The sequence below is a fragment of the Pseudomonas sp. UBA5568 genome, from assembly GCF_002425525.1.
Classification (GTDB): Bacteria; Pseudomonadota; Gammaproteobacteria; order Pseudomonadales; family Pseudomonadaceae; genus Aquipseudomonas; species Aquipseudomonas fulva.
In genome coordinates, this window is sequence record NZ_DIMK01000068.1 from 57,672 (window position 1) to 115,342 (window position 57,671).

At 62.6% G+C, this 57,671-nt stretch carries 51 protein-coding genes and 1 pseudogene (2 of these 52 cut by a window edge); 29 read left to right on the forward strand and 23 right to left on the reverse strand.

Features of this window, described 5'->3' with window-relative positions:
- On the forward strand, positions 1-285 hold the 3' portion of the coding sequence (locus B2S33_RS21115) for a xanthine dehydrogenase family protein molybdopterin-binding subunit (protein ID WP_288651019.1). It extends 1,956 nt beyond the left edge of the window; 285 of the gene's 2,241 nt are visible here — the last part of the coding sequence; the start codon falls outside the window, past its left edge; the stop codon is at positions 283-285.
- A gap of 17 nt (positions 286-302) precedes the next feature.
- Positions 303-1,649, forward strand: coding sequence for a c-type cytochrome (locus B2S33_RS21120; RefSeq protein ID WP_288651021.1), 1,347 nt, complete (start codon positions 303-305; stop codon positions 1,647-1,649).
- 31 nt (positions 1,650-1,680) lie between these two features.
- Here the strand turns inward: B2S33_RS21120 and B2S33_RS21125 are convergent, their stop codons facing one another.
- On the reverse strand, positions 1,681-2,457 hold the full coding sequence (locus tag B2S33_RS21125; protein WP_027914843.1) for a substrate-binding periplasmic protein: 777 nt from the start codon (positions 2,455-2,457) through the stop codon (positions 1,681-1,683).
- A gap of 69 nt (positions 2,458-2,526) precedes the next feature.
- Positions 2,527-2,844 (reverse strand): hypothetical protein, encoded by a 318-nt coding sequence (locus tag B2S33_RS21130; RefSeq protein WP_027914842.1) that lies wholly within the window; start codon positions 2,842-2,844, stop codon positions 2,527-2,529.
- Between the two features lie 311 nt (positions 2,845-3,155).
- On the opposite strand from B2S33_RS21130, the gene B2S33_RS21135 reads away from it, so the two are divergent.
- Positions 3,156-4,901, forward strand: a complete 1,746-nt coding sequence (locus tag B2S33_RS21135) for a BCCT family transporter (RefSeq protein ID WP_288651022.1) — start codon at positions 3,156-3,158, stop codon at positions 4,899-4,901.
- 466 nt (positions 4,902-5,367) lie between these two features.
- The gene (locus tag B2S33_RS21140) at positions 5,368-6,018 is read left to right on the forward strand and encodes a TIGR04211 family SH3 domain-containing protein (protein WP_027914840.1); all 651 of its coding nucleotides are present in this window, start codon (positions 5,368-5,370) and stop codon (positions 6,016-6,018) included.
- A gap of 158 nt (positions 6,019-6,176) precedes the next feature.
- Here the strand turns inward: B2S33_RS21140 and B2S33_RS21145 are convergent, their stop codons facing one another.
- Positions 6,177-7,058: a LysR family transcriptional regulator gene (locus B2S33_RS21145; RefSeq protein ID WP_028686363.1), complete on the reverse strand. Its 882-nt coding sequence runs from the start codon at positions 7,056-7,058 to the stop codon at positions 6,177-6,179.
- Between the two features lie 133 nt (positions 7,059-7,191).
- On the opposite strand from B2S33_RS21145, the gene argC reads away from it, so the two are divergent.
- A complete protein-coding gene (argC, locus tag B2S33_RS21150; protein WP_206405495.1) occupies positions 7,192-8,151 on the forward strand; it encodes an N-acetyl-gamma-glutamyl-phosphate reductase in 960 nt (319 codons plus the stop codon).
- A gap of 61 nt (positions 8,152-8,212) precedes the next feature.
- Positions 8,213-8,899 carry a GNAT family N-acetyltransferase gene (locus tag B2S33_RS21155; RefSeq protein ID WP_027914837.1) on the forward strand — a complete coding sequence of 229 codons (687 nt, stop codon included), beginning with the start codon at positions 8,213-8,215 and terminating at the stop codon, positions 8,897-8,899.
- Positions 8,900-8,941: 42 nt separating this feature from the next.
- On the opposite strand, the gene B2S33_RS21160 is transcribed toward B2S33_RS21155, so the two are convergent.
- The 5 genes from B2S33_RS21160 to B2S33_RS21180 all read right to left on the reverse strand — a co-directional run bounded on the left by B2S33_RS21160 (position 8,942) and on the right by B2S33_RS21180 (position 13,434).
- Positions 8,942-9,697, reverse strand: a complete 756-nt coding sequence (locus B2S33_RS21160; protein WP_027914836.1) for an ABC transporter permease — start codon at positions 9,695-9,697, stop codon at positions 8,942-8,944.
- Entirely contained in the window at positions 9,697-10,902 is a 1,206-nt protein-coding gene (locus B2S33_RS21165; protein WP_027914835.1) for an ABC transporter substrate-binding protein, read from the reverse strand. The genes B2S33_RS21160 and B2S33_RS21165 overlap by 1 nt, the downstream gene beginning before the upstream one ends.
- Positions 10,889-11,710: an ABC transporter ATP-binding protein gene (locus B2S33_RS21170; protein WP_088523438.1), complete on the reverse strand. Its 822-nt coding sequence runs from the start codon at positions 11,708-11,710 to the stop codon at positions 10,889-10,891. Before B2S33_RS21170 ends, B2S33_RS21165 begins: the two co-directional genes overlap by 14 nt.
- Entirely contained in the window at positions 11,707-12,771 is a 1,065-nt protein-coding gene (locus B2S33_RS21175) for an acyl-CoA dehydrogenase family protein (RefSeq protein ID WP_027914833.1), read from the reverse strand. The genes B2S33_RS21170 and B2S33_RS21175 overlap by 4 nt, the downstream gene beginning before the upstream one ends.
- Positions 12,772-12,870: 99 nt before the next feature.
- The gene (locus B2S33_RS21180) at positions 12,871-13,434 is read right to left on the reverse strand and encodes a carboxymuconolactone decarboxylase family protein (protein ID WP_088523439.1); all 564 of its coding nucleotides are present in this window, start codon (positions 13,432-13,434) and stop codon (positions 12,871-12,873) included.
- Positions 13,435-13,536: 102 nt separating this feature from the next.
- On the opposite strand from B2S33_RS21180, the gene B2S33_RS21185 reads away from it, so the two are divergent.
- Positions 13,537-14,448, forward strand: coding sequence for an AraC family transcriptional regulator (locus B2S33_RS21185; protein WP_242809496.1), 912 nt, complete (start codon positions 13,537-13,539; stop codon positions 14,446-14,448).
- Positions 14,449-14,658: 210 nt separating this feature from the next.
- Entirely contained in the window at positions 14,659-16,284 is a 1,626-nt protein-coding gene (locus B2S33_RS21190; protein ID WP_288651024.1) for a methyl-accepting chemotaxis protein, read from the forward strand.
- A gap of 48 nt (positions 16,285-16,332) precedes the next feature.
- On the opposite strand, the gene B2S33_RS21195 is transcribed toward B2S33_RS21190, so the two are convergent.
- Positions 16,333-17,739, reverse strand: a complete 1,407-nt coding sequence (locus B2S33_RS21195) for a purine-cytosine permease family protein (protein ID WP_049695865.1) — start codon at positions 17,737-17,739, stop codon at positions 16,333-16,335.
- A gap of 316 nt (positions 17,740-18,055) precedes the next feature.
- Between B2S33_RS21195 and B2S33_RS21200 the strand changes: the two genes are divergently transcribed.
- The 10 genes from B2S33_RS21200 (at position 18,056) to B2S33_RS21245 (ending at position 27,177) form a co-directional block, all read left to right on the forward strand.
- A complete protein-coding gene (locus tag B2S33_RS21200; RefSeq protein ID WP_088523440.1) occupies positions 18,056-18,541 on the forward strand; it encodes a flavin reductase family protein in 486 nt (161 codons plus the stop codon).
- A gap of 98 nt (positions 18,542-18,639) precedes the next feature.
- The gene (locus B2S33_RS21205) at positions 18,640-19,680 is read left to right on the forward strand and encodes an LLM class flavin-dependent oxidoreductase (RefSeq protein WP_288651025.1); all 1,041 of its coding nucleotides are present in this window, start codon (positions 18,640-18,642) and stop codon (positions 19,678-19,680) included.
- A 247-nt stretch (positions 19,681-19,927) separates the two neighbouring features.
- Entirely contained in the window at positions 19,928-20,524 is a 597-nt protein-coding gene (locus tag B2S33_RS21210) for an amino acid synthesis family protein (protein ID WP_023535107.1), read from the forward strand.
- A 67-nt stretch (positions 20,525-20,591) separates the two neighbouring features.
- On the forward strand, positions 20,592-21,425 hold the full coding sequence (locus tag B2S33_RS21215; RefSeq protein ID WP_027914827.1) for an alpha/beta fold hydrolase: 834 nt from the start codon (positions 20,592-20,594) through the stop codon (positions 21,423-21,425).
- On the forward strand, positions 21,422-22,903 hold the full coding sequence (locus tag B2S33_RS21220; RefSeq protein WP_088523441.1) for an aldehyde dehydrogenase: 1,482 nt from the start codon (positions 21,422-21,424) through the stop codon (positions 22,901-22,903). Before B2S33_RS21215 ends, B2S33_RS21220 begins: the two co-directional genes overlap by 4 nt.
- Before the next feature lie 12 nt (positions 22,904-22,915).
- On the forward strand, positions 22,916-23,401 hold the full coding sequence (locus B2S33_RS21225; protein ID WP_027914825.1) for a flavin reductase family protein: 486 nt from the start codon (positions 22,916-22,918) through the stop codon (positions 23,399-23,401).
- 75 nt (positions 23,402-23,476) lie between these two features.
- Positions 23,477-23,866 carry a carboxymuconolactone decarboxylase family protein gene (locus B2S33_RS21230; protein ID WP_028686372.1) on the forward strand — a complete coding sequence of 130 codons (390 nt, stop codon included), beginning with the start codon at positions 23,477-23,479 and terminating at the stop codon, positions 23,864-23,866.
- Between the two features lie 91 nt (positions 23,867-23,957).
- Positions 23,958-24,710, forward strand: a complete 753-nt coding sequence (locus B2S33_RS21235) for a GntR family transcriptional regulator (RefSeq protein ID WP_023535134.1) — start codon at positions 23,958-23,960, stop codon at positions 24,708-24,710.
- Positions 24,711-24,712: 2 nt separating this feature from the next.
- Complete coding sequence (locus B2S33_RS21240; RefSeq protein ID WP_028686373.1) at positions 24,713-25,276, forward strand: NUDIX hydrolase; 564 nt, start codon at positions 24,713-24,715, stop codon at positions 25,274-25,276.
- Between the two features lie 83 nt (positions 25,277-25,359).
- Positions 25,360-27,177: an ATP-binding protein gene (locus B2S33_RS21245; protein WP_349681310.1), complete on the forward strand. Its 1,818-nt coding sequence runs from the start codon at positions 25,360-25,362 to the stop codon at positions 27,175-27,177.
- A gap of 10 nt (positions 27,178-27,187) precedes the next feature.
- On the opposite strand, the gene B2S33_RS21250 is transcribed toward B2S33_RS21245, so the two are convergent.
- Together B2S33_RS21250 and B2S33_RS21255 are read right to left on the reverse strand one after the other, a co-directional pair.
- Positions 27,188-29,371, reverse strand: a complete 2,184-nt coding sequence (locus tag B2S33_RS21250; RefSeq protein WP_288651030.1) for a response regulator — start codon at positions 29,369-29,371, stop codon at positions 27,188-27,190.
- A gap of 136 nt (positions 29,372-29,507) precedes the next feature.
- Positions 29,508-30,212, reverse strand: coding sequence for an NUDIX hydrolase (locus tag B2S33_RS21255; protein WP_288651031.1), 705 nt, complete (start codon positions 30,210-30,212; stop codon positions 29,508-29,510).
- Positions 30,213-30,350: 138 nt separating this feature from the next.
- Between B2S33_RS21255 and B2S33_RS21260 the strand changes: the two genes are divergently transcribed.
- The 3 genes from B2S33_RS21260 (at position 30,351) to trbK (ending at position 32,542) form a co-directional block, all read left to right on the forward strand.
- Positions 30,351-31,001, forward strand: coding sequence for an isochorismatase family protein (locus tag B2S33_RS21260; RefSeq protein WP_027914820.1), 651 nt, complete (start codon positions 30,351-30,353; stop codon positions 30,999-31,001).
- Positions 30,998-32,200: a nicotinate phosphoribosyltransferase gene (gene pncB, locus B2S33_RS21265; protein WP_280078169.1), complete on the forward strand. Its 1,203-nt coding sequence runs from the start codon at positions 30,998-31,000 to the stop codon at positions 32,198-32,200. The genes B2S33_RS21260 and pncB overlap by 4 nt, the downstream gene beginning before the upstream one ends.
- 96 nt (positions 32,201-32,296) lie before the next feature.
- On the forward strand, positions 32,297-32,542 hold the full coding sequence (trbK, locus tag B2S33_RS21270; protein ID WP_023535077.1) for an entry exclusion lipoprotein TrbK: 246 nt from the start codon (positions 32,297-32,299) through the stop codon (positions 32,540-32,542).
- 152 nt (positions 32,543-32,694) lie between these two features.
- On the opposite strand, the gene B2S33_RS21275 is transcribed toward trbK, so the two are convergent.
- Positions 32,695-33,585 (reverse strand): LysR family transcriptional regulator, encoded by an 891-nt coding sequence (locus B2S33_RS21275; RefSeq protein ID WP_280078168.1) that lies wholly within the window; start codon positions 33,583-33,585, stop codon positions 32,695-32,697.
- Positions 33,586-33,695: 110 nt separating this feature from the next.
- Between B2S33_RS21275 and B2S33_RS21280 the strand changes: the two genes are divergently transcribed.
- Positions 33,696-34,757 carry a YeiH family protein gene (locus tag B2S33_RS21280; protein WP_280078167.1) on the forward strand — a complete coding sequence of 354 codons (1,062 nt, stop codon included), beginning with the start codon at positions 33,696-33,698 and terminating at the stop codon, positions 34,755-34,757.
- Positions 34,758-34,889: 132 nt separating this feature from the next.
- Positions 34,890-36,263, forward strand: coding sequence for a nucleotide 5'-monophosphate nucleosidase PpnN (gene ppnN, locus B2S33_RS21285; RefSeq protein WP_023535126.1), 1,374 nt, complete (start codon positions 34,890-34,892; stop codon positions 36,261-36,263).
- A 151-nt stretch (positions 36,264-36,414) separates the two neighbouring features.
- Here ppnN and B2S33_RS21290 read toward each other — a convergent pair whose 3' ends face one another.
- The 3 genes from B2S33_RS21290 to pssA form a co-directional block, all read right to left on the reverse strand.
- Entirely contained in the window at positions 36,415-37,563 is a 1,149-nt protein-coding gene (locus tag B2S33_RS21290) for a GGDEF domain-containing protein (protein ID WP_288651034.1), read from the reverse strand.
- 195 nt (positions 37,564-37,758) lie between these two features.
- Entirely contained in the window at positions 37,759-40,305 is a 2,547-nt protein-coding gene (locus tag B2S33_RS21295) for a bifunctional diguanylate cyclase/phosphodiesterase (RefSeq protein WP_288651036.1), read from the reverse strand.
- A 101-nt stretch (positions 40,306-40,406) separates the two neighbouring features.
- A complete protein-coding gene (gene pssA / locus B2S33_RS21300; RefSeq protein WP_280078165.1) occupies positions 40,407-41,732 on the reverse strand; it encodes a CDP-diacylglycerol--serine O-phosphatidyltransferase in 1,326 nt (441 codons plus the stop codon).
- A 52-nt stretch (positions 41,733-41,784) separates the two neighbouring features.
- Between pssA and B2S33_RS21305 the strand changes: the two genes are divergently transcribed.
- Positions 41,785-42,777: a GlxA family transcriptional regulator gene (locus B2S33_RS21305; protein ID WP_288501153.1), complete on the forward strand. Its 993-nt coding sequence runs from the start codon at positions 41,785-41,787 to the stop codon at positions 42,775-42,777.
- Positions 42,778-42,792: 15 nt separating this feature from the next.
- Here the strand turns inward: B2S33_RS21305 and B2S33_RS21310 are convergent.
- The 7 genes and pseudogenes from B2S33_RS21310 to B2S33_RS21340 all read right to left on the reverse strand — a co-directional run bounded on the left by B2S33_RS21310 (position 42,793) and on the right by B2S33_RS21340 (position 50,904).
- Positions 42,793-44,000 (reverse strand): annotated as a pseudogene (locus B2S33_RS21310) (M24 family metallopeptidase).
- Between the two features lie 149 nt (positions 44,001-44,149).
- Positions 44,150-45,028, reverse strand: a complete 879-nt coding sequence (locus tag B2S33_RS21315; protein ID WP_023535082.1) for a DMT family transporter — start codon at positions 45,026-45,028, stop codon at positions 44,150-44,152.
- A 167-nt stretch (positions 45,029-45,195) separates the two neighbouring features.
- The gene (locus B2S33_RS21320; RefSeq protein ID WP_280078164.1) at positions 45,196-46,608 is read right to left on the reverse strand and encodes a DOPA decarboxylase; all 1,413 of its coding nucleotides are present in this window, start codon (positions 46,606-46,608) and stop codon (positions 45,196-45,198) included.
- A gap of 119 nt (positions 46,609-46,727) precedes the next feature.
- Positions 46,728-47,672, reverse strand: a complete 945-nt coding sequence (locus B2S33_RS21325; protein WP_104926291.1) for a LysR family transcriptional regulator — start codon at positions 47,670-47,672, stop codon at positions 46,728-46,730.
- Positions 47,673-47,771: 99 nt separating this feature from the next.
- Positions 47,772-48,482, reverse strand: a complete 711-nt coding sequence (locus tag B2S33_RS21330; RefSeq protein WP_280078163.1) for a YebC/PmpR family DNA-binding transcriptional regulator — start codon at positions 48,480-48,482, stop codon at positions 47,772-47,774.
- Between the two features lie 123 nt (positions 48,483-48,605).
- Positions 48,606-49,382: a trans-aconitate 2-methyltransferase gene (tam, locus tag B2S33_RS21335; protein WP_288651040.1), complete on the reverse strand. Its 777-nt coding sequence runs from the start codon at positions 49,380-49,382 to the stop codon at positions 48,606-48,608.
- A 106-nt stretch (positions 49,383-49,488) separates the two neighbouring features.
- A complete protein-coding gene (locus tag B2S33_RS21340) occupies positions 49,489-50,904 on the reverse strand; it encodes an amino acid permease (RefSeq protein WP_288651042.1) in 1,416 nt (471 codons plus the stop codon).
- A gap of 323 nt (positions 50,905-51,227) precedes the next feature.
- On the opposite strand from B2S33_RS21340, the gene B2S33_RS21345 reads away from it, so the two are divergent.
- Entirely contained in the window at positions 51,228-52,652 is a 1,425-nt protein-coding gene (locus B2S33_RS21345; protein ID WP_027914807.1) for a PLP-dependent aminotransferase family protein, read from the forward strand.
- Positions 52,653-52,835: 183 nt separating this feature from the next.
- Here the strand turns inward: B2S33_RS21345 and B2S33_RS21350 are convergent, their stop codons facing one another.
- Entirely contained in the window at positions 52,836-53,813 is a 978-nt protein-coding gene (locus tag B2S33_RS21350; protein WP_145280067.1) for a polyprenyl synthetase family protein, read from the reverse strand.
- A gap of 186 nt (positions 53,814-53,999) precedes the next feature.
- Here B2S33_RS21350 and fni point away from each other — a divergent pair, with 186 nt between their 5' ends.
- The 4 genes in view from fni to B2S33_RS21370 are tightly spaced (each overlapping or abutting the next) and all read left to right on the forward strand, a layout consistent with a single transcriptional unit that may run on beyond the window.
- Complete coding sequence (gene fni / locus B2S33_RS21355) at positions 54,000-55,046, forward strand: type 2 isopentenyl-diphosphate Delta-isomerase (protein ID WP_197873872.1); 1,047 nt, start codon at positions 54,000-54,002, stop codon at positions 55,044-55,046.
- A complete protein-coding gene (locus tag B2S33_RS21360) occupies positions 55,043-56,320 on the forward strand; it encodes a glycosyltransferase (protein ID WP_197873873.1) in 1,278 nt (425 codons plus the stop codon). The genes fni and B2S33_RS21360 overlap by 4 nt, the downstream gene beginning before the upstream one ends.
- Positions 56,305-57,471, forward strand: coding sequence for a lycopene beta-cyclase CrtY (crtY, locus tag B2S33_RS21365; RefSeq protein WP_027914804.1), 1,167 nt, complete (start codon positions 56,305-56,307; stop codon positions 57,469-57,471). The genes B2S33_RS21360 and crtY overlap by 16 nt, the downstream gene beginning before the upstream one ends.
- Positions 57,468-57,671, forward strand: partial view of a phytoene desaturase gene (locus B2S33_RS21370; protein WP_242809515.1) — the beginning only. The gene runs 1,287 nt beyond the window's last position; the window shows 204 of its 1,491 coding nt (coding positions 1-204); the start codon lies at positions 57,468-57,470; the stop codon falls past the right edge of the window. The genes crtY and B2S33_RS21370 overlap by 4 nt, the downstream gene beginning before the upstream one ends.

Sequence of the window (57,671 nt, forward strand, 5' to 3'; positions counted from 1 at the left end):
CACCAGGTCAATGGCGCGGTTGCCTTGGGGTTGTCGCAGACGCTGGTCGAGGAAGCGGTATACGTCGATGGCATGCCGCGTGCGCGCAACTATGACCTGTACCCAATCCTGCCGCCTGCGCGCATGGCCCGGGTGCATGTACGCATCGTTGAAAGCGGCGCGAAGATGGGCGGTATCGGCGAGCCACCTTTGCCCGCGGTAGCACCGGCAGTGGCCAATGCCGTGGCCCAGCTGACCGGACAGCGGGTTCGCAGCCTGCCCATGAGCCGTCATACCTTCAGCTGACCGACAAGGACGCCGCCATGAACCCTCGTACTGCTAGAACCCTCGGCTGGCTGTTGCTGCCCTGCGCGGTCGTCGCTGGCTTGACCGGTTGGTACGTCACCCGAGAACCTGCCTCGCCGTTCGCTGATGAGCAGGCACGCGCCACCGACGACCCGGCATTGATCCGACGCGGGGAATACGTCGCACGGCTGGGCGATTGCGTCGCCTGCCACAGCGTGCCTGATAACCCGCCCATGACAGGTGGGCTCGAAATGGCAACGCCGCTTGGCACGATCCACGCCACCAACATCACCCCTGACAAAGAAACAGGCATCGGCGCCTACTCGCTGGCCGATTTCGACCGGGCCGTGCGCCACGGTGTGGCGCCTGGTGGCCGCCGCCTTTACCCCGCCATGCCCTACCCCTCCTATGCCAAACTCAGCGACGATGACGTACGAGCGCTGTACGCATTCTTCATGCGCAGTGTTCAGCCAGCACGGCAGCCGAACAAGCCTGTCGACATACCCTGGCCATTGAACCTGCGCTGGCCCATTGCCCTGTGGAACGGAGCCTTCGCCCCTGCCAGCCCGTACTTGGCGAAGAACGACAAGAACACACTGTGGAATCGCGGCGCCTACATCGTGCAGGGACCGGGGCACTGCGGCAGTTGCCATACCCCCCGCGGCCTGGCCTTCAATGAAAAAGCCTTTGATGACTCGGGCACGGCGTACCTCGCAGGCGCCTTGCTCGATGGCTGGTACGCGCCAAGTTTGCGCAATGATCCCAACACCGGCCTCGGGCGCTGGAACGAGACTGAGGTGGTGCAGTTTCTCAAGACCGGTCGCAATCGACATGCCGTGGTCTTCGGCTCGATGACCGAGGCATTCAACAACTCTACGCAGTTCATGACCGATGGCGATCTACAGGCCATCGCCCATTACCTCAAGGCGCTGCCCGGCGACCCATCCCGTGATGGCAAACCCTGGCAGTATCAGCCCGAGCCCACACTCGCGCAGCTGGAGCGCCCAGGCGTACGCACTTACATGGCACGCTGCGCCACCTGCCACGGCATGGATGGCAAGGGCCAGGGCGAGTGGATGCCGCCCCTGGCTGGTGCCACTTCCTTGCTCGCCAAGGAGGCTGCCTCGGCCATCAACATCACCCTGAACGGGTCGCAGCGGGCCGTGGCCGATGGCAGGCCCGATGCCTACCGCATGCCCGCCATGCGTGCACAGTTGAGCGATCAGGAAATAGCAGAGGTGTTGAGCTATACCCGAAGTGCCTGGGGTAACCACGGCAACGCCGTGAAAGCGACGGCGGTGGCCAAGCTGCGCAACGATACCGACCCTGCCAGCCCCAGCCCGATCATCCTGCAAATGCGCTGAGGCATGCCACGCCGTCGAGCACGGGAAAGCCTTAGCGGCTGCGTTGCAGGTTGAGTCTGAGCAACTGCTGCGGTACATCCTGCGCGTTGAGCTGCTGCATCGCCCGGCCCAAGGCTTCGCGCAGCGCCGGCTGGTTGCACGGCGAAGCCTTTGACAGGGCCAGGTACAGGCCTTCGCTGGAGACAGGCGGCTGCAGGATCAGCACCTGCTGGTCGATGCCCAAGGTGCGCGCCAGGGCCATGCCCGGGTACTGCTCATAGATCACATAGTCACTGCGCCCGTGCATCAGCTTTTCGAAAGCCTGCCTGGCGCTGGGCACCGCTTCGAGCATCAGGTGCTGCCTGGCATAGGCATCGAACTGTTGACCGTGACTGTTATTGACCAGCGTTCCGCCCTTGAGGCCCTGCAGATCCGACCATTGCCCGTAGACGAAGCCATGCCCCTGACGAGCCCAGATCACGCTCGGCGTGTAGAGAAATGCGGGCAGAATGTAGTCCATCTGCTGCCGGCGAGCGTCGGTGATGAAGTAGCCGGCCATCAAGTCGATTCTGCCGGTGCGAACCTCTTCCTGGGCTCTGGACCAAGGGCCTACATAGAGGACGTCGATTTCCAGGCCAAGGCTGTTGGCCAGGTGGGTGACCAGATCGGCATTGGCCCCAACCAGGTGTTGCGGGTCGAGGGGGTCATGCCAAAGGTAAGGTGGGTATTCCGGATTTCCGGTAGCGGTCAGGCGTTTACACGGCTCGGCAGCCATTGCCAACGATGGCAACAGCCCGAGGCACAACAGGCCAACCAAACCCTTGATCATGCAAGAACTCCGGCAGACGACGCTGTGATTCCTCGTTCCCTGCGCTGGGCACTGGACGTAAAACCTGCTTCAGGCGGTCAGCTCTACCCGCGCGCGCTCACCGGCCCGCTGGAACACCTCGCGCACCTCGTCGGCTTTGGCCTTGGTAACCGACTTGCCGCTCAACAGTTCGTCGACCACACGCAGGCCTTGCTCGACGGCAGTGGCTAATTGGTCCGCATCGGAGGCGTCGGCGATATCACCCAGATAAGGCGCGATGAGGTAGACATAGCGATCCTGCAGTTTCAGTGTCTCCAGGGCGTCGAGTGCCTGCTGGAAGCGATCGGCAGCGGCGGGGCTCATGCTCAATTTATCGAAATGAATCAGGCTCACACGATCAGTGGCCATGTTGACGAATCTCCGTTTCCTGATGCGGCCCAGGCCACGAGCAGCAGCGTGTCCACGCTACTCGGACAAGCAGGCCCGGGTGATGTCGATCAGGTTAACAGAACACGACACAGAAAGGGTCATCCGCCCAGGAACTAAAAGTGACCAGCAGGTCGCGCAATGGAAGCCCCAGGGCGCAACCGGGACAGGCAGCGGGATTTGGTGCGCAGGATAATCGCCCGGCAAACCACCCTGCCGAGAACGCCACCACGCGCTCGCCCCTACAACAACAAGCCTGTTTCAGCAGGCACGTCACACAGGGCTTCAACTTCATGGCAAAGGAACACTTCGCAGAGACACCCGATCTTGGCGTGACCGATCCCTCCAAAACGGACGAAGCCCGACAGGACAGGCGCCTGGAGGGCAAGCTCGACTGGGTCGTGTTCGGTTTCACCAGCCTGCTGGCCATCGCGTTCGTGCTGTGGGGTTTCCTCAACCAAGTCAATTTGGCTAGCAGCGCGTCCAGTGCGCAGTCGTGGGTCATTCTCAACTTCGGCTGGTTCTTCGTGCTGACCTCGACTGTGTTCGTCGTGTTCGTACTGTGGTTGGCTGCCAGTCGTTATGGTCGTGTGCCGCTGGGCAGGGACGGGGAACTGCCCGAATTTCGAACGGTGTCGTGGGTGGCGATGATGTTCAGCGCCGGCATGGGCATCGGCCTGATGTTCTTCGGCGTGGCCGAGCCGTTATCGCACTACGTTTCCCCGCCGCCGGGCTCGACCACTGGTCAGTCGAGCGAAGCGATGCAGGTGGCCATGGCCACCACCCTGTTTCACTGGACGCTGCACCCTTGGGCGATGTATGCCATCGTCGGGCTCGCCATCGCCTATGGCACTTTTCGGCGCGGCCGCTCCCAACTGATATCCGCAGCCTTCAGGCCCTTGATCGGCAAGCACGCCAATGGCCCGCTCGGCCGGCTGATCGACATGATGGCAATCTTTGCCACGCTGTTCGGCTCGGCCGCATCGCTGGGGCTTGGGGCGCTGCAAATTGCAGGTGGCCTTGAATACAACGGCTGGATCGAGCACCCCGGCAAGCTGTTCTACATCGCACTGATCACCGTGCTGACCATCGCCTTCGTCACCTCAGCCGTGTCGGGCATCGGCAAGGGTATCCAGTGGCTGTCCAATACCAACATGGTGCTTGCACTTGTGCTCGCCGTGTTCGTGTTTCTGGTCGGGCCTACCCTGCTGATGCTCAACCTGCTGCCGACATCGATCGGTATCTACATCAAGATGCTGCCGGAAATGATGGCGCGCACCAATGCCAGCGGCGGCGAACCGATGAACGCCTGGCTGGCCGGCTGGACGGTGTTCTACTGGGCATGGTGGATCTCCTGGACGCCTTTCGTCGGCATGTTCATCGCCCGTATCAGCCGTGGCCGCACCATTCGCCAATTCGTCACCGGGGTACTGCTGGTGCCAAGCCTGGTCAGCCTGGTGTGGTTCACCATCTTCGGCGGAGCGGCCATCGACGCCTTGCGCGAAGGCGCCTTCGTGCTGGCTAACGGTGCCGTCAACAGCAACCATGCGCTGTACCAATTGCTCGCCAGTTACCCTTTGGCCTCCGCCACTTCGGTGCTGGTGATGATCCTGGTCGGTATCTTCTTCGTTTCCGGTGCCGACGCAGCATCACTGGTCAAGGGGACGCTGTCCGAACATGGCACCACCTCCCCTTCACGACGCACGGTGATTTTCTGGGGAGCGCTCACCGGCACGGTCGCAGCCATCATGCTGGCCATCGGTGATCCCAGCGCGCCGGACAAAGCCCTGACCGGGCTGCAAAACCTGACCATCGTGGTGGCCCTGCCCTTCGTACTGGTCATGGTGCTGCTGTGTCTGGCGCTTTATCCCGACCTGCGCAAGGACCCCATGATGCTGCGCCACCTTCGCGGTACCGAGCTGATCGAAAAAGCTGTGTTGTATGGCGCCGTCAAGCATGGCGAAGAGTTCTACATCGTCGTTCAGGAAAAGAAAGCCTCGGTGAAAGCTGTTGCAACCAAAGAGCTGACCGAATCATGAGGTCGCCAGATCGGGCGCTCTGATGCCTACCCGCGAAACTGGTAAAAGTGCCAGTTTCGCAGCCCCAGCGACCGACGCAATATCGTCAACGCCTTCCAGCCGAATGAGCGCAGCGCTCATGAATGACCTTCAGCAAGGTAGAGTCGCCTGGTTCGATGCCGGCCAGGGTTGGGCTGCAGCCAGGGAACGAACGGCATCAGTTTTCCATTCCAAGGGCGACGCCTGCTAGACCCAGGCAGGCCCCATTGCCGCGGTCAGGTTTACCAATCGAACCGGTGTACAGAAAGAATGCCTGGTTGAACCTGCCCCGCACCTCATCCATTTGCGCAACATGTTGAAGACTTTTCGCGACGCCAACTGTGAACCAGCTTACAAAAAAACGGTCTTTGGCTGACGGTTCACTACCCGACCGGTTCGCGGCCCATTCATCGGCCTACATTTGTCCAGCTTCAGCGAAGACCCCAAAATGCCCGACTCCCGCCTAACTGCCTTTGCCCTCCCTGCCCTGCGCGGCGGTCTGCTTGCCAGCGCCCTGGCGCTCGTCACGCCCGCGCACGCCGAGACGCCAGCCAGCGATGCCCGCTGGGTCAGTGACAGCCTCAGCACCTACGTACGCAGTGGTCCGACAGACGGCCACCGTATCGTCGGTACGCTGAAGTCCGGGCAGCCGCTGACGCTGATCGGTACCCAGGGCAACTATAGCCAGGTCCGTGGACAAAACGGTGATGTGGTGTGGATCCTCTCCAGTGATCTGCAGTCAGTGCCTGGCCAGAATGAGCGCTTGCCTGAGCTCGATGCCAAGGTGGCCGAATTGACAGGGCAATTGAAGACCATCGATGACAGCTGGAAGAACCGGGTGCAGGGCATGCAGGAAACCCTGGATTCGCGCAAGCAACTGGTCGACGAACTCCAGGCGCGCAACAAGGACTTGAACGAGCAACTGGACCAGAGCCAGTCGAACCTTCGCGATGCCCAGGCGCGCCTGGGTGACGAGAACAAGCAGGTGATGATGCGCTACATGGTGTATGGCGGCAGCATCGCAGGGGCGGGCTTGTTGGTCGGTCTCATTCTACCGGCCTTGACCCGTGGGCGGAAAAAGAGCGATCGCTGGTTCTAAGGCTTGTATTGACGATTCGGGCTGAACGCCTGGGGCTGCGGCGCAGCCCATCGCGGCCCCGCCTGCTCAGCCCATGGCGCAGATACTTGCGCCCTGCCCGTTTTCGGCATTGCTCAACCCGTCATCCCCAGCATTGACCGCTGCTGCGCCTGCCCACGCTACTGACTCAGCCGCTCCAATGCCTGAAGCACATAGTGAGTAGCCTTATCCTGCCTGGCGTCCCGGCAGGCGATCCCCAACTGCCGCCACAACCCAGGCCTCAAGGGTCGACAGACCAGACGTGGGTCTGCCTCCGTTACCTCACCCTCCTGCGGCAGCAACGTGGCACCGTACCCGGCACTCACCAGGCGCTTGATCGCGTCGTTGTAGTTCAGTTCGATGCGTGGCTGTGGGTGCAGCCCGGCCGCTGCGAACCATTCGGAGCAGACCCGCGACAACTGCGTGCTGCTGTCATTGAGGATCAAGGGGCGCTCGGCCAACCACTGAGGCGTGACAGCTGCCGGCGGCTGCCAGTCAGCCGGCATGTAAGCCAGGATGGGGTCTCGGCGCCAAGCAGTGACCGCCAGGCCCTTGCCCGCCACTTGTGGCAAGGCCACCAGGCCGATGTCCAGCAGCCCTTCACGCAGCTGCACCAGGGACGCCTGGGAAGTGAGGACCTGCACCTGCACATCGATGCCCGGGTGATCAATGCGCAGGTGCTCAAGCGCCTCGGGCAGCAGGTGCGCGATGGCCCCTGTCGATGCGCCAAGCCGCACACGCCCTGTCAGGCCTTGCACTTGATTGCGCACCTCATCCAGGGCCAGTTCGGCATCGGCAAGCAGGCGCCTGGCGCGCACCAGAAGGGTTTCGCCAATGGCTGTCGGCCGAACCTGGCCGCGTGTGCGGGTCAGCAGCGAAGCGCCCACCCGCGACTCCAGCTCGGCCACGTGCAGGCTGATGGTGGGGGGTGCCAGATTGAGCTGACGGGCTGCCGCCGCAAAAGACCCTAGCTGACTGATCACCACCAGCGTACGCAGGCGGTCAAGGCTTATTTCACGCACAGTGCCACGGTTTCCTTGAGCTAAACGTCGAAAGGTTCAGAATAGCTGAACGTCCCGGTCATGAAATGTAAATTTTCTTTACGTCTGGCTTGAGCGACGCTGGTGTCCGACCTACTGGCTTGGACACGTGAACATGCATCTACCTCTTGTCTTCATCGATGGCGATCAAGGCACCACCGGGCTGCAAATCCATGCCCGCCTGCACGATCGCAAGGACCTGCGCCTGCTGACACTTGCCGACGCCCAGCGCAAGGACCTCAAGTGCCGCAGCGAGGCCATCAACCGTGCCGACATCGCCATCCTCTGTTTGCCCGATGACGCTGCACGCGAAGCGGTGAGCGTGATCGACAATCCCGGGGTGCGGGTGATCGATGCCAGCTCAGCCCACCGTACCGCGCCAGGTTGGACCTACGGTTTCGCCGAACTGAATCGTGACCAGGCTGCGCATATCGGCCAAAGTACCCGGGTCAGCAACCCTGGCTGCTACCCGACGGGCGCGATCGCACTGCTCGGCCCCTTGATCGCGGCAGGCTTGGTACCTGCCGACTACCCGCTGGCCATCCATGCCATCTCGGGCTATTCCGGCGGCGGGCGCGCAGCGGTGCAGCAGCATGAGCAGCAGGACAATAGCGACGCCTCGGCCGTGCTCATGTACGGGCTGGACCTGGCGCACAAGCATGTGCCCGAGATCCAGGTCCACGCCGGCCTATCGGCCCGTCCCATGTTCATGCCCGCCTATGGCGCCTATCGCCAGGGCATCGTCCTCAGCATCGCCCTGCACCTGCGCATGCTGCCCGGCCGGGTCAGCGCGCAGCAGTTGCAGGCGTGTCTGGAGCAGCACTACCAGGGCGCCCGCCACGTGAAGGTGATGCCGCTGCAAACCCAGGGCACAGCCGAGCGGCTCGACCCCCAGGCGCTCAACGGGACCGATGATCTGCGCCTGGCCCTGTACGCCAACCCCTCGCACGGCCAGGTGCTGTTGACCGCCGTCTTCGACAACCTGGGCAAAGGGGCTGCCGGGGCTGCCGTGCAGAACCTGGACTTGATGCTCTACGCCCTGCGCGCCGACGGCGATAACGGCAAAAACGGGTAGACTGTACAGCCCGCGCACTCATGCTGCGGGCTGTATTCCATTCGCCGGAGCCTGTTTGCCGATGTACATCCTGAGCCGCCTGTCCAGCGTGCCACCCGAGTCGTTCCAGAACCAGATCCGGGAACTGGTCATCCACGAGGTGGGTGAGCTGAGTAGTGTCGCCATCACGCCTGACAACCCGTTGTACCCGTTGTACCAATACGGTGTAGGCATGGAGGTACACCAGTACCTGCAAGCACTCGATGGCACCCGCGGGCTGCGCGTTGCCCTGACGCTGGCGCTCGATGCCGATGCCCCGGATCAGTTACTGGGCTTCGCTCTGGCATTGCCCGCCGACAACGACGACCAGGCCTGCGCCCTGGCTTTTCTCGCTGTAGCGCCCACGTACCGCCGCAAGGGGGTCGCGCGCGCCTTGCTGGCCGACCTGCAGGCTCAGTACAGGTACATCGAGTTGAATGCCTTTGCCCATCAGGTGCCGTGGTTCGAAGTCATGGGCATGCAAGCCGTCTCGGCCAACGGCCCACAGGTACTGATGAGCAGTACCGGTCAGGGCGGTGATGCGCTGATCGGGCGCCTGGACATCGCGCCCATCTACCAGACGACCGAAGTCATGCAAATCCACACCTATCTGCTGAACCAGCACGGCGAGGACGCCATGATCGAGGCCGAACAGCGTCGGGACGAGCGTCTGGATGAGCTAGCCCTTCAGGCCCAAGCCTGCGTGCAACAGCGCCTGACGGTACATTGATCCCTGCTCCTGCGCCTGTGACACGGCGCAGGTTGCCCACACTCAGGCATGCACCCAACGGCGATGCAGACCACGGGCCAGCGCATCCAGGGCAAAGCCCAACACCCCGATCAGCAGCACCATGGCCATCAGCTCTGAATAGGCCAGACGGTCGCGTGTATCGAGAATGAAGTATCCCAGGCCTGCGCTCACCCCGAGCATCTCGCAGGGCACCAGCACGATCCACAGAATGCCGATGGCCAGCCGTACGCCTGTGAGCACGTGCCCGATCACACCAGGGACGATCACCTTGCACAAGGTTTCCCAGCGGGTGGCGCTCAGGCTTCGGCTCAGCTGCAGCCAGCGCGGGTCCAGTTGCCTTACACCGGCAGCGGTATTGAGCAGGATCGGCCACAGCGCTGCGAACGCCAGCAGGAAGTAGATAGGCTGGTCGCCCACCCCCATCAGCATCACCACGACCGGCATCCACGACAGCGGCGAGATCATGCGCAGAAACTGAAAAGCAGGTGTAGTCGCCGCCTCCAGGTGCCGGTAGCTGCCCACCAACAGCCCAAGGGGCACGCCTATCAGCAGTGCCAGCACTAACCCGATCAGGATTCGTTTGAGGCTGACCCAGATGTGACCGTACACCTCGCCTTGCCCAAGCAGCTCGATCAGGCTGGTAAAGGTGGCTGAGGGCGAGAAGCGTGCAGACAGACCATCGGGCTGGCCGAAGGCTGCCACCCCCGCCCACCAGACCAGCAGCAACCCCAGCAATCCGGCCAGCCCCAGGCTGGCATGTACCACGTGCTTGCGCATCAGACCGCGAACTCCTCGCTGCGCTCGAAGCTGTCGCCAATACCGAAGACCGAAGGGCCACCGACGCTGGCGATGGCGTTGCGCACAAAACGGTCGTCGACCAGGTCACCGGCCACGTGGGCCGGGTCCAGGTCGGCGAGGAACGCGTTGTTGCCTTCGATCAGGGTGCGCTTGAGCCGCGTAACGAGCTCTTGGGTGTAGCTGGGGTACGGGTACGGCTGGAAATCGATGCGTTTCTCATCCCACTGCTGGTGCTGTATGGCGCCAGTGGCAATGTAGTCGGCACGGTCGCTGGCAGCGGGTGCCAACACCTTGGTCAACACCGCGGGATCGTGCGGGGTGTACTTGTTAGGGCCTGACTTGGACAGCAAGGCAGCCGCCTCTGCCCGGTGTTCGCGGGTCCATTGCTGGGCCTTGACGATGGCGTTGACCACCTTCTGCGACCAGTCCGGCCGGTTGTTCAGGTCGTGCTCGTGCATGAACACCACGCAGCAGGCATGGTTGCGCCAGACGTCTGCGGTGAAGCGCTGCACGCGACCGACCTTGAGGTTTTCGGCCAAGGCGTTGAACGGCTCGGCGACGATGTAGCCGGCGATGCGCTTGCTGGCCAGCGCTGGGGGCATGTCAGAGGGAGGCAGCACCAGCAGGTTGACTTCGTTGGCGGCGAGCGCTGCTGTGGCAGGCTTGGACACGGCGGTCAGGCCGCTGTCGGCGAGCATCTGTTGCAGCACCACGTTATGGATCGAGTACCAGAACGGAATGGCCACGGTCTTGCCACCGAGCTGTTTCATGTCGGTGATGTCCGGCGCTACCGTCAGCCCCGAACCGCCCACGTGGTTCCAGGCCACCACTTTGGCCGGCACCTTGCTTGCGTAACGCGCCCAAACCGTCATCGGTGACAACAGGTGAATGACGTTGACCTGCCCAGAAATGAACGCTTCGATCACCTGTGCCCAGCTGCGCAGCAACACGGGCCGTTCGGCCTTGATGCCTTCGGCTTCGAACAGGCCATTGTTATGCGCCACCAGCAACGGGGTGGCATCGGTGATAGGTAGATAACCGATGCGCACAGGCGCATCGGGTTCTGCGGCGGCGCGCGCCTGCAGGCTGGACAGCAGCGGCAAGGCGCCAGCTGCGGTCAGCAGTGCGCTCATCTTGAGAAAATCGCGACGCGAAGAAGCGCCGCAGCAGTCATCCATGCACATGGACAGCCTCCGAGGGCAACGGGGTGGGTTGAGGTTCGTTTGAGCGGCTTGCCCGCCGAAGGGTTTTGAGAATCTCGATGCGCAAGGCGCCCAATGCCTCGACCTGCTGCGTCCGCGGTTGCAGCAGGTCGACGCGCCATTGCCCGAGCGTGTGCGCTGGGTGGTCGCCCAGTAGCAATACGCGGTCGGACAACAGCAGGGCTTCGTCGATGTCGTGCGTGATCAGGACCGCCGCGGTGTTGTGCGTGGCGATCAATTGCAGCAGCAGTTGCTGCATGTCGGCGCGGGTCACCTCGTCCAGCGCACCGAATGGCTCGTCGAGCAGCAGCACTTCAGGTTGGCGCGCCAGGCAACGGGCCAATGCCGTGCGCTGGGCCATGCCGCCGGAGAGCTGGGCCGGGTACTGGTTGCGCGCATGCTCCAGGCCCACGGCGGCAATGGCATGGTCGACGCGTGCCCGACGCTCGTCTGCGGCAAGCGCTGGCTGGCGAGCGAAGTCCAGGCCGAAGGCAACGTTCTTTTCCAGGCTCAGCCAAGGCAGCAGGCTTGGATCCTGAAAGGCCACTGCCAGGCGCGGATGCGGACCCTGCAGTGGCTGGCCGTGCAACATCACATGCCCACCCTGGGGTTGCTGAAGGCCGGCCAGCACGCGCAGCAGGCTGGACTTGCCGACCCCGCTGGGGCCCAGGATGCTCACCACCTCGCCTGGGGCCAGTTGCAGATCGAACTGCGCCAGTACCTGCTGCCAGCCCTCGGCACGGGGGTAACCCAGGCTGATGCCCTGGGCTTGTAGCACCACGCGGGTCATGCCGATGCTGCCTGGCGGTGAAGTTCAGCGCGCAGTTGCACCAGGCTGGGGGTGACGATGGGCACGAAGGCCGACTCACGCCAGCGCCGAGCGAAGCCTTCGCCGTACTCGCACAGGTAAGCTTTGCCGCCGCTTGCCTGAAGCTCAAGCTGCACGGCATCGGCAGCGCACTCGGCCAGGGTGATGCGCAATTTGAACAGCGCTGCCGGTTGCTCCTTGAAGCGCTCATCGAGCAGCCCCTGTTTGAGCTCGCTCACGGTGTTCTCCAGGCGAGCACCGAGTACCTGCCTGGCTTCATCCAGGAACGAAGCGCGCCCGTGCAGGTGACCCTGGACTTCCTCCAGCGCCCTGCGCGCCAGGCCGATGGCCATGCCGCACTGCAGCCCCAGGAAAGCCGGCCGCACCCGGGGTAGGAATTCACGTGCGTTATCGTGCAGCAACCAGTCACGCGGCAGCTGCACCTGGTGAAAGGCCAGCGCAGCGGTGTTACTCGACTGCAAGCCCATCAGTTGCAGGTCATCTGAGCGCTCAAGACCTTGAGCATCGGACGGAATGGCCAGCACGAAGGGGGCGCCACCGCCTTCATCTTCGATAGCCGCGGCGACAACGAAGCCGCTCTTGCGCAGGTTGGTCACCCAGTGCAACCGCCCTTCCAGGTCCCAGCCATCCTCCAGAGGCCTACCGCGCACCTGCAGTGTCTCGATACCCGAAAGAAACTTCATGGCGTTGGACAAACCCGTAGCGCCGGCCAGTTCACCGCTCAGCAGTGCAGGCAGTAGCCGTTGGCGCAGCCCGGCATTGGGGCTCTGTAGCAGGTACTCGATGAAGGCCCGCTGCCCCCAGCAAACGAAGGCCGTCGCCAGTGAACGGCTGGCAATGGCTGCGATGGCCTCCACGGCATCGGTGATCTGACCACCTGAACCACCCAGGGCAGGGTCAATGCCAACGCGCAGCAGCTGCGACTGGGCGATCTGCGACAGCACCCGTTGCGGCTCGCACTGGCCTCGGTCGATGGCTTCGGCATTGGCATCCAGCCACTGTCCAAATGCGCACTCTTGCATGTGTTCTTGCTCCTTTTGAAACGCCGCGGCCGCCTGGCGACCCGTCCACGGCCAATGGCCGCTCCTGCACCGACCGCCGTGCGGCGGGTTGCCTGCGCCTTATGCAGACGGCTGTTGCCAGCGGTACTTACCCAACTCCTCGTTGAGCGGCGTCTGGGCGAACACATTAGCAAAGTTGCACAGGGTTGCGAGGCTGACGCCCAGAATCACTTCCAGCGCATTGCCCTCGGTGAAGCCGGCGTCACGAAAAGCCTGGTAGGTTGCCGGGCTCACGTCGCCGCGGGTAGCGATGACTTCGCGGGCAAACGCCGCCAGGGTTTCATAACGCGCGTCGGGAAGCTCACCGCGCGCGCGCAGGGCGTCGACCACTTCATGGGGCAGCTTGGCTTTATTCAGGGCCACTGCGGTATGGCCCGCCACGCAGAAGTCGCAACCGTGCTGGGTGGCGGCGATCAACTGCACCACTTCGCGCTCGGCCAAGGTCAGCTCCGACTTACCGTTCAACGCCGAAACGGTGACATAGGTCTCCAGCGCTGCTGGCGCATTGGCCAAGACACGCAGCAGGTTGGGGATGAAGCCCGAGTTCTTCTGGGCGTTTTCAAGGAACGGCTTGGCCGCCTCTGGTGCGGTCTGCAGGTCGTGTAGGGTAATGCGCGAGGACATGGGGTAATCTCCTTTGCCGTGTATCAGTACAGTCTGTTGGTTATAAGAAGTACGCTCCATATTCATCAGTCGTTTTTACTTGCTCCTGAGTGTTTGCCTTAGATGATTTCGTCCAGCCATCTCGTCGAGCGGTTATTAGAAAGCCTCGAGCTAGACGCCAGCCTGTTTCATGTCGGCCGTTACTGCGGGGGTTGGCACGCCAGCACTCACGGCATGGGTCACGCCAGTTTTCACCTGGTCGTGCAAGGCGGCTGCTGGCTGCACGCCGATACCCTCGAACAGCCAGTGCGCCTTGAGCGCGGCGACGCCGTGTTCCTGCTGCGTGACGTAAGTTATCGGCTTGCCAGCGAAGCCGATGCAGCGCAGGCCTGCGCCCAACCACGCCAAACCATGCAGCCCCTGGATACCCAAGCCAGCGATGGGGTGGGCCTGGTCTGTGGATTCTTCCATTTCAGCAGCGGCCTCTCGGCACTGATCATCGACGCAATGGCCGACCTGATCATCCTGCGCGCCGAGGATCCCGCTGGCAGCGCTGCCCGGGCGTTGTTCGATCTGATCCTGGAAGAATGCCGGCGCGCCAACGGGCCGTCTCAAGTCTTGCTGGAGCGGCTGACGCACCTGCTGTTCCTTTATGCCTTGCGCCAACAGGTGCATGGCGCTCAGCCGCTGGGAGGGCTGATCGCCCTTGCCCGCCAGCCGGCGTTTGCCGACTTGCTCGAACAGTTGATCAAGGCCCCTGGGGCCATCTGGACGCTGGAGCGCATGGCGGCGTGCACGGGCTTGTCGCGCTCGGCGTTCTTCAAGCGTTTCAGCGAGCTGGCCGGGCAGTCACCTGGCCAAGTGCTTTTGGCACTGCGCATGCGCCATGCCAGCCAGCTGCTGCGCGCTGGCCATACGGTCGAGCAGGTTGGCGTCCAGGCGGGGTATCAATCTGTGGCGGCGTTCACGCGTGCCTTCGCCAAGACAGTGGGTGTTCAGCCGGGGGCGTATCGGCGTCAGCAAGGGCGAAGGTGAAGCCGCTTCCAGCGCCTGCGTGCAGGGCATTGGCGCTAGCATCTCGTTACATTGCATGACTGTCCTACAATAATGGCTTTATGTCATCATCCGCGCGTTCAGTTCATCGCACTCCCCCTCCCCCCCCATAGCCTCTCCAGAGCCTGGCGCCGTCCCGAACGGTTTGCGCCAACGCGCCTCGCCCCTGCACGCCTTTCCTAGGAGCCTTCAATGCATTTCAGGAACATGAAGATCGGCATTCGCGCAGCCTGCGTGTTTGCCTTGTTGGGCATGCTGATCCTGACTATGGGGCTGGTCGCCCTGTATGAAACACAGCAGATGGATGAGTCCACGGATGAGATTCGCCTGACCTGGATGCCCACCGTCATGTCGCTCAGTGCAATCAACAGCAACCTGGGCCGTACGCGCGCCCTCACCCTGCGCGGTGCATTGGAAGAAGACGCCAGCGAGCGCACCCGCTACCTGAATACGATCCAGAACATCGAACGCGAATTGGATGAAGGCTTCGAGGCCTACGTGGCAACCATCGTGTCCAGTGAAGACCGCGCGCTTTTCGAAACGGCCCGCAGCGCCTACCAGCACTACCACGAGCTTCAGGAGACGGTCTTGGCCGAGCTTGCGGCCGGGCGCATGGACACTGCTCGCCAGCTGATCAACGGCCCGCTGACAGCGCGTGCCGAAACGATGATGCAAGCCATGTCCACGCTCATCGCCTTCAACGCCAAAGGCGCAGAAGCTGCCTCCCAGCTGAGCAGTGACGTGGCCGATGAGGCATTCGTGGCCATTATCACGGCATTGGTGGTGATTCTGCTGGCACTGGTGATGATCGCCTACCTGCTCACACGCAGCATCATCGTGCCGCTGGCCGAAGCCGTCACCGCCGCAGAGCGTGTGGCCGCCAGTGACCTGACCCAACCGATCAAAGCCGAGGGCCGCGATGAGCCCGCCTTGCTGGTGCAAGCCTTGGCCCGCATGCAAGCCAACCTGCGCCAGACCATTGCCCGCATCGCGGCCTCCTCGGACCAACTGGCGTCGGCGTCCGAAGAGCTGCACACCGTGACGGAAGACACCAGCCGCGGCCTGCACCAGCAAAGCGCAGAAATCGACCAGGCGGCCACGGCTGTCAACCAGATGACCGTCGCCGTGGAAGAGGTCGCCAGCAATGCCGTGAGCACGGCCGACGCGTCCAAAGGCGCAGACCGCACGACCCGCGACGGCCGCGACCAGGTCAACCAGGCATTGCAATCTATCGAGCAGTTGGTCGCCGACGTCACCGGCACGTCGGCGCAGGTGCAGCAGCTGGCCAGCAGCGCCAATGAAATCACCCGGGTGCTGGACGTGATTGGCGCTATCGCCGGGCAGACCAACCTATTGGCACTCAACGCCGCCATTGAGGCGGCGCGAGCAGGTGAAGCAGGCCGAGGGTTTGCTGTAGTGGCCGACGAGGTGCGCGCCCTCGCCCACCGTACTCAACAATCGACTGCGGAAATCGAACACATGATCGCGGGCATCCAGAACGGCACCGAACGCGCCGTGACGGCGATGTCCAGCAGTCAGGGTCGAGCGGCCGGTACGTTGGAGGTAGCGCAAGGTGCAGGGCGGGCGCTTGAGGTCATCGCCCAAGCCATCGCCTCGATCAACCAGCGTAACCTGGTGATCGCAAGCGCCTCGGAGGAGCAGGCTCAGGTAGCCAGAGAAGTGGATCGCAACCTGGTCAACATCCGTGATCTGTCCATGCAGACTTCGGCCGGGGCCAACCAGACCAGCGCAGCAGCGCAGGATCTGTCACGCCTGGCGGTAGACCTCAATGCCATGGTTGCGCAATTCAAGGTGTAATCCTCAGAAAGGGGCCGTCCAGCGGCCCCTCCACGTGGAGCCCTAGGCTCACTTGCTGACGCTGACCACGCGCCCCACGTTCTGCGCTACCTTGCCACGGGTCGCCAGGCAGTAGTACAGCGGCACCGTCACGAGCAAACCGAACAGCCACGACAGGTCGGCCCCTTCGACGATGTTCGAGTAGGGGCCGACATACAGTGCAGTGTTGGCGAATGGCAACTGCACCAGAATGCCGCAGGCGTAGGCAATGATCGCGTGGTGGTTGAAGCGGCCATAGATGCCACCGTCGGCGCTGAAGATCGAGGCGATGTCGTACTGGCCTTTCTTGATCAGGTAGAAGTCGACCAGGTTGATCGATGCCCAGGGCACCAGCACCAGCAGAAGCGCCAGGATCAGACCGATGAACTGGCCGATGAAGTCGGCCGATGCATTGAGCGCGACCAGTGCGCAGGCCACCAGGATGACGCTGGCCAGGGCCACACGCACCTTGATGCTCGGCGTCCACTGGGCGAAGAACGTCTGAATTGCCGTCACGATCGAAAGCACGGCGCCGTACAGGTTCAGGGCGTTATGGCTGATGATGTTGAGCAGAAACAGCACCATCAGGATCGGCCCGAGCCAGCCGGTCGCCTGCTTGACGGCATCCATTGCATCGGTGCCTTCGGGCACGCATAGCACGGCGACTGCACCGAAGCTGAAGCACAGGATGGTGCCCAGGGTGGCGCCGAAGTAGGTCGCCCAGAATGGACGCGCGATGCCCACTTCACGCGGCAGATAGCGCGAATAGTCGGAGGTGTACGGCGAGAAGCTGATCTGCCAGATCGTGCCCAGTGACACGGTGGCGATGAACCCGGACAGGTTGAAGGCGCCACGGCTGAAGAAGTCGCCCGGCAGTACCTGCGTGAACATCATGATGAAACCAGCCAGCAACGCCGAGCCCATGACCCAGGTGCCGATACGGTTCAGGATGTGGATGAAGCGATAGCCAACGATGCCAATGGCGGTGGCACTCAAGGCGCCGATCACGATCGCGCCGGGCATAGGGACCATGGGTGCGATGCCGTGGATCGTCTTGCCTGCCAGTACGATGTTGGAGATGAAGAAGCCCACGTAGATCAGCGCGGTGAAGAAAACGATCAGCAGCGCGCCGTAGCGTCCGAACTGCCCCCGGCTCTGCACCATCTGCGGGATGCCCAACTGCGGCCCTTGTGCAGAGGCCAGGGCAATCACCACGCCTCCGAGCAAGTGCCCCAGGACGATAGCGATCAGTCCCCATAGCAGGTTCAGGTTGAACACCTGGATCACCATGGCGCCGGTGACGATGGGCAGTGGTGCAATGTTGGTGCTGAACCAGAGGGTAAACAGGTCGCGCGCCTTCCCATGGCGCTCGGCAGGTGGAACGTAATCGACCGTGTGATTCTCGACAAACTGATGTTGCGACGACGGTTGGGACATGATTTTTAGCTCGAAAGGTCGTTTTTATCGTTGTAAGGAAACCGCATCTAGGCGGCCTCTCAGCTGAAGACCATATTATGGTATTCCAAGGTTTTGACAATACTGATCCGTATTTCAAATTGTCAGCTGATACGATTTAGCGAGTACCGCAATTCGTTCGTTTACGCGTGTACCCCTTTAACTGCGCGGCTTTGAACCATTCATCGCAGTGTTAGCCAAGCCGAAAAATGTGCTTGCAAAAAAGGTATTACGGTATACCATCAGACACATCAACGATAAAAACCGCGGCCCACCGCAGCTTTAAGAGGTACATCAGATGATCGACGCAACCGTCTACAAGAACGTCATGGGTTCCTTCCCTTCTGGCGTTACCGTCATCACCACCCTGGACGACGACGGCTCGGTTGTTGGCTTGACCGCCAGCGCCTTCTCATCCCTGTCGATGGACCCTCCCCTGGTGCTGTTCTGCCCCAATTACACGTCCGACTCCTACCCGGTGCTGATCAAGCACAAGCGCTTTGCCATTCATTTGTTGTCCGGTAACCAGCAGGCCGAAGCCTATGCTTTCGCCAAGAAGGGCAAGGACAAGGCGGCCGGTATCGAGTGGTCGTTGAGCGCGCTGGGCAACCCCATCCTCGCCGGCGCTACCGCCGTGATCGAATGCGAGCTTTGGCGCGAGTACGAAGGGGGTGACCACGCGATCATGGTCGGCAAGGTCCACAACCTGATCGTGCCGGAGCAAGCGCCGCTGCCGATGGTGTACTGCCGCGGAAAAATGGCCAGCTTGCCCGCGCTCGCCTGATCTCTGCACCGCTGAACGCACTTGGCGGGAAGCAATGTTCTGCTCGCCGCGATACCCGGCTTTACGCCGGGTGACACAACCAGTCCGAGGAATGCCCCATGAAATTTTCGTTGTTCGTGCACATGGAACGTTGGGATGAACAGGTCAGCCACCGCCAGTTGTTCGAAGACCTCACCGAACTGACCTTGATGGCCGAAGACGGCGGTTTCAGCACCGTGTGGATCGGCGAACACCACGCCATGGAATACACCATTTCGCCAAGCCCCATGCCATTGCTGGCTTATCTGGCGGCGCGTACCGAGAAGATCCGCCTGGGCGCCGGCACCATCATCGCCCCGTTCTGGAACCCGATCCGCGTCGCCGGCGAATGCGCTTTGCTCGATGTGATCAGCAACGGGCGCATGGAAGTGGGCCTGGCCCGGGGTGCCTATCAATTCGAATTCGATCGCATGGCCAATGGCATGCCAGCCACCGATGGCGGCAAGGCACTGCGCGAGATGGTCCCGGTGGTACGTAAACTGTGGGAGGGTGACTACGCCCATGAAGGCGAGGTGTACAAGTTCCCGACCTCCACCAGCGTACCCAAGCCGTTCAATGCTACGCCGCCCATGTGGATCGCGGCCCGCGACCCTGACTCGCATAACTTCGCCGTGGCCAATGGCTGCAACGTGATGGTCACGCCGCTGATGAAGGGCGACGAGGAAGTGCTGGACCTTCGCAACAAGTTCCAGGCCGCCCTGGACAATAACCCCGACGTGCCTCGCCCACAATTGATGGTGCTGCGCCACACCCACGTGCACAGCCCGGCAGAGCCGGACGGCTGGAAGGTAGGGGCCAGCGCGATCTCTCGTTTCTACCGCACCTTCGACGCCTGGTTCGGCAACAAGACCACGCCGGTCAATGGGTTCCTGGAGCCCAGCCCGGAAGCGAAGTTCGCCGAAGTCCCTGCCTTCCAACTTGATAACATCCGCAAGAACACCATGATCGGCACACCGGAAGAAATCATCACGCGCATCAAGTACTACCAGGAGCTGGGCGTCGACGAATTCAGCTTCTGGTGTGACAACAGCCTGCCCCACGCTGAGAAGAAAAAATCGCTGGAGCTGTTCATCAAGGAAGTGATCCCGGCGTTCACCTGAATCCCATTACCTGATTTCTTGCGGGACATGCCCGCTCGCGTGGGCCAATTGGCACCGCGCGAGCGGGTTTTTTTCAGCCCAACGTTAAGTGCTGCGCCGCTTGCTTGATACAGATGCGATGCAGACCTGCACATCAGCTCACCTTTCGTCCCGGCTGGATGAGAAAACACCACGCAGTGCTTGCAGAACAAATATTATGGTATACCATCAGACAACAAGATCTGATCACACCGTACAGGAGCCCCCCATGAGTTTTGAAATTCGCAAGATCGTCACCTACTCCGAAGAGACGCGTATCGAAGGTGGCAAGGCCACTGACAAGCCGGTCACCATGGTGGGCCTGGCGGTGGTCATCAAAAACCCTTGGGCTGGCCGTGGCTTCGTCGACGACCTTAAGCCCGAAATCCGCGCGCATTGCTCGGAACTGGGCGCGCTGATGGTCGAGCGTCTGACCGCCGCCATCGGTGGTGCCGACAAGATCGAGGCCTACGGCAAGGCTGCAGTGGTGGGCGCCGACGGTGAAATCGAACACGCTTCGGCCGTCATCCATACCCTGCGCTTCGGCAATCACTATCGCGAAGCCGTGCAGGCCAAAAGCTACCTGAGCTTCACCAATAAGCGTGGTGGCCCTGGCACGTCGATCCAGATTCCGATGATGCAAAAAGACGACGAAGGCCTGCGCTCGCACTACATCACCCTGGAAATGCAGATCGAGGACGCACCTCGCGCCGATGAAATCGTGGTAGTTCTTGGCGCTGCCGATGGCGGCCGCCTGCACCCGCGCATTGGCAACCGCTACATCGACCTGGAAGAACTGGCGGCCGAAAAGGCCAACGCTCAATAACAACAATCAAGCCGGGCCTGGGCGTGGCGATTCTCCCACCACGCCCGACCTCAAAGGAGCGCCCTCCATGATTCAGCCCGTCGCTGAACATACCCCCGCCGGCACCAGTTACCTATCCGTCGGTCAGGGTCAACCCGTGGTACTCATTCACGGCGTGGGCCTGAACAAGGAAATGTGGGGCGGTCAGATCGTTGGCCTGGCCAACGACTACCGCGTCATCGCCTATGACATGCTCGGCCACGGCCAGAGCGCCTTGCCCCCGGCCGACGTCGGCCTAGAGGGTTATGCCGCCCAGTTGGCCGAGGTACTCGATCACCTGCAACTGAGCCAAGCCATCGTCATCGGTTTCTCCATGGGCGGCCTGGTCGCACGTGCCTTCGCCCTGCACTACCCCCAGCGCATCGCTGCCCTGGTGGTGCTCAACAGCGTCTTCAACCGCAGCCCCGAACAGAGCGCCGGGGTCATCGCCCGTGCCGCTCAGGCAGCAGAGCTGGGCCCGGACGCCAATGTCGAGGCGGCACTGGACCGCTGGTTCAGCCGCGAGTACAAGGCGGCCAACCCGGCCCAGGTCGCTGCCATCCGTCAGGTGCTGGCCAGCAACGACCCACAGGGTTATCACACCACCTATTCGCTGTTTGCCACCCAGGACATGTACCGCGCAGGTGATCTGGGCAGCATTCAGGTGCCGACGCTGATCGCCACAGGTGAGCTCGATACCGGCTCTACGCCGGCCATGGCCCGCCAGCTTGCCGCCCGTATCCCGGGTGCGCACAGTGTGGTGCTGACCGAGCAGCGGCATATGATGCCGGTGGAGGCGCCGCGCGAAGTGAACAAGATGCTGCTGGACTTTCTCGCCAAAGCCCGCAGCCTGACCGAATCAGCCAAGGGGATTGTGGCATGACCCTCGTTCGTTTTCAGATGTGCATCGACGGCCAGTGGTGCGATGCACAAAGCGCCAAGACTTTCGACAGCCTGAACCCGGCCACCGCACAGCCCTGGGCACAGCTGCCGGACGCAGGCGAAGCCGATGTGGAGCTGGCGGTACAAGCCGCCCAGCGGGCATTTGAAAGCCAGGCCTGGCGGGGCATCACTGCCACGGCCCGTGGCAAGCTACTGCGCCGTCTCGGTGACCTGATCGCCGAGAACAAGGAACACCTGGCCCAGCTGGAAAGCCGTGACAACGGCAAGCTGATCCGCGAGACCCGTGGGCAGGTAGGTTACTTGCCAGAGTTCTTCCATTACACCGCAGGCCTGGCCGACAAGCTCGAAGGCGGCACGCTGCCGTTGGACAAGCCGGACCTGTTCGCCTACACCGTGCATGAGCCTATCGGTGTGGTCGCCGGGATCATCCCGTGGAACAGCCCGCTGTACCTGACGGCGATCAAACTGGCGCCGGCACTGGCCGCGGGCAATACCATCGTACTCAAGCCCTCCGAGCATGCCTCGGCGACGATTCTGGAGCTGGCGCGCCTGGCGTTGGAAGCCGGGTTTCCGGCTGGCGTTGTCAACGTGGTCACCGGCTACGGCCCGAGCACCGGCGCGGCGCTTACCCGTCACCCGCTGGTGCGCAAGATCGCCTTCACAGGCGGTGCGGCCACCGCTCGCCACGTGGTGCGCAGCAGCGCCGAGAACTTCGCCAAGCTGTCGCTGGAGCTGGGCGGCAAGTCGCCGAACATCATTTTTGCAGACGCCGACTTGGACAGCGCCATCAATGGTGCCGTGGCGGGGATCTATGCCGCGTCTGGACAGAGCTGCGTGGCCGGCTCGCGCCTGCTGGTGCAGGACGAAATCTTCGATGAATTCGTCAAGCGTCTGATCGAGCGTGCCCAGCGCATTCGCATTGGCAATCCCCAGGACGATGCCAGCGAGATGGGCCCTATGGCCACCGCTCAGCAATTGGCCGTGGTCGAGCAGCTGGTCGCCGCGGCCAAGGCCGAAGGCGCCAAGCTGCACCTGGGCGGTAAACGGGCCGAGGTCGATGGCGGTGGCTGGTTCTACGAGCCGACGCTGTTCGAATGCGACAGCAATTCGATGAGCATCATGCAGGAAGAGGTGTTTGGCCCGGTGGCGGCTGTCATCCGTTTCAAGACCGAGCAAGAGGCGCTGGCGATTGCCAACGATTCACAGTTCGGCCTGGCCGCTGGTATCTGGACCCGCGACCTGGGACGTGCCCACCGCCTGGCGCGCGACGTGCGCTCGGGGATCATCTGGGTCAATACCTACCGCGCCGTGTCTGCCATGGCGCCCATCGGTGGGTTCAAGAACAGCGGCTACGGACGCGAAAGTGGCATCGACTCCGTGCTGGCCTACACCGAACTGAAAACCGTGTGGATCAACCTGTCCACCGCCCCCATGCCCGACCCCTTCGTGATGCGCTAGGAGGTAATACCGATGATCGAACCCGGCATCTACAAAGACGTGATGGGCTCCTTCCCCTCCGGAGTGACGGTCGTCACCACCCTGGACGCCGAGGGTGGCATTGTCGGCATCACCGCCAGTGCCTTCAGCGCACTGTCGATCGACCCGGCGCTGGTGCTGTTCTGCCCTAACTACGCCTCCGACACCTACCCGATCCTACGCGACAGCAAGCAGTTCGCCATTCACCTGCTGTCGGCAGGCCAGACGGCTGAAGCTTATGCCTTCGCGGGTAAAGGCAAGGACAAGGCCAAGGGCGTACAGTGGCACCTGAGCGCCTTGGGCAACCCGCTGCTGGACAATGCCACGGCGATCATTGAGTGCGAGCTGTGGCGAGAGTACGACGGCGGCGACCATGCCATCATTGTCGGTGCCGTGAAAAACCTGGTACTGCCCGCCGAGCCGATGACGCCCATGGTGTACCACAAAGGCAAGCTGGGCGCCCTGCCCCCATTGGGCTAAGGCCCGCCTCTTCCAGGGGCCGCGCTGGCGTCTCACCCTCGTTTGCGCCCCCTGTTCTATTTCGGAGTAGCGTGCATGAACAATGAAAAGTACGAAAAAGGCCTGCAGATACGCACCCAGGTCCTGGGCGAAGACTATGTGAACCGGTCAATCCAGAATGCCGACGCATTCACCCAGCCGTTGCAGGAACTGGTGACCGAGTACTGCTGGGGCCATGTCTGGGGCCGCGAAGGCTTGTCGCTCAAGGAGCGCAGCATGATAAACTTGGCCATGATTTCGGCACTCAACCGGCCACACGAGCTCAAGCTGCACATCCGCGGCGCCTTGCGCAACGGCCTGAGCCGCGAGCAAATACGCGAGATTCTGCTCCAGGTCGGCATTTATTGCGGCGTCCCGGCGGCGGTGGACAGTTTCCGCCTGGCCCGGGAAGCGTTCGCCGAGGCCGACGCGGAGTCCACCCGTTAACACCGGGCTGTTCGTACCCACGCAAGGAGCACCCAGGGCCGTGGTGCCCCGTTTCGGTCGTGGCCGGGCAGCCTTATTCAGAGCGCACTCGATGAAACGCCAGCCACTGGACGACAGCTTCAAGGTCAATCGCAACCCCGTTACCCTGCGCGAAATCGTGCTCGACAAACTGCGCGGCGCGATCATGAACTTCCACCTGCTCCCAGGCGATCGCCTGGTCGAGCGCGACCTGTGCGACCGCCTCGGCGTCAGCCGCACGTCCGTGCGTGAAGCCCTGCGCCACCTGGAATCCGAGGGCCTGGTGGAGTTCGCCGATGCCAAGGGCCCGCGTGTTGCGATCATCACCCTTGAAGATGCGCGCGACATCTATGAGTTGCGGTGCGTACTCGAGGGCCTGATCGTGCAGCTGTTCACGCTCAATGCCAAGGCCAAGGACATCCGCGCGCTGGAACGAGCCCTGGCCGTCAACCGTGAGGCGTTGGAGGAAGGTGAGCTGCAGCAGGTGCTCGAGTCGGTGCAAGGATTCTATGACGTGCTGCTGGAAGGTTCAGGCAACCAGGTTGCGGCGCAGCAGCTTCGTCAGTTGCAGGCGCGCATCAGCTACCTGCGTGCCACATCGGTATCCCAGGCCAACCGCCGCGGAGCCAGCAACCTGGAAATGGAAAAGATGGTCGAGGCCATCAAGAGCGGCGACCCGCTGGTAGCCCACCAGGCCTCGGTGGATCACGTGCGTGCCGCGGCCAAGGTTGCCCTGGATTACCTGCGCCAGAAACAAGACGACAATGCCAAGGTTCGCGATATCGTCGCCCCCCTGGCCCTCAAGGAACCTCGCATAGGCCGCTGATCATGCCCAGTGCTCCCCGCTACTGCCCTCATTGCACCACGACGCTGGCCCAGGGCACGCCTGCGGGAGACACCCATGAGCGGCTGCACTGCGCCAGCTGCGGCTACATCCATTACATCAACCCCAAGATCATTGCCGGTTGTATCATCGAGCGCGACGGTAAATACCTGCTGTGCCAGCGCGCCATCCCCCCTCGCCCCGGCACCTGGACGCTGCCGGCAGGCTTCATGGAAGCGGGCGAAACCACCGAGCAGGCGGCGCTGCGCGAGGTGTGGGAAGAAAGCGGCGTACGGGCAGAAATCGTCTGCCCCTACTCCATTTTCAGCGTGCCGAAGATCAGCGAGGTCTACATCATCTTCCGCGCCTTCGTCACCGAGGAAACGGGCCAGTTTGGCCCGGAAACCCTGGCCTATCGGTTTTTCGAGCCAGAGCAGATCCCGTGGGATGACATCTATTACCCCGCTATCCGGCAGATTCTCGAGCGATACATTCTCGAGCGTCAGGCCGGTGTCTACGGGATCTACACGGGCAACGATGACGTCGGCAAGGTGCATTTCATTCGCTGACTGGCCAAGCGCCATAAAACGCTCGCCAATCTTGCCTCAAGGGTGCACCCTAGAGCCCCCTGTTTCAATGATCGGCAGAGCAGATGGCGAAGTGGCTAGCAGGCGGCGGCGCGATGGCCGACCGTATTCTTGGGCATGACTGGGCGTGCACCTCGTTAGGTCCGCTGGAAAACTGGCCCGATACCCTCAAGACCACCTTGGCGCTGTGCCTGGGCTCGCACTTTCCACAGGCTGTGCTGTGGGGGCCCGATCTGCTGACCTTTCACAACGATGCCTTTCTTCCGATTCTAGGGCGCAAGCCGGTGGCGCTGGGAGTGCCGTTTGCAGAGGTCTGGCAGGAGGCATGGGACGATATCCGCTGCATGGCCGACAGGGCCTTCAAGGGCGAAGCGGTCTACATCCAAGACTTCCCCCTGGTCATCGACCGTAATAGCAGACCGGAGCGTGCCTACTTCACGTTCTGCTACAGCCCTATCCGTGACTTGCAGGGCAATGTGCTTGGAATGCTCGATACCGTTACCGAAACCACGGCGACCGTGCTCGCCAACCAACGGCTGGCGTTTCTGGACGAGCTCGGCCGGGCAGTGGCCCAAGCGGTTGATCCTCAGGAGATCATGGCGACGACCACCCGCCTGCTCGCCAATCACCTGGGGCTATCAGGTTGTACTTACGCGGTCATGCAATCCGACGATGATACCTTTACGGTCTGTGGCGAAGCGCTGACCGACGCAAGCCCCTCATTGATCGGAGAGCATCGCCTGCGAGATTTCGGCAAGCAGGCGAATGAACGACTGCGCAGCGGGCTGGCATTGACGCTCGATGATTGCAGGCAGGAACTTCCCGATTCTGAGGCGGCTGTGTTTGCAGCCCTCGGGATCGCCGCCACGTGCTGTGTGCCGCTGATAAAAGGCGGGCGGCTTACCGCCTTGATGGCGCTCAACAGCACGTCGGCGCACGCGTGGACCGAATATGAGCGGGCGTTGCTCGGTGATGTGACCGAACGCAGTTGGGCACATATCCAGCATGCCCAATCCACGGGCGAAACGCAGGCCGCCCTGCTGGCGCTCGAGGCGCTCAATACGAGCCTGGAGCAACACGTACGGACCCGCACTACGCAACTGCTGCACACCGAAGCGGAGCTGCGCCAGGCCCAGAAGCTTGAGGCCATCGGCCAGCTTACAGGTGGTGTGGCGCACGATTTCAACAACATATTGACCATCATTCATGCCTCGCTGCACTTCTTGCAGCGTCCAGGTTTGGACGACGACCGACGCATGCGCTATCTACGCACCATGGTCGAGACGGTCGAGCGCGGCTCCAAACTGACCGGCCAGCTGCTGGCATTTGCACGGCGCCAGGCCTTGAACCCGCAGGTGTTCGACGCAGCGGCGCGGCTGGCAGCCATGGCCGACCTGTTCGACACCGCAGCAGGCGCCAGCATTGACGTCGAGCTGGACTTGCCCGCTTCGCCGTGCCATGTGCGCGCCGACGTTAGCCAATTGGAAACGGCGGTCATCAACCTGATGCTCAACGCCCGCGATGCCATGGCTGCGGTGGGCGTCGTGCGCATACGTCTCGAAGCCCACCAGCACTTACCGGTATGCCGCGATGAGGTCCCCGATCCGTGCGCGTATGCTGCCATTTCTGTAACCGACACGGGCGTTGGCATCAGTACGGAGCTCTTCGAGCGTATATTCGACCCCTTTTTCACCACCAAGCCTGCCGGGCAAGGCACTGGTCTGGGCTTGTCCCAGGTATTCGGTTTCGCTAAACAGTCCGGCGGGGATATCAAGGTCAGCAGTGTTCAGGGCCAGGGGACTACCTTCACCCTCTACCTGCCGCAACAGTCGCCCGCCGCCTTGCTGGAGCAAGAGCAGATGTGCAGCCTGCAAAAAGGCTGATGCTGGCGTGTCAGCGTCGACTGAGGGAAGCCCCCGCCAGCAGGCGCGCCACACTCTGAGCGAGTTCGGCGCGTCGATAAGGCTTGCGCAGTACTTCGAAACCGCTTAGCTGGCGCGGCGTCAGGTTCGCATAGCCCGTAATGATCAGCACCGGCAGCTCGCTGTGATGCTGGCGCATTTGCTGGGCAAAGCGTACGCCAGTCATCTCGGGCATGACATGGTCGGTCACCAATACATCAGGCAGCCACCCCTTTTCCACCAGGCGCAGGGCGGCCACTGCACTTGGCGCCTCGGTCACCTCGTAGCCCAGGTCGCGCAATTGCAAGGCCGTTGCGTGACGCACGATTTCTTCGTCGTCCACCAGCAGTATCCGGCTCGGACGCTCGGCCACAGGCCCGTCGCAGGGCTCGATGTCACGGTGGGTGGGCAATGCGTCGCTGGCCGGCAACCACAGCGTCGCCTGAGTCCCTTGGCCTGGTATGGAATGAATCTCGAACCCACCGCCGGATTGAACCGCCAATCCTTGGACCATTGGTAAGCCCAAGCCAGTCCCCTTGCCCACCTCCTTGGTAGAAAAGAAAGGTTCGATGCACCGCCTGAGTTGTTCATCGTCCATGCCGCAGCCGTTGTCCCTGACCTGAATCCATACCAAACGTTTGCCCGCAAGGTCCTCGGGCGGCGCCAGGCAGTGGGTGTCATCACCGGCGATGATTTGCAGCTGGCCGGCGCCGCCGATGGCGTCGCGGGCATTGACCGCCAGATTCAACAGGGCCAACTCCAGTTGGTGCGGGTCGACCACGACGCAGGGTAATGACGGATCGATATTCACGTGCACGGCAATGGTGGGCCCGAGCGAGCGCGCCATCAACTCGTGCATGTCCTCGACCAGGGCTGCCAAGGACACAGGTTGCGGTTTGAGTGTCTGGCGGCGTGCGAAGCTGAGCAGGCGAGCGACCAGGTTGCGCGCACGTTCAGCTGCCTGCAGGCCACCGTCGATCAGCCGGGGCGCGCGATCGGCCTGCGGATGGCGGCGCAACAGCTCGAACGACCCAATGATCGGCGTGAGCATGTTGTTGAGGTCGTGGGCAATACCACCGGTCAATTGCCCGATCATTTCCATCTTGTGGGCTTCGTGCAGTTGCATCATCACCGACTCGCGCTGGGCCAGCGCCGTGGCAACTCGCTCCTCAAGGCTCTGGTTGAGCAGATGCAACGCCTGTTCGGCGCGGGCGTGCAGGATTGCAGCCCACACTTGCTTGGCGGTCTCTTCCACAAGCTGGCAGTCCTCCTCGAAGCACCCTCGCGCATCACTGAAATGAACGGCCAACACGGCCTCGAGTCGCCCCCCGCGCAGCACAGGGGCATGCAAGGTGGTGCTTATGCCCGCCTGACAAGGCTCGGGCTGTTCGTAGCTATGTTGAACGGTCCTGCCGTCGCTCAATTGCTCATACAAGTCGGTACCGAACGTCAGGTACGAATGCGTGCCCACCAACGACGTCACGCCCTCGGTCCAATCGTGACTGACCTTGAAGCCGACACCGTCGCCTTTGTCTTCACCGAAGCAGACCCTGGCCGCCCCCAACTCCTGCGCCAGGCGTTGAACCGCATAGGACTCGATGCGCGCAGCATCACCCAGCCCAGGCAATGTGCGGCTCAATTCCAGAAGAAACGCCTGGCGCTGGTGGAAGCGCACGCGGTCAGTGGTCTCTGTGACCAGGCACAAGACACCGCCAACGCTTGCATCAGCCTCGCGCACGGCAGAATACGACACATCGAAATACACCGTCTCACCGTGCCCACGGCGCTCGATGTAAAAAGCGCGGTCCTTGGCCGAAAACGTCTGCCCGGTGTCACGCACACCGCGCAGCAACGGTTCGAGGTCATCCCACAGCTCGGCCCAATTCTCACGCGCCGGGCGCCCGAGGGCTTGCGGGTGCTTGTTGCCGATGGTGGGCGCATAGGCATCGTTGTACAGCGCGACATAGTCCGGGCCCCAGAACAGCACGACCTGGGTCTGCGCTGGCAGGAGCGTGGCCATCGCGGCCTGAAGGTGCGGGGACCAGCCATGTGGCGTCCCAAGTGGAGAATCCTGCCAGTTCATCGTTTGAAGCAGACGGCCGATCTCACCGCCATTGAGCAGGAAGCTCAGCGGTGTGGAGGTGTCATCGATCAGAGAGGTTTGGAGCGATCTCATGTCAGGGGAATCCGCGGCACAGGCCATCCATCTCTGGATAAGAGGCATTGACTCGCGGTTCGTTCCACTGAGATTGATCAGTCGTTCAATGTCGGCACTGGCCCTACCTCGCGCGGCCAGTCTGCCGGGTCGATGCTCAACTGCCCTCCGGCAGCAAGCTACGGTCGAACATGAACGGCCCCTGCCCTTGCGCGGTGTACTGGTACAGTTGCTGCGGGCGCCCCATGGGTGGTTGATTCTTTTCGCCTGTGTCCTTGACCCAGCCCAGCACGCGCAAGCGCTCCAGGCGCTTGCGCAGCGATGTCGCGTTCACAGGCTGGCCCAGGCAGGCTTGCATGGCCCCCAGCGCATCGAGGACGGTGAACCGGGTGTCGAGCAGGTACAACGGCAAACTGCTGTAGACGGACTTGGCCGCGAGCCGCTCATGGGCTCGGCGCGCCAGCAGGTTGTGATCGAATGGCAGCAGCACCCTGCGTTCCACCACGTCGGCGAGGTCGAAAAAGGCCAGCTGCTCATTCTCGACTTCCTGGCAGGCGGGCAACAGCGCCAGGTAACAGGTGCTCAACGACCAGCTCCGTGGATCGCGAAAGGCATTGCCTTCGGTAACCACTTGCTCCAGATAGTGCGGCTGGACGCGCGCTTTCTCGCTCAAGGCGCGGTGGGCAGCGCTCTCAAGGCTGGTATCAGGGGTGCGCCCATTGATGATCACACCGGGCAGTGCCCATTGACCATGGTGCGGTTCTCGCTCACGGCGATGCAGAAGCACCTGCAGGTGCTCACTGCCAGGCGGCAGGCGCAGCGCGACGATGTCGACGCTTGCCAGGACTTCAGCTGTACTCACTCGTAACTCCTTGACTGAAGCCTTTTATAGTTCACTAGAGCGAATAAGTAAATCTGCATCATGCAGCCTATTTACGGACACTTGACATATATAGTCCACCAGGTGGATTATGTAGCCATTCCAGCGAGGAGAGCCAACATGAAAATCGCCAGCTTCGATGTCGATGCACAACTAGGCTTCACGTGCCATGCGCCTCAGGAACTCCCAGTCCCCGACGGTCACGAAATCGCACCAGACCTCAACGCCATGGCACAGCGGGCCGACCTGCGGCTGGGCAGCAAGGACGCGCATCCCGCCAATGCCGCGTGGGTGGTGGCCGACGCCACGCAGATGCTGCAGCCGCTGACCCTTGCCAATGCGGACCTCACCTGGGTCAGCCACTGCATCCCTGGTACCCCCGGTTTCGAGCTGCTGCCGGGCCTCCCTGCCCCCATCGAGTACGACTACTTCGTGTGGAAAGGCGTGGAGCCCGACCTGCATCCCTATGGCGCCTGCTATCACGACCTGGCCGAACGCCGCTCCACGGGTGTTATCGAATACCTCAAGGTGCATCAGGTGGGTGCCGTGATCGTAGGCGGCCTGGCGCTCGACTACTGCGTGCGCACCACTGCCCGGCAACTGCGTCAGGCCGGGTTCGAGGTGCTGCTGTACCTACCGGCTTGCCGTGCCCTGACCCAGGCCGGCGCGATAGAGGCCTGCGGCGCCCTGGCTGGCGAAGGTGTGAAGCTGTGCGGCGACGAGTCGGCCCTCGACCATCAACTGGCCCTGATCAAGGAGCAAGCAGCATGAGTGACAGCGTATTTGGCCCACGGATCGTTCAGAACCTGCTGGACACCGACTTCTACAAGATCACCATGATGCAGGCGGTGCTGCACAACTATCCCAATGCGGAGGTGGAGTGGGAGTTTCGCTGCCGCAACGGTGAGAGCCTGGCCCCGTATCTTGCAGAAATCCGCTACCAGGTCGAGCAACTCGCCGAAGTCACGGTCACCCAGGACCAGCTTGCTTACCTTGAGAAGATCGCCTTCATCAAGCCTGACTTCATCCGCTTCCTGAGCCTGTTCCGCTTCAACCTGCGCTACGTGCATGTTGGCCTCGACGACGCCGGCCAGTTGGCGATACGCGTGCGCGGCCCCTGGCTGCACGTCATTCTGTACGAAATCCCGTTGCTGGCGATCATCAGCGAGGTTCGCAACCGCTACCGCTACCGTGAAGTGGTGATCGAACAGGTACGCGAACAGTTGTACCGCAACCTCGACTGGCTCAGGGCCGAGGCCAGCAGTGACGAATTGGCAGGCTTTCAGCTAGCGGATTTCGGCACTCGCCGACGCTTCTCCTACCGGGTGCAGGAAGAGGTGGTGCACATCCTCAAGCGCGACTTCCCAGGCCGCTTCGTCGGCACCAGCAACGTGCACCTGGCGCGGGAGTACGAGCTGCGGCCGATTGGTACCATGGCGCACGAGTGGTTCATGGCCCACCAGCAGCTGGGCCCTCGCCTCGTGGACAGCCAGGCGGCAGCCCTGGAGTGCTGGGTGCGCGAGTACCGCGGCCTGCTGGGTATCGCCCTTACCGACTGCATCACCATGGATGCCTTCCTTGGCGACTTCGACCTCTATTTCGCCAAGCTCTTCGATGGCCTGCGCCATGACTCGGGCGACCCGCTTGCCTGGGCGGAGAAAGCCATCGCGCACTACCACCGGCTGGGCATCGACCCGAAGACCAAGACCCTGATCTTCTCCGACGGCCTGGACATGCCGAAAGCGCTTGAGCTTTACCGCGCATTGCATGAGCGCATCAACGTGAGCTTTGGCATCGGGACGCGCCTGACCTGCGACATCCCAGGAGTCGAGCCGATGAACATGGTGATCAAGATGACAGCCTGCAACGGTGCGCCGGTAGCCAAGATTTCGGACAGCCCTGGGAAAACACAGTGCCGGGATGAAAATTTCGTGGCCTATTTGAAGCATGTGTTCAACGTAGGCGGGTGACTTTCTGCAGGTGGCAATGCAAGGCCTGGGTCCGTATCATGCCTTCCGGTTCAACACTCAACTCCACTTTCAGCGCACCAGGAGAACGATCGCGATATGGACATCAAATTGGCAAAGCTGGTCACGGCAATGGGCTTGGCAGCCTTGCTCGCAGGCTGCAGCGAGGAAACGGTGCCCGAGCCTACCGCTGACAACTGTACCCCGCAGATGCAGGAGAAAATTCTGGCGGATTTGTCCAAAGAGGCCAATCGCAATACCTTTACCGCCAACTGCAACAGCTTCCTCCAAGCGCGCAAGCACACCGACTGGACCTTCAAGAAGAGCCCGAAAGACGATTTCTGATGAAGTACTGGCGGCCCTGGCAGCACACGTGCGGCGTGGCCGCCGGGCCGCTGGCCCTGATCACCAGCGAGTTATTGCCTGGCTTCGCTCTACGCCAGCGAGCACGGTCAGCCTCAGTTCAACGGCCAGTATCGTCGTAACTCGCCGCGTCGCTAGGCCGAAGCGCCGAGGAAAGCCACACACAGATCGTGAAAGCGGGCAGCCGCTCGAGAGGGTGAGCCTGCGTGGGGCAGCACTATCGAGAACCGACGAGTCAGTGAACGCGGCCCCACCCGGACCTTGCGCAAGACCGTATTTTCATGACGAATCGACAGGGCGGACACGAAGCCTACGCCCATACCTGCGCGCACTGCTTCCTTCACCCCCTCTACGCCAGCAATCTCCAGGCCGATCTTCATCGGCAGTTGATTGTTGGCAAATGCTTGCTCGACGACCTGGCGCACGCCCGAACCCTGCTCACGGAGCACTAATGGGAAGCCTGCCACGTCCTTCAAGGAGCGAGGTTCGGCGCCAGCCAAGGGGTGTACGACCGGGACGATGGCGACGATTTCGTCCTCAAGCCACTCCGTCACGCCAGTGCCCACGGGCAGGTCTCGCCCCGGTGGCCCTTCTATCAACGCCAAATCCACGCTACCCAGAGCACCGACGATTTCGGCGGTGTTGCCCTGTACGGTGGTAATCGCTACCTGCGGGTAGAGTGTCTTGAACTGGGCGATCAGGTACGGGAGCAGGTAGCTTGCAGGCGTAGTGCTGGCACCGATCCGCAATGTGCCAAGCTGAAGGCCGCGCATCGCTTCGCGAAGTGACCGGGCCTGATCGAATGTATCGCGCAGCCGAGTCGCATGCGCCAGGAGCTGTTCGCCTGCTGCCGTGAGGCGCACCCCGCGCCCGGCCCGATGATAAAGAGGCTCACCGAACGCTTCCTGCAGTAGCTTGAGTTGACCAGACACCGCCGGCTGCGACAAATGCAAGGCCACTGCGGCATGGCTGATGTTGCCGTGCTCCGCAACGACAGCGAAAGTTATAAGCTGTTCAGGGGTCATTCCGCAAAACTATCAGCTAAATGGATACTCTGCATTCCAGATTACGATTTTTCATAAGCTTATAACCAAATTATTGTGGTGCTCATTGATTCCGCTCGCTGGAGAATCTCATGACACCCGCCCCTAGTACGCCCCCTGACGCACCTGTCGCGCACCGCTGCGCAGTGCTCAAGGGCGTGATTTTCGTTACGGTTCTCGCCCTTGGCGTCAGCCAGGTGGCTGCCCTGCCCCTTTTTGTCCAACTTGGCCTCAGCCCGTTGATCCTTGGCATTATTGCCGGGGCGATCTGCGGCAATGTGCTGAAAGATCGCCTGCCGGCCTGTTATGGCCCGGGCATACACTTCTGCGCCCGTGCCCTGCTGCGTGTGGCCGTGGCCTTGTTCGGCCTGCGGATCAGCCTGCAGGAAATCGTACAGGTTGGCTGGCCTGGGCTGGTGATCTCGCTGCTGGTGATCAGCAGCACATTGGCGATAGGCGTGTGGTGCGGCATGAAACTGCTCGGGCTTGACCGGGAGACGGCCCTGCTTACGGCTGCGGGCAGCGCCATCTGCGGGGCTGCGGCCGTTTTGGCTTTTGAATCGACGCTGCGCAGCGCGCCGCATAAAAGTGCGGTGGCCGTGGGCAGCGTGGTGCTGTTCGGCACGGCGTCGATGTTTTTCTATCCTTTTTTGATTCAGGCCGGCTGGCTGCACCTGGATGCCCAGACCGCTGGGCTTTGGCTGGGTGGCACGCTCCATGAAGTGGCTCAAGTAGTAGGCGCCGCCAGTACCCTTGGCCCTGACGCCAGCCATGTAGCAACCATCGTGAAAATGACGCGCGTGATGCTGCTGGTGCCCGTCCTGTTACTGGTTGGCTTGTGGATCAGCCGTACCCCACGGGCTGGCGTGGTGCCCGGCAAGGGTCGGCTCTCGGTGCCTTGGTTTGCTTTTGGGTTTCTGGCACTGGTGGCGATCAATTCCCTTCAGATTCTACCTTCCAACCTGCGCGAGGCCGTCAACGGCCTGGACACCTTCGCATTGACCATGGCCATGACGGCACTGGGCATGGAAACTCGGTTCGAGCAGATACGCCATGCTGGGCCTCGCGTGCTGGCGACTGGGGCGATTCTGAACATGTGGTTATTTGGGGGTGGCTTGGCCATTACCCTCGCCGTGCAACGGCTGGTGGGCTGATTGTTTGTCAATGCGCGCAGCTGGAGCGGCCATGAAGTACCGGGCTTTTTTTGCAGGCCTCTCGTTGCCGCTTCCATTTCTCGGTATGGTGTGGTGAAAGAAGGATGTTTTACCCGCACAGGAAAGACTTAGATGCCCCAACGCCATGTCATCAATGCATCCGTCAGCCCCAAGGGCAGCCTAGAAACGCTGTCCCAACGTGAAGTACAGCAACTGAGCGAAGCCGGCTCCGGCAGTCTCTACACCCTATTCCGCCAGTGCGCCCTGGCCATCCTCAACACCGGCGCCCATGTCGACAATGCCAAGACCATCCTCGAGGCCTATCAGGATTTCGAAGTACGCATCCATCAGCAGGACCGAGGCGTTCGCCTTGAACTGCTCAATGCCCCAGCGGACGCCTTCGTCGATGGCGAAATGATCGCCAGCACTCGGGAGATGCTGTTCAGCGCCTTGCGCGATATCGTGTATACCGAAAGCGAGCTGGCCAGCCAGCGCATCGACCTGGAAAGCTCTCAAGGCATCACCGACTACGTGTTCCACTTGCTGCGCAACGCCCGCACCTTGCGCCCTGGCGTCGAGCCGAAGATGGTGGTGTGCTGGGGCGGTCACTCGATCAGCACCGAGGAATACCAGTACACCAAGAAGGTGGGCCATGAACTGGGCCTGCGTAAACTGGACGTGTGCACCGGTTGCGGCCCGGGCGTCATGAAAGGCCCGATGAAAGGTGCCACCATTGCCCATGCCAAACAGCGCATGCAAGGCAGCCGCTACCTGGGCCTGACGGAGCCAGGCATCATCGCTGCCGAGGCGCCCAACCCGATCGTCAACGAACTGGTGATCCTCCCAGACATCGAGAAGCGCCTGGAGGCGTTCGTGCGGGTCGGCCACGGCATCATCATCTTCCCGGGTGGTGCAGGCACGGCAGAAGAGTTTCTGTACCTGCTGGGGATCCTGATGCATCCGGATAACCAGGATGTGCCCTTCCCGGTCGTGCTGACGGGCCCGCGCAGTGCAGAGCCCTACTTGCAGCAGTTGCATGCATTCGTCGGCGCGACGCTCGGCGAGGCAGCGCATCGGTTGTACGAGATCATCATTGACGACCCGGCTGAAGTGGCGCGCCACATGGTCGAGGGGCTCAAACAGGTCAAGCAGTTCCGTCGCGAGCGCAACGATGCGTTTCATTTCAACTGGTTGCTGCGGATCGAAGAGAGCTTCCAGCGCCCCTTCGACCCCACCCACCAGGCCATGGCTGACCTGGATTTGCGTCGCGAGTTGCCACCTCATGAGCTGGCAGCCAATTTGCGCAGGGCGTTTTCCGGCATCGTGGCGGGTAACGTGAAGGACAAGGGCATCCGCCTGATCGAAGAGCATGGGCCCTATCAGATTCGCGGTGACAGTGCTGTGTTGGATCCGCTGGGGCGTTTGTTGCAAGCCTTCGTTGACCAGCATCGGATGAAGTTGCCGGGCGGGGCGGCTTATGTGCCTTGCTATCAGGTGGTGACGTGACCCACGGTTCGCAGCGAGGCACCTAGCGACCTCCGTTGAGCGGCCTTGCCGGGGCCGCTCTGCGGCCCATCACGCGGGCAGCGAGACCTACAGGGCTGTACCGGTACGCCCACGGCGCAATAAGTTCAGGCCGGCAACGCTAATCCGTCACTCAAGAAAACCCACCACTGGCGACCTGCCGTTCTACGAATCGAATGCTATTCCGCCCTGCGCGCTTGGACGCGTACAGCGCCGCATCCCCTTGCTCGATCAACGCCGCCAGACTCGCTGGCGCCTGGTCAAACACATTCACCCCAATGCTCAACGTCACCGCTGCAGGTGTCGGTACCGCCCCGCCGGCGTAGGCCTGAAACTGCTCCCGCAAACCCTTGGCCAACCCCAGGACGCCTTCACGGCTCGCCCCACTGAGCAAAATCACGAACTCATCCCCGCCTAACCGCGCGACCAAAGAGCGCTCTGGTAACACCGTACGAATCATTTCACTCAACGCCACCAGCAACCTGTCTCCTGCCGCATGCCCATGCAGGTCATTGACCAGCTTGAAGTTGTCGATATCGATCATCAACAACGCCGCAGGCCGTACATTGCTGACCTCCTTGAAAAAAGGCCCCGCACGCACTTCCAGGGCACGCCGGTTGTACAGCGCAGTCAGCGGATCCCGTGCTGCCAGCCGAGCGATACGTTCTTCGCGACGGTAACGAACCGTGCCTGTCATCGACAAGGCGATCATCATGATCGCCATGGCGCCTTCCACCAGGGAGACCTGGATGATCAACCCTCCGAAACTGGCCAGGTCAATCAACGTGCCCGGCGCAATCGCAATGATCGCCTTGATCACGTAGAACAACCCATGCACCAGAAGCACATACCGCAACTGGACTGCACCTACGCTCAGCGATTGCCCATGGGGCTGGAGCAGGCTACTGGCCTTGAGGGTCAGGGCGGCAACCAGCAGCGAGTTGGCCATCAGCATGACTTTCGACCACTCCGGGCCTGCAGGCAGCAACAACAGAGCAAACCAGATCAGCACGATCACCAGCCAGGCGCGCGAAATTCGGTCTTGGGTGAAGCGCAGCACGCCTAGCAGGAAAAGCCCATGGGCCACGACCAGCAGGCCATTCGCAAACCAGATGCCGATGAACAAGAGGCCAACGCCTCGCAGCAGCGCCAGCGTGCAACCGACGGTGATGGTCGCAAAACCGGCGCTCCAGTAAAGCAGCGACGACTCGCGGACACTGCGCCACTCTATCGCCAGGTAAAGCGCAGCCGCTGCCGCCAGGGCTATGGAAATGGTGAGCATGGTAGGTGGGTCTAGCGCCATGGCGGGTGTAGCCTATCGAAGTGGTTCGTAAAGGCGGCGATTGTATGCGCTCGCGCAGGATTTTCAGAGCAGTTGACGACCGCGTGCGCCAGACTTTCCTGCTGCTGTGACCGGGTGTGCATGAAACCTGAATCTTGCCGGTCCGGCGCCCCGGCAAGGCCCCTCCAGACCTGTTCAATCCGAGGTATATGACGGGGTGGCCGCCGAGGTCATCAACTTGATCAGCGCCTGATTGTTCACCGGCCGGCTCAAAAAGTATCCCTGGACCTCATGGCACTGGTCATCACTGAGCAAGGCGAGCTGCTCTGCTGTTTCCACCCCCTCGGCCGTGACCGTCATGCCCATTGCGTTCCCCAGGCTGATGATCGCCTGCACCACGCTGCGGTCACTGCTGCTCTTGCCCAGCGACTGAACGAACCGACGATCGATCTTGATGCTGTCGAACGGGTAGGTACGCAGGTAGCCCAGTGATGAATAGCCTGTCCCGAAGTCGTCCATGTTCAAGCGCACGCCAAGTTCCTTCAACGCGTTCATCGTCTGCAGCGCGCCTTCGACATCGTTGAGCATCACGTTCTCGGTGATCTCCAACTCCAGCCGGTGTGCAGGTAGCCCGGTGGTGCGCAGAGCCTCGGCCACATCGCGCACCACGTCGCTACGGCTGAACTGGGCAGGCGACATGTTCACGGACACGATCACTTCGAGCGGCCAAGCGCCCGCCTCACTGCACGCTTGTTGCAGCACCCAATTGCCCAGCAATACGATCACATCGCTTTGTTCGGCCAAGCCGACAAAATCATCCGGCATCAACAACCCAAGGCGGGGGTGCTCCCAGCGCACCAGCGCTTCGGCGGAGGCGATCGTTACGCCATCCACCTTGAACCGCGGTTGGAAATGCAAACGTAGTTCCCCACGGGGGATGCCCTCGCGCAGCTCCTGTTCGAGTACACGCTTCTCAAGCAGCGCAGCGCTCATCTGCGTGGAGAAATACCGCCATGTGTTCTTGCCCGATTGCTTGGCCCCGTACAGCGCCACGTCGGCATAACGGATCAGGTCGCTGGGGCCACCCGGGTAATCGTCGGACATGACCACACCCAGGCTGGCGCCTACCTGGACCTTATGGTGCTCCACCGCCATTGGCTGCTTGAGGGTGTCGATGAGCCGGGCGCAGAACCGGTCGAGTTCATCACGCGCGCCCGGTGCGATCAGGACAATCACGAACTCATCGCCACCCAGGCGCGCGACCAGATCGCTGGAACGGGTCATTTGACCGAGCCGCATCGCCACCTCCATCAACACCGCATCACCGGCCGGGTGGCCGAGGCTGTCATTGATCGGCTTGAAGTTGTCCAGGTCGAGCATCAGCACGGCCCGCGACACCTTGGCGCTGTCCTCGAGGAAGCGGAACAGCTTGTTGCGGTTGGGCAGCCCGGTCAGGGCATCATGTTGGGACAAGTGCTGAATTCGGGCATGGGCTGCCACCTCATCGGTGATGTCGGTACAGGTTCCGCGGAATCCCTTGCAGATGTTGTGCTCGATGATGGCTCTGGCCGCAATTCGGCATTCGCGTCGCTGCCCGGCCTTGTCCAGGTACTGGCAGCGCAGCGTGCCGGTAGACTCGCTGGCGCCCAGGCCGTGCAGCCAGGTTTCGACATGACCGGTTTCACAATCGAACAAGGTGCAGATCGGCTGATTCAGCCAGTTCTGGACGTCGTGCCCGGTCAATTCGGCAAAGCGTGGTGAAAGATAGATCAGCTGCTGCTGCGCATCGGTCTCCCAGATCCAGTCGGAGGCCGCCTCGGCCACGGCTTTGAAGCGCGTTTCGCTGGCCTCCAGTGCCCGCTTGGAAATAGCCAGCTGATGGTAGCCGCGGTCAATGTCGGCGCTGGTGCGCATGGCATAGCGTGCGAGCAGTACCATCAGCGCCAGGATGATGAGCAGCGCCACAGCCAGCGGTGCGAACACCGCTTGCAGCAAATCGCTACCGGGCTGGTCCATGCGCCAGGTCAAACGATAGGGAACCTCCTGAAGTGGCAAATGCCCCATGTCTTGCGCAGCATAGTCGCTCGCGGTGATAGCCAGGTCCGTGAGGCCGGCCGTCTTACCCATCTGACTCAGCAAGTCGGCTTCGATCATCCGAATGAAGACCATCACCGAGTTATGCTCCGCCAGGCTGTCGGCGAGCGCAGGAGGACGTATCACGGCAGAGGTGAAGACCGCAGGCTGGCCAGCAAACATGATGTAGCCCGATGCCGGTTGTTGTTGCGCCATGGCCTGGCGGGCCTGTTGCAGGACGCGATGGCCTTCGGGGCTGAAGTGATCGAAACCCAGGTCGGTCAAACGCCCTTGCACGACCGCATAGAGCGTACCCTGATCGTCAAGGACGAACACGCCTGCATAGCCATCATCGCTGTAGAGCGTGGCACCCACGTTACCTTCCTCGAACGCCCATTGCCGGTCTGCTGGACGCGCCAGATGATCGTAGGCAGCCTGCCAGGAAGCATGGGTCCACAGGTAGCTGCGCTCGGTCTTGTGCAACTGTGCCAGGGCCGCGCCCGCATGAAATCGGCTTTGTTCCAGCTCCCGCTCATCGAGCGAAACGGCGATGCGGTACAGCGACACCAGCCCCAGCGTCATCGCCAACAAAAGCAGGCTCGAAAAGGCAAATACAAGATGGCGCATCACACGGCTGCGCGGCGAATCAGTGCCAAAAGCTGCTTCCATTCCTTGAGCGCCTATTGTCTGGGATGCACTGGGTGGACCAACAGCGTGCCTGGCCGATCAACGCAATCGACCATCGAGCAGGCCAACTACCCGTCCCTGCCCTACAACACCCGCTTGATCAACGGTTCCAACCGACTATAGCGTAGCCTGCGCAGCAGCTTGCGCACGGGCTTGGGGTGTTCGGCCTTGACGCCCAATGCGCGGGCAGAATCGATAGCCGGGGCGTGCTCACGCAATGCGCTGAGTTCCTTCTCGCACGGCCCCCGCCATTGCCCAAGGGAGTCATCGATAAGCAGGCCGTTTTCCAGGTCCAGGTTGAAGCCGCGTGGGTTCAGGTTGTTGCCGGTCAGCAGGCAATAACGCTCATCGACCCACACGCCTTTGGCGTGAAAGGTGTGTCCTGGGTCGTTCCACAGCCTGATCTTCAGCTGACCGCTGGCCAGCAAAGGCTCGCGACGCCGCGCAAAGGCCCGCAGGTTGTCCTCGTACAGATAAGGCAATGCCCCGCTGGCATGGAATGGCTCTCCCGGAGGGACGTAGAAGTCATTGGCGGTACGATGGCCGACGATGAACTCTACCCGCACGCCTCGTGCCAACGCATCGTCAATCTCGCGCATCACGACGCGAGGCGGATTGAAATACGGTGTGCTGATGACGATACGTTCCCGGGCCACGGCCAGTAGCGCGCACACGGTCTTGTTCAAGGCATTGCGCCTGCCAACGCCGATCAGCGGAATGACCCGCAGGTGCCCCGGCTCGGTTGCAGGGCCCGGTGCGTACGTAAGCCGGCGCATCCGTGCCCGCAGGCGGCGGATGTCACTGCGAAGATCGGCGGTGGAAGGCGCTGGAAGGTCCAGGCGCGGCGTGGCCTGCGGGTGGAGCAGCCGCTGCACCAGGTCGACCATGCAGTCGGCCAGGGCCTTGCTGTGGAACAGGTGGTAGCGATCAAGCCGGTAACGGTCGAACCGATGGAGGTAGACGTTGTTGAGGCTGGCGCCGGTGTAGATGACGCAGTCATCGATGATGCTGCCCTTGAGGTGCAGCACTCCGAAGAGCTCGCGGGTCTGCACAGGCACGCCATGGATCGCAATGTCCAATTGGCGGCTCTGGCGTTCGGCCTGGTACCAGGCTGCATTGCCAGGCTGCCTGCCCGCCCCCAGCAGGCCACGCCGGGCCCGGAACCAGTCCACCACGACAGTTATTTCAAGCGCTGGACGCGCCGCCTTGGCCTGATAGAGTGCGTCCAGCACCTCCTGGCCGGCCTCGTCATGTTGCAGGTAAAGCGCCACGATGACGATACGCCGGGTGGCTGCGCCGATACGCTCGAGCAGGCAGGCCCGGTAGGCCTGGGCATCCGGAAGCACTTCGATCGCATCGGCAGCCAACGGGTAGCCGGGCAACTGGGCCAACAGGTTTTCTGGGTTCACTTGCAGCCACCTTCTGGGCAAACTATGCCCCAGCTTGCACAGGAATCGCCCAATGGTCCACCCCGCTTCGGTAAATCCGCAGTCCGGCACGGTCAAGACATTCGGTTTTCTGATCATGCCCAACTTCACCACCATCGGCCTGGCGTCGGCGGTCGAAACCCTGCGCATGGCCAACCTGGCGGCATGCCGGCCTGTTTTTCGCAGCGTACTGATCGCGGCACAAGGGGCGCCGGTCACCGCCAGCAACGGCATGCGCGTGCTGCCCGATTGCACGCTCGATGACGCGCCAGCGCTGGACGTACTGTTGGTAGTGGGCCCTAATCCCATCGAGCGCGGCCCTGCCACCGGGGCTTACCTGCGCTGGCTGCGCGAACGGGCCAAACAACGCCTGCCGATTGGGGGCATCTGCACCGGCAGTTACATGCTCGCCAAGGCGGGGTTGCTCGACGGCTACCGCTGTACCATTCATTGGGAGGACCTGCCAACGCTGCGAGCACGCTTCCCGAACATCATATGCTCGCAGCAGCTGTTCGAACTGGACCGCGACCGTTACACCTGCTCAGGCGGTGTCGCCGCCATCGACATGATGCTGCAACTGGTGGCTCGCGAGCCGGGCGGCCAGGGCATTGCCGCCAAGGCCGCCGAGCTGCTGCTGTGCGACCGTGTGCGTAGCGAGCGCGAACGCCAGCGCGTTTCGCTAAGGACCTTGCTGGGCACTGCGCAACCGCGGCTAAGCCAAGTCGTTGCAATCATGGAAGCCAACCTTGAGGAGCCTTTGGCGCCCAGCGAGCTGGCCAACCTGAACGGCATCACCGTGCGCCAGCTCGAGCGCCTGTTCAAGCACCAGCTGCAGCGCACGCCTACACGCTATTACCAGGAACTGCGGTTGTCCCACGCCAGGCAGTTGCTGCTGCAAGGCGACGCGTCAGTTGGCGACGTCGCGCTGGCCTGCGGCTTCGGTTCGGCGGCGCACTTTTCCAAGGCGTACAGCCGACTGTTCGGTGTTTCGCCTTCTGCGCAGCGCCGCCTGGCAGCTTTGCGATGACAGCGCGCTTGTCGCTTATTGGCAGATGACGTTGTGCTGCGGCCCACAGGGGAACTGGGTAATGTTGTCTGCCCCCTGCTCGGTCACCACCAGGATGTCATGCTCGCGATAGCCGCCTGCCCCTGGCAGGCCCTGGGGCAGCATGATCATGGGCTCGATCGACACCACCATGCCCGCCTCCAGTACGGTGTCGATGTCCTCGCGCAACTCCAAGCCGGCCTCGCGCCCGTAGTAGTGGCAAAGCACGCCGAAGGAATGGCCGTAGCCGAAGGTGCGGTATTGAAGCAGGTCATGCTGGCGGTAGATTTCATTGAGCTCAGCGGCAATGTCGCAACAACGTACGCCTGGACGGACGAGGCTTTGGCCTGCCTCGTGCACCTGGACGTTCACCTGCCACAGGCGCAGGTACTCGTCCGGGCAATGATCGAGGAAAAGTGTGCGTTCCAATGCGGTGTAGTAGCCGCTGATCATGGGGAAGCAGTTGAGGCTGAGGATTTCACCCTTGCTCACACGACGGCTGGTCACTGGGTTGTGGGCGCCATCGGTGTTGGGCCCGGATTGGAACAGCGTCCAGGTGTCCATCAACTGGCTGTCGGGAAAGCGCCTGGCAATGTCCCGGACCATGGCCTGGGTGGCATGCATGGCTACCTCGAACTCCGGCGCCTGGTCAGCCAGCGCCTCGATCACCGCCGCGCCGCCAACATTGGCGACCTGTGCCCCCTGGCGTATCAGGGCCTGCTCTTCAGCCGACTTGATCAGGCGCAAGCGCATGCAGGCGGTGCTGATATCGACCAGCTCGGCAAGCGGGTAGCACGCCGCGAGCGCGGCATGGGTGTGTAGCGTCAGGTGGTCGCCCTCCACGCCGATGCGTCCTGCCCGCGGTAGCGCCTGGCGCAGGGCGGTGAAAAAACTGCCCTGCCGCCAGTCGGTGTAGACGATGTTGTCGGTGCCGACCGGCGCCACGGCTGACCGCCGTCGATGTTGGCGCTGATCAGGACGACCTGATCAGGGGTGATCACCACGGCATAGGCGCGTCCGAACGCGCAATAGAGGTAGTCACTGTAGTAGTTGACGTTGTGATAGGAGGTCAAGACGAGTGCTTCGAGCTGCTGAGCGCTCATCAGGGCGCGCACCTCGGCATGCCGGCGGGCATATTCTTGAGCCGAGAACGTCGCCACGGCCTTCTGGCCATTGCGAATTCTGAGGGTATCGGGCATGTGCATGAGCGTGATTCCTTGGGGTTGTGAGCACGCAAATCAGGCCGGCCGCCTGAAATCATTGCAGCACGCAACCGGCAAGCACGTTTGTACCCAAGCGACTTCGAATTGGCAGCAGCACTGCCTTTCACATCTGCAGTGTCACTGGCCAGTGGCTAACGCCGCCGTTGCATCCAGGCTGCCCCCAGCCCGCTAAGGCAGATCACGCAAATCCCGATCAGGCTGAGCGTATCGGGGGTCTGACCATAGAACACCAGGCCCAGCAGGCCCGCAAAGATGATCTGGCAGTAGCTGAAGGGCGCCAACAGCGCAGGCGCTGCCAAACGGAAGGCCTGGGTCAGCAGCAAATGAGCGGTCATGCCGAAACCACCCAGCGCCAGCATCAGCAAGGCATGGTCCCAGCGCGGCGTTTCCCAGAAAAACGGCACCAGCGCACTCATGGCCAGGGTGTTGCACAGCCCTGCATAGAAGTTGCTGGTGGTCGGGCTGTCGTGCGCCGCCAGAATGCGGGTCAGCAGTTGGTAGAAGGAAAAGCCCAGCGCCGAGCCGAACGGGTACAGGATGGCGGGCGTGAACAGGGCCCCGCCTGGGTGCACGACGATCAGCACCCCGAGAAAGCCCAATACCACTGCCACCCACTGCGCTACCGTGACCCGTTCCTTGAGCAGTGGCACGGACAAGGCAGTGACCAGTACAGGTGCAAGGAAGTTGACCGCAGTTGCTTCGGCCAGCGGCAGGTACTGCAACCCAGACGTGAACAGCAGGCTGGTGCTGAGCAGGCTCAAAGCGCGCAAGGTTTGCAGCAGCGGGCGCCGGGTGCGCAACACGTTGAGGCCAGAGCGAGGCAGGAAAATGCCAGCCATCAACAGCGTGTGCACCACGTACCGCGCCCACACCACCATCACGATGGGGTACAGCCCCCCCAGGAACTTGGACAAAGCGTCGTGGCTGGCGAACATGAACGTGGCGCACACCACCAACACGATGCCACGAAGCGGTTGGTTGACGCCGGACAGCGGGGTACTGGAACTCATGGCTCTCTCGAAGTGGACGCAAAACCGCGCTGCGCCATTATGAAGCCGCGCGCACGCCCCGATTGGGCGTGGCAGCAGGATTCTAGAAGAGATACCGGGAGCGCGGAAGTTCAATCATCACCGCAGTCTCTTTTTTCTCGTGGCAACGGTTACCTGCGCCATCGTTGTCAGCCCTGCACCACGTGCTGCAGCCTGGCCCAGAGGCGTTGCACGTCCTCCCTCTCGGTGTCCAGGGCGCCGATCGACACACGTACCATCCAGCGCCCGTCTAGTACGGCGGGGGTTACATAGGCGTCACCTGATGCATTCAGGCGCTCGGCCCAGGCTCGGGTGTGAGCGTCCAGCGCCTGGCCGGCCATCCCTTCAGGGCAATGCCGAAGGCACAGCGTCTGCAACGGCACTGGGGCGAGCAACTGCCAGTCGCTGGCCGCGCGCACCTGCTCGGCCAGCCACCTGGCATTGTCCATGTCCCTGCGCAGCCGGGCTTGCAAGGCCTCGACACCTTCTGCGCGCAACATGAACCATAGTTTCAACGCGCGGAACCTGCGCCCCAAGGGTATACCCCAGTCGCGCAGGTTCTTGACCTGCCCATCGACCGAAGACTGTAAGTAACTGGGGTTGGTGCTCATCACGCGCACAAGGTGCTGGGGATCGCGCACATAATAGACCGAGCAATCGAACGCGACCCCTAGCCATTTGTGCGCATTGACGACGACCGAATCGGCGAGCTCTATCCCATCCCACATCCAGCGGCACTCGGGCACTATCATCGCCGAGCCGGCCATGGCCGAGTCCACATGCAGCCACAGGCCATGTTGCTGGGCCAGGGCGCCGATGGCGCGCAGCGGATCGAGGGCCGTCGTGGCGGTGGTGCCACAGGTGGCGACGACCGCACACGGCCGATTGCCAGCCGCCAGGTCCTGTTCGATGGCCTGCTCCAGCGCAGTCGGACACAGCGCATAGGCTTCATCGGTCGCGATCAGGCGGATATTGTCGCGACCGAAGCCTGCCAGCAACGCCGCCTTGTCCACCGAACTGTGGGCATGGGCGCTGACGTACACGATCAGGGGCTTGTCCTGGCCCTGAAGCCCGTGACGGACCAAGGCGTAATCACTCGAGCGCTCACGGGCACAGATGAGCGCGACCAGGGTGCTGGTCGAGGCGGTGTCCTGGATCACCCCGCTCCACTGCGGCGACAAGCCCAGCATCTGGCGCAGCCAGTCCAGGGTCGTTTCTTCCAGTTCGCTCAATGCTGGGCTCGATTGCCACGACAACCCCAGTACGCCAAGCCCGGTACTCAGGAAGTCCCCCAGCACGGAGGACAACGTCCCGTTCGAGGGAAAATAACCGTAGAAATCCGGGTGCTGCCAATGGGACAGGCCCGGCATGATCAACCCATCCACGTCCTTGATAATCGCGTCGAAGGGCTCGCCCTGTTGCGGCGCGGCCGGCGGCAGGGCCGCCTTCAGGTAACCGGGCTCGACCTGGGCCATGACCGGACGCTGATGCACGGTCTGGCGGTAATCGGCGATCAAGTCGATCAGTTGATGGCCATACTGGCGAAACTCTTCGGGGGTCATGCACGTGCTCCTGTGGTGGGCGCCTCACCGCCTGGTGGCGGTCAATGCGCGCCGGCGGCTGGCAGAGAGCAGTGTAGAGCGCGTCGCCTGCGCGAAGAACCGCGCCTTGCGCATAGCTGCTATGGCAAATGCGCAAGGCCGCCCTGTACACCGAATTGCGATTGGCGCCACAGCTCGAACACCCGGTTTCGAAACCAGCGATGCTCGGCCGATGCCTGCAGGCGTTGGTGCCACACCACCCAATAACGCTGACTGTGCTCGACGAACCCCAACGGTCGCCAGGCCAGCGGATGCAGGCGGCACAATTGGCGGGCGATGTGTTCGGGTACGGTAGCCACTGCCTGGCTGGTGGCGACCACCTTTACCGTGGCGCAAAAAAACGGCACTTGCAGGCTGATGCGCCGTTGCAGGCCCTGTGCACGCAGGTGCTGGTCAATGAAGCTGTCCTTGTCCCCGCCCCCGGAGATCCGTACATGCCTGCACGCCAGGTAATCGCTTTGCGAAACCCACCCATGGACAGTCAAGGGGTGGTCCTGCGCCATCAGGCACACCGCCCGATCCTCGCCGAGCAGACGCCCGTGCACATTGGGCGGCGATTCGTCGAACAGGGTGGTGGCAAGGTCGATCTCGCCACTGGCGAGCAAGTCATACTGCCCGGCTTGCCAGGTGCGGTACTCCAGGCTGATGCCTGGCGCTTCCTGCTCCAGCGTCGTCACCAGCAAAGGCAGCATATGCTCGGCGACATAATCGGAAGCAGCCAGGCAAAAGCGGCGCTGGCAGCGGGCAGGCTCGAAGACCGCAGGCTGACGAAGTGCCTGCAGCTCGTCCAACACCTGGCGCAAGGGCTCGCGTAGCGTCTGGGCATGCTCGCTCAGTACGTAGCCCCGGCCTTGGCGGACCAGCAGCGGATCGTCGAAGGCCTCGCGAAGTTGAGCCAGTTGACGGCTCAAGGCCGACTGGCTCACGCCCAGGCGCTCAGCCGCCCGACTGAGGTTCTTCACCTGCAGCAGGTGGTCGAGCGCACGCAGGTGCGCAAGGCTGAGCGTGGCAAAGGCAGGATTCACGGCAGCTCCAGCTCGGGGCACGCCCCGGTGCAGCGCTGCCCAGCCATCACCTGTACAACACGCCTGGCAATGGGCAGCATCGGCAAAGGGGGCTCGAGCTTACTGCGTCAAGCCAACGTAGACGTTCTGGACGTCATCGTTTTCGTCGATGGCTTCGAGAAACGCCTCGACTTCGGCCAGGGCTTCGGCGCTCAGGCTCGAAGCGCTCACCGGGTTTTTCGGGATGTAGCCGATCTTGGCCGACGTGACGGTGAAACCGTGCACCGGCAGGGCCTTCTGCACAGCGTCCAGGTCGGTGGTATCAGTGATGAACAGGGTAGCCCCCTCCTCTTCTCCTTCTTCGAAGTCCTGGGCCCCGGCTTCGATGGCAGCCATCTCAGGATCAGCGTCACCGTTGGGGGTGGCTTCGATCAGGCCGACATGATTGAAGTCCCAGGAGACCGAGCCGCTGGCCCCTAGCTGACCCTTGCGGAACAACACACGAATTTGCGCCACTGTGCGGTTGACGTTGTCAGTCAGGCATTCAACGATCAGCGGAACCTGATGCGGGGCAAAGCCTTCGTAGCTGACAGCCGCATACTGCACGGCATCGCCATCCAGGCCGGCACCCTTGCGAATGGCTCGCTCCAGGGTTTCGCGAGTCATCGAGGCCTTCTTGGCCTGTTCGATGGCCAGGCGCAAGCGCGGGTTCATGTCCGGGTCGGCGCCGGATTTGGCGGCAATCTGGATTTCCTTGGACAGCTTGCCCATGACCTTGCCCTTGGCATTGGCCGCGGCTTCTTTATGTTTGGCTTTCCACTGTGCGCCCATGTCGACTCTCTTGTTTCAGCGGCCGGTTCAGGAAGCGACCGGCTCAAAAAGTGGGAGCAGTTTATACGCCTATGGGGAAGGATCGACAACCGTCTGCGCTGCACCGACACCTCACCCGACGACTTAACGGGTGGCAACCACGAACAAGCGCGGAAACGCCAGCAGCACCTTGCCGTCGGACGCTGGCGGGTAGGCGCTTTGCATGGCCTGCAGGTACATCTGCAGGAAGTCTTCCTGCTCCTGCGGCTGCAGCCGCGCCAGGTAAGGCCGCAAGGCCGAACCCTTGAACCACTGCACCACGCCCTCAGCGCCGTCGACCAACGGGTGGTGGTAGGTGGTGCGCCACACCTCGACGCGGGCGCACAGCGGGCTCAACAGGTCGTAGTAGAACGCCGCGCCATGGCGCGGCGGCAACGTGAAGTCGTCGAACTTGGCCGCCCACGGGCCTCGGCGCGCGATCTCGCGCAACGCGGTGTGCGCGGGCTCCTCCAGGTTATCGGGCGTCTGCACCGCAAGGCTCGCCCCTTCGCTGAGCTGACGCACCAGGTGCGGGTAGAGCTGCCCGTGGTCGGGCACCCACTGCAACGAGGCGTTGGCCAGGATCAGGTCCTGGGGCTCAGGGGCGGACCAGCCTGCGATGTCCGCCGTGGCCATGTGCACGCGCGGGATGCACAGCCGCTTGCGCGCTCGGGCCTTCTCGATCATGTCTGGGTCGCTGTCCAGCGCGGTCACCTGCGCGTCGGGACAACGTTGCAGCAGGACCTCGGTGGAATTGCCCGGCCCGCAGCCCAGGTCGGTCGCGTGTCGCACCGGGCGCGGCGGCACGGCCCCCAGCAGATCGCGCACCGCCCGGGTGCGTTCGTCTTCGAACAAGGAATACTGGGTTGCAGACCAGGACATGGCGACGTTCTCCGATGAGCGATGCTCTGAAGCATATGCCATCTGTCGCCCAAAACGCGAAGCGGCCGGCCCCTNNGAGCCGGCCGCTTCGCAAAGCCAATGAGCCTTAGTGTCGAGGCGCGCTGCGCATCTGGTGCACAACCCCCATCGCCACCACCAGCGCCGCCGCGATGCCGGTGGAGATCACCAGGATCTGGTAGTCAGGCATGAACGCCATGGTCACCAGGGCCGCCACGATGAAGGCGATCACCAGGTAGGTCAGCCACGGGAACAGCCACATCTTCAGGCGCACTTCCTTGCCTTCGGCAATCAGCTTGCGGCGCATGCGCAGCTGGGAGAACGCGATCACCAGGTACACCAGCAGGGCAATCATGCCCGTGGTGTTCATCAGCGTGTCGAGTACGTCCTTGGGGCGCAGGGTCTCGCTGAAGTTGATCAGCGCACACACCACCGCCACCGCGCACGAGCCCATGATCGCGTACACCGGCACGCCAGTGCCGGCACGGGTGATCTTGAAGAACGACGGCGCGTCGCCACGCTGAGCCAGGGAGAACAGCATGCGCGAGGCGGTGTAGTGGCCGGAGATCAGGCAACTGCTCACCGAGGTCAGCACCACGAAGTTCATCAGCAACTCGGCGTAAGGCACGCCCAGCAGCTCAAGGGTACGACGATAGGCGCCGTAGCCGGAGACGCCCAGGTGCGGGTCGTTCCACGGCACCAGGCAAACGATCAGGAAGATCGAGCCTACGTAGAACAGGCACACGCGCCATACCACCGAGTTGGTGGCCTTGACGATCTGCGCAGCCGGGTCCTTGGCCTCGGAGGCCGCAATGGTCACGATCTCGGCGCCAAGGAATGCGAACATCACCCCCAGCAAGGCTCCGATGACCGTGGTGATGCCATTGGGCATGAACCCTTCGGCGGTGAGGTGGGTAATGCCCCGCACCTCGCCGAATTGCCAGATGTTGAGCACCGCTGCGGTACAGACGATCAGGAAGCAGACGATCGCGATGACCTTGATCAGCGCGAACCAGAACTCGAACTCCCCGTAATGCTTGACGTTGAAGAAGTTGACCGTGATCAGCAGCAACGTCGTGGCCAGCACGAACACGTTGACACTGACGTCCGGGAAGAACCCGTGCAGGATCTTGCCGGCTACGTAGGCTTCCCAGGCCATGAGAATGACCCAGTACCACCAGTACAGCCAGCCGATGGTGAAGCCAGCCCAGCGCCCAATGGCGCGGTCGGCATAGGTGGAAAACGAGCCCGTGTCGGGTGAAGACGTTGCCATTTCGCCAAGCATGCGCATGATCAGCACCACGAGGATGCCGCCTGCCAGGTAGGCCAGCACCGCGGCCGGCCCGGCGCTGTGGATCACGCTGCCGGATCCTACGAACAAGGCGCCGCCGATGACCCCGGCGATGGACATCATCGTCAGGTGGCGCGACTTCAGCGAGGCACTGAGCTTGCTCTCGTGCCCGCCGTTCGCGGTGGTGGTTGTGGATGTGGATGTTGCGTCCATCAGTTGTGTACCCCGTGCTTCTTTTTATCCAAGGAAAACCGTGAAACCCCGATGGCTGGCGGTTTCACCTGTACATCAGTGCTAATGCGCGCAGGAGGTGTGAACGAACACACGCAGGCCATCCATGGCGGCCTGCTGACGCGCCCCAGGGCTGAGGCCTGGAGCGAACTGAACATGCTTTGTGTGGCGATATCCGACACCTAATGTAAAAATGTCCATCGCAGAGAGCCATGCACAGTGGCATGAAACTCGCACTGCACTGTACAGGTCGCCAACCCTATACACCGGGCCAGCACCTGGCGTTACACACCTGAAGGTCCCCCATGCTGCAATTGAATCCAGACGCTTCCACACCGTTGGTCAACCAGATCATCGACGGCCTGCGCACCCTGATCGACACCCAGACGCTCAAGCCTGGCGCCAAGGTGCCGTCGATCCGCGCCTTCGCCGCCACCTACTCGGTCAGCACGTTCACCGTGGTGGAAGCCTACGATCGCCTGGTCGCCCAAGGGCTGCTGGTGAGCCGCGGCAACGCTGGCTTTTTCGTCAATCGGGCTGCCGCTGAGCTGTTGGACACGCACACGGCAGACCCTGACGCAAGCCGACCAACGTTCAACACCGAGTGGTACCTGCAGCAGATCTTCGAAACCCGGCAGTTGCCGTTCAAGCCAGGCTGCGGTTGGCTGCCCAACGACTGGATGTACGAAGACGGCTTGCGCCGAGGGCTGCGGCAGGTGGCTGGCAGCCCGCTGGAACTGTCCGGTTACGGCGATCCCATGGGGTTGCCAGAGCTGCGCGCGTTGACGGCGCAGAACCTGCAGCAGGATCTGTCGATCGTCGCCAATCCCGCTCAGCTGATGTTGACCCACGGCGCCAGCCAGGCCCTGGACCTGGCCGTGCGTACGCTGGTCCGCCCCGGTGACGTGGTGCTGGTGGACGACCCTGGCTACCCCAACCTGATGAGCATCCTGCGTACCCAAGGCGCAACGCTGCTGGGGGTGGCGCGCACGCCCAATGGCTACGACCTCAATCAGCTCGAGCAGTTGCTGGCGCAACACCGGCCCACGGCCTTCTTCACCCAGCCTCACCTGCACAGCCCAACGTGCTCGCGCACACCGCTGCCGCAGTTGCATCGCCTGCTGCAACTGGCCAGCCAGCATGGCTTGCGGCTGGTCGAAAACAACCTGTACGCCGACATGATCGCCGAACCGCAACCCTGCCTCGCCAGCCTTGACCACTTGCAGCAGGTGGTCTACGTGGGCAGTTACTCGAAAAGCATCTCACCCAATGTGCGGGTGGGCTACCTGCTGGCCAATCCGGAACTGGCGCAACAACTGGTACACCTGAAAATGCGCTCGGGCCTGACCACCTCGCAGGTCATGGAGCGGGTCGTCTACGCCGCCATCATCGACGGTCGCTGGCGCAAGCACCTCAAGCGCCTGCGTCAACGCCTGGCCGAGGCGCATCAACGGGTGGGTGCGCATCTGCACCGACTAGGCTTCGAGCTGTTCACGGAATCGGACGAGGGGATGTACATCTGGACCCGCCATCCCTCGATCCCCGACAGCGCGCTGTTGCTCGATGACGCGCTCGAAAAAGGCATCATGCTCGGCCCTGGTCAGCTGTTCATGGTGGACGCCAGGGCAACGGGCTGGATGCGTTTCAACGTGGCGTTCAGCCTTGACCCGGTCATGTGGGAACTGCTGGAAAAGGTATTTGCCAGGCATGCCAGGCGATTGGATCAGTGAGTTTGGAATTGCTGGGGCGCCCTAGGTTCGCCTCTGAAGGATCCGCGGCCCCGTGGAGGAGCGACCGCGCCGGGCCCCCGGCGAGCTGAAAAACTTGGGGCCGGTCCGGCGCCCCGGCTAGGCCGGTCCTACACGAGACCGCGTAGACCCTCGGATTCGCGCTGTGGCACGTCGTCCTGCGTCTTACACGTGATGCACGACTGCCCCACCCACCGCAAGCCCGCTCAGGCCTTGACGCCATACGGTGCTGCCGCCAGCCGGCACACCCTTCGCAGCGAACACCTTTCGCAAGACCCCGCCAATCGGTGAGGCCTGAAGGCCCAGGCTGGTCAGGCACTGTTCGACGCTCTGCAAATGGGCTTCCAACCGCTGGCGCACCTGCATCTCGCCACACATGGCCAGCAGGGTCGACTTGCCTTGGTCCAACCCCATGCTCTTGCCGCTCTCAGGGTCACGGTCATGCAAATCATCGTGCAATTGAAACGCTTGCCCCAATTCCCCCGCCAACTGCTGCAAGGTGCCCTGCTGGGTTTCGCCAGCCCCCGCCAACCGGCCGGCCATACCCAGCAAGGCCGAGAACAAGGCCCCGGTCTTGAGTTGATTGGTCTCGGCAATTTCAGCCGCCGTGCGCGGCCGTGCACCGTCGCGCAGATCCTGCAACTGCCCCTTGACCAGCCCATCGGCACCGATTGCCGAGGTGAGGGTCACGACCAGGTCGCTGCGCACATCCGGCCCGACCGTCTGCAACCCCGCCACAACCCCGAATGCACGGGAGAGCAAGGCAATGGCCGTCAACACTGCCACATCTTCCCCAAACGCCAGGTGCAAGGTAGGGCGACCGCGGCGCAAGGCGGCGTTGTCCATACAGGGGAGGTCGTCCAGTACAAGGGAGGCTGCATGAACCATCTCCACGGCGCAGCCAAGGTCGAGCGCGGCGTGTGGGCACGCGCCCAGGCCTTGTGCCGTGAAGAGTAACAGCAAGGGCCGCAAGCGCTTGCCTGGCGCCAGGGTGCAGTCGCGCATGGCCGCAACCACTAGGTCACGCTCGTGACCTGCCGATGGCAGCAATGCCGCCAGCCGGGCTTCTACGGCCGCATGTGCTACGGCCAGTGGCTGATCGTGATCAGCGCCAGCGCTGTGCGGGGGGGCGATGGTCGTCATCCTTGCCTCTCGATGTGGGCGGCCCATTGACCGTAGATGAAAAAGGAACGACTGATAGGCGCCGTTGCCTGATGCTTTGCTTTTTATGAGCTTAGCTATACAAAACGGGTAGTGTTGTACAACTTGTCTGTCCTAAGCACACAGACCGCACGTACCTCAGGATGATTCCCTGGCAGTGGAGCCGGCATGAACAAAAGCCCGTTGAGTCAACGCAAGGATGATCACCTCGATATCGTTCTGGCCGCCGGCACCATCTCGCATGGGGTCGATGCTGGCTGGTCGGCGCTGCGTTTCGAACATTGTGCACTGCCTGAGATGGCCCTGGAAGACGTCAACCTGGGTACCGAGCTGTTCGGCATGGCACTGCGCGCACCACTGCTGATCAGTTCGATGACCGGCGGTGCTGAGCGCGCACGGTTCATCAACCAGCACCTGGCCGAAGCTGCGCAGGCTTTGGGCCTGGCCATGGGCGTGGGTTCGCAGCGAGTTAGCTTGCGCAGCGGCCAGGACCAGGGGCTGACCACGGAGCTGAGAAGGCTCGCACCCGACGTCCCGCTCCTGGCAAACCTGGGCGCCGCCCAGTTACGCGAGGCTGATGGTGTAGACCTTGCCCGCCGTGCGGTCGATACACTCGATGCCAGCGCCCTGATCATTCATCTCAACCCCTTGCAGGAAGCCGTTCAGCCCGAGGGGGACCGCAACTGGAACGGGGTGCTCGCCTGCATCGAGCACGTCGCCGGGCAGCTTCACGCGCCCATCATCGTCAAGGAAGTAGGCGCCGGTATCTCCCCAGGCGTGGCCCGGCAATTGTACGACGCTGGCGTGTCCATGATCGATGTGGCCGGCGCCGGCGGCACGAGCTGGGCCGCTGTCGAGGCGGAGCGCGCCAATGACCCTGCTGAGCGTGCGGTGGCAATGGCCTTCAGCGGCTGGGGCATTCCGACCGCCCAGAGCCTGCTTGCCGTGCGCCGAGCCGTGCCCACGGTTGGCCTGATCGCCTCGGGTGGGGTGCGCGATGGGGTGGACGCGGCCAAGGCCATCCGCCTGGGGGCAGACTTGGTGGGCCAGGCTGCCGGCGTGCTGACCTCTGCGATGACGTCTACCGAAGCGGTGGTCTCACATTTCGACGTGATCATCCGGCAACTGCGTATCGCCTGCTTCTGCACCGGCTCCGCCACGCTGGCGCACTTGCGCCGGGCCCGACTGGTCAATGCCCAGCTCGACCCCAAATGAGCCACTTCGCCCTGGTCGCCCCACCCTACCCCAGCCATTTTGCAGCCATGCAGGCGCTGGGCGGCGAGTTGGTCGAACGCGGCCATCAGGTCAGTTTCTTTCACCAGCCCGAAGCCGAACGCTGGCTGAGTGACTCGCGGCTGGGCTTCGTCGCCATTGGCCATGCCGAGTGCCCGCCGGGCAGCCTTGACCTCGCCATGCGTCGCGTGGCCGACCCCGCCGGGCCGCTGCGTCTGCGTCGCTTGATCAAGCAGTTGGCGCACACCACCGGCATGCTGATCAGCAACCTGCCGCAGGCCCTTAGGGACCATCGGGTCGACGCGATGATCTGCGACCAGATGGAACCCGCAGGCGGCCTGGTGGCCGAGGCTTGCAACCTGCCGTTCTTTTCGGTGGCCTGCGCGTTGCCGATCAATCGCGAACCGGGCTTGCCATTGCCCGTGATGCCCTTCGGGCTCGGCTTGGATGCGCGCCTCTACGAAGGCAGTGCTCAAGTCCATGACTGGCTCATGCGCCCGCTGCACGACACCTTAGTGCAGGCGTGTCATCGCCACGGGCTGCCACCGCGCAGCGGTGCCCATGAGTTTCTCTCGCCGCTGGCCCAGTTGAGCCAGACACCTCTGCATCTGGATTTCCCAAGAGCGGATCTACCCAAGCACTTTCACGCCGTCGGCCCTTTACGCAGCACGCCCTCCCAGGCGAGCCCCAACTGGTCTTTCGAATCCGGCAAGCCTTTGGTATTCGCAAGCCTGGGAACGCTGCAGGGCCACCGGTTCGATCTGTTTGCACGGATTGCCAGGGCTTGCCGGGGCCTGGATGCCCAGTTGCTGGTAGCTCACTGCGGTGGGTTGGACGCGCATCAGCAGGCACGGCTACGCCAGATCGGTGCCACCGTCGTGACCGACTTCGCCCCCCAGCACTGGGCTGTGCGACGAGCCAATGTGGTGATCAGCCATGGCGGCTTGAACACGGTGCTCGATACCGTGTGCGCCGGCACAGCGCTGCTGGTCATGCCCATTGCATTCGATCAGCCCGGCGTGGCCGCACGGGTGCGCCATCACCGCTTGGGCCGGGTGCTCTCCAAACGTGCCAGCGCATCGGCCATTGGCCAAGCGTTGCGTCAGCTGCTTGATGAGGCTGCACCACGTGATGCGGCGCTTGAAGCCGAGCTTGCCACCTGCGGTGGCGTACAGCGCGCTGCCAGCCTCATCGAAGCCGCTCTGCGCAGTGGCCAGCCCAGCATTTCGGAGAATGTACCGTGCCCTATGACCTGATCCTGGTAGGTGGGGGGTTGGCCAACGGCCTGATCGCCTGGCGACTGCAGCAGCTGCGCCCGCAATGGCGCGTGTTGTGCCTGGAGCAAGGGCCGGTCCTGGGCGGCAACCATACGTGGTCCTTCCACGACGCCGACCTTACTGCCGAGCAACTGCGCTGGCTCGCCCCGCTGGTGGAGCAGCGCTGGCCTGCGTACCACGTGCACTTCCCGGCTTTTTCCAGGCGCATGGAAGGCGGCTATGCGAGCATTACCAGCGAGCGTTTCGCGCAGGTGATCACCCCAGCCCTCGGCCCGAGCTTGCGCACCGACTGCGCGGTCGCCGAAGTGGGTGCCAGCCATGTCACGCTCGCCAGTGGCGAAACCTTGCACGCCGCGGTGGTGATCGATGGCCGGGGCATGCAGCACAGCCCTCACCGGGTCCTCGGCCAGCAGGCGTTCCTCGGGCAGGTCGTACGTCTGACGGCCCCCCATGGCTTGGTCGCACCGATTCTGATGGACGCACGCGTACCTCAAGGCGAGGGCTATCGCTTCGTCTATGTCCTGCCGTTCACGGCTGACACCTTGCTGGTGGAGGACACCCATTACGTCGACAGCCAGGCGCCCGCCGCGCAGCAGCTGCGCCAGCACATCGAGTGCTACCTGCAGCAGCGCGGCTGGCACGTCGCCGAGTGCCTGCGTGAAGAACAGGGCGTATTGCCGATTACCCTGGTCGACGACTTTCCTGCCTGGTGGAACGAACAGCACGGGCCGCTCGCCGTTGGCCTGCGGGCCGGATTGTTTCACTGCACCACGGGTTATTCCCTGCCCGATGCCGTGCGCCTGGCCGACTGGTTGTCAACGCAAGCGCTGGAGGACACGGCGTCGCTCAAGCCCGCGTTGGGCGCCTACCTGCATCGACGCTGGCGTGAGCAAGGGTTCTATCGCCTGCTCAACCGAATGCTGTTTCTGGCCGGCCGGCCGAACCGTCGCTGGCAGGTGATGCAGCGCTTTTATCGATTGCCTGAGGGGCTGATCGCCCGTTTCTACGCAGGCCAGAGTACGCTGCGTGATCGCCTGCGGATCCTGTGCGGCAAACCGCCTGTGCCCGTCGGCGAGGCCATGAAGGCTGCCTTGCGACACTCCCCTGCCCATTTCAAGGATTATCCATGAGCAACGAACGATCCGCCCTGGTCATCGGCGCAGGCCTTGGCGGCCTGGCCCTAGCCATCCGCCTGCAGGCCGCGGGTATCCCCACGACCTTGCTCGAGGCGCGCGACAAACCAGGTGGCCGCGCTTACGTCTATCACGACCAAGGCTTTACCTTCGACGCAGGCCCCACGGTGATCACCGACCCGAGCGCCATCGAAGCC

Coding starts and splice junctions, on each gene's coding strand:
- B2S33_RS21350 (WP_145280067.1), bottom strand. CDS start 53,813: ATGACGACCATCGCCCCCCCGCACAGCGCTGGCGCTGATCACGATCAG.
- B2S33_RS21120 (WP_288651021.1), top strand. CDS start 303: ATGAACCCTCGTACTGCTAGAACCCTCGGCTGGCTGTTGCTGCCCTGC.
- B2S33_RS21315 (WP_023535082.1), bottom strand. CDS start 45,028: ATGAGTTCCAGTACCCCGCTGTCCGGCGTCAACCAACCGCTTCGTGGC.
- B2S33_RS21200 (WP_088523440.1), top strand. CDS start 18,056: ATGATCGACGCAACCGTCTACAAGAACGTCATGGGTTCCTTCCCTTCT.
- B2S33_RS21130 (WP_027914842.1), bottom strand. CDS start 2,844: ATGGCCACTGATCGTGTGAGCCTGATTCATTTCGATAAATTGAGCATG.
- B2S33_RS21205 (WP_288651025.1), top strand. CDS start 18,640: ATGAAATTTTCGTTGTTCGTGCACATGGAACGTTGGGATGAACAGGTC.
- B2S33_RS21135 (WP_288651022.1), top strand. CDS start 3,156: ATGGCAAAGGAACACTTCGCAGAGACACCCGATCTTGGCGTGACCGAT.
- B2S33_RS21245 (WP_349681310.1), top strand. CDS start 25,360: ATGGCGAAGTGGCTAGCAGGCGGCGGCGCGATGGCCGACCGTATTCTT.
- B2S33_RS21275 (WP_280078168.1), bottom strand. CDS start 33,585: ATGACCCCTGAACAGCTTATAACTTTCGCTGTCGTTGCGGAGCACGGC.
- B2S33_RS21330 (WP_280078163.1), bottom strand. CDS start 48,482: ATGGGCGCACAGTGGAAAGCCAAACATAAAGAAGCCGCGGCCAATGCC.
- B2S33_RS21290 (WP_288651034.1), bottom strand. CDS start 37,563: ATGCTCACCATTTCCATAGCCCTGGCGGCAGCGGCTGCGCTTTACCTG.
- B2S33_RS21280 (WP_280078167.1), top strand. CDS start 33,696: ATGACACCCGCCCCTAGTACGCCCCCTGACGCACCTGTCGCGCACCGC.
- B2S33_RS21230 (WP_028686372.1), top strand. CDS start 23,477: ATGAACAATGAAAAGTACGAAAAAGGCCTGCAGATACGCACCCAGGTC.
- B2S33_RS21195 (WP_049695865.1), bottom strand. CDS start 17,739: ATGTCCCAACCGTCGTCGCAACATCAGTTTGTCGAGAATCACACGGTC.
- B2S33_RS21320 (WP_280078164.1), bottom strand. CDS start 46,608: ATGACCCCCGAAGAGTTTCGCCAGTATGGCCATCAACTGATCGACTTG.
- tam (WP_288651040.1), bottom strand. CDS start 49,382: ATGTCCTGGTCTGCAACCCAGTATTCCTTGTTCGAAGACGAACGCACC.
- B2S33_RS21180 (WP_088523439.1), bottom strand. CDS start 13,434: ATGTCCTCGCGCATTACCCTACACGACCTGCAGACCGCACCAGAGGCG.
- B2S33_RS21345 (WP_027914807.1), top strand. CDS start 51,228: ATGCTGCAATTGAATCCAGACGCTTCCACACCGTTGGTCAACCAGATC.
- trbK (WP_023535077.1), top strand. CDS start 32,297: ATGGACATCAAATTGGCAAAGCTGGTCACGGCAATGGGCTTGGCAGCC.
- B2S33_RS21295 (WP_288651036.1), bottom strand. CDS start 40,305: ATGGAAGCAGCTTTTGGCACTGATTCGCCGCGCAGCCGTGTGATGCGC.
- pncB (WP_280078169.1), top strand. CDS start 30,998: ATGAGTGACAGCGTATTTGGCCCACGGATCGTTCAGAACCTGCTGGAC.
- B2S33_RS21175 (WP_027914833.1), bottom strand. CDS start 12,771: ATGCAAGAGTGCGCATTTGGACAGTGGCTGGATGCCAATGCCGAAGCC.
- B2S33_RS21220 (WP_088523441.1), top strand. CDS start 21,422: ATGACCCTCGTTCGTTTTCAGATGTGCATCGACGGCCAGTGGTGCGAT.
- B2S33_RS21240 (WP_028686373.1), top strand. CDS start 24,713: ATGCCCAGTGCTCCCCGCTACTGCCCTCATTGCACCACGACGCTGGCC.
- B2S33_RS21140 (WP_027914840.1), top strand. CDS start 5,368: ATGCCCGACTCCCGCCTAACTGCCTTTGCCCTCCCTGCCCTGCGCGGC.
- B2S33_RS21125 (WP_027914843.1), bottom strand. CDS start 2,457: ATGATCAAGGGTTTGGTTGGCCTGTTGTGCCTCGGGCTGTTGCCATCG.
- B2S33_RS21215 (WP_027914827.1), top strand. CDS start 20,592: ATGATTCAGCCCGTCGCTGAACATACCCCCGCCGGCACCAGTTACCTA.
- B2S33_RS21210 (WP_023535107.1), top strand. CDS start 19,928: ATGAGTTTTGAAATTCGCAAGATCGTCACCTACTCCGAAGAGACGCGT.
- B2S33_RS21250 (WP_288651030.1), bottom strand. CDS start 29,371: ATGAGATCGCTCCAAACCTCTCTGATCGATGACACCTCCACACCGCTG.
- B2S33_RS21305 (WP_288501153.1), top strand. CDS start 41,785: ATGGTCCACCCCGCTTCGGTAAATCCGCAGTCCGGCACGGTCAAGACA.
- B2S33_RS21190 (WP_288651024.1), top strand. CDS start 14,659: ATGCATTTCAGGAACATGAAGATCGGCATTCGCGCAGCCTGCGTGTTT.
- ppnN (WP_023535126.1), top strand. CDS start 34,890: ATGCCCCAACGCCATGTCATCAATGCATCCGTCAGCCCCAAGGGCAGC.
- B2S33_RS21260 (WP_027914820.1), top strand. CDS start 30,351: ATGAAAATCGCCAGCTTCGATGTCGATGCACAACTAGGCTTCACGTGC.
- B2S33_RS21155 (WP_027914837.1), top strand. CDS start 8,213: ATGTACATCCTGAGCCGCCTGTCCAGCGTGCCACCCGAGTCGTTCCAG.
- B2S33_RS21160 (WP_027914836.1), bottom strand. CDS start 9,697: ATGCGCAAGCACGTGGTACATGCCAGCCTGGGGCTGGCCGGATTGCTG.
- B2S33_RS21360 (WP_197873873.1), top strand. CDS start 55,043: ATGAGCCACTTCGCCCTGGTCGCCCCACCCTACCCCAGCCATTTTGCA.
- B2S33_RS21185 (WP_242809496.1), top strand. CDS start 13,537: ATGATTTCGTCCAGCCATCTCGTCGAGCGGTTATTAGAAAGCCTCGAG.
- B2S33_RS21170 (WP_088523438.1), bottom strand. CDS start 11,710: ATGACCCGCGTGGTGCTACAAGCCCAGGGCATCAGCCTGGGTTACCCC.
- fni (WP_197873872.1), top strand. CDS start 54,000: ATGAACAAAAGCCCGTTGAGTCAACGCAAGGATGATCACCTCGATATC.
- B2S33_RS21225 (WP_027914825.1), top strand. CDS start 22,916: ATGATCGAACCCGGCATCTACAAAGACGTGATGGGCTCCTTCCCCTCC.
- B2S33_RS21340 (WP_288651042.1), bottom strand. CDS start 50,904: ATGGACGCAACATCCACATCCACAACCACCACCGCGAACGGCGGGCAC.
- B2S33_RS21235 (WP_023535134.1), top strand. CDS start 23,958: ATGAAACGCCAGCCACTGGACGACAGCTTCAAGGTCAATCGCAACCCC.
- argC (WP_206405495.1), top strand. CDS start 7,192: ATGCATCTACCTCTTGTCTTCATCGATGGCGATCAAGGCACCACCGGG.
- B2S33_RS21165 (WP_027914835.1), bottom strand. CDS start 10,902: ATGTGCATGGATGACTGCTGCGGCGCTTCTTCGCGTCGCGATTTTCTC.